Here is a 57,671-nt window from a genome sequence, read left to right as displayed (position 1 = left end):
TTCCATTGTTGTTTTCCTCGATCATTTTAAGAAGCATTTGAGCAGCTTTTTCACCGAATTGCTGTTTTGGATGCCTAAAAGTAGAAATTTCAAGAGCTTGTGCGAAATCTGCATCATCAAAACCTATTAACGAAATATCGTCTGGTATATCAAGATTCAGCTTTTTTGCAGCCATTATCACTTGCATAGCTACTAAATCGTTTGAGCAAAAAATTGCCGTGGGTATATTATTTTTTGGAAGGCTCAAAAGCGACATGATTAAATTGAAAACTTCATCGGATGTTTCTTGACCGTGAAAAGGTAATTCGTATAGCAATATTTGCTTATGTTCTTTTATTGTGTCTATAAAACCATTAGCTCTTTCATTTGCAGCCTTATGAACGGCTTTGTATATCACAGCGACCCTTTTGTGCCATAATTTGATAAATTTCTTTGCAGCAAAAGATCCACAGTCGTAATCATTCAGAACCAACGTTCCAGCATGTTGAATATTGAGATCACTATTTATAATTACAGTTGGAATCTGTTCGCTTATCTCTTTTAAAAGAGTTACATTAGCTTGTTTAGTGGCACTTACTACTGGATCCACTATCATACCTTTTAATCCAAGATCCATCCACCTTTCTAAGGTTTCCCTTTCTACAACAGGATCGTTTTTTGCGTTACCTATAAAAGATTTACATTTAGTATTTTTTAATATTTCTTCTGCTCCCATGACTATAAAAGGAAATATGTAGTCAGTTAAAGATTGAGTTAAAATACCTATGTTTTCTTTATCTTTTTTCATAGATTTAACGTAAGTTCCACTACCTCTTCTAGTAACCAAATACCCTTCTCTTTCCAAGTCGTAGATAGCTTTTCTAACTGTCTGTCTACTGACGGAAAAAAATTCAGCCAATTTATTTTCAGATAGAATCCTATCTCCTTTTTTTAAATCTCCACTCTTTAATTGGTCAAGGATGTAATCTTTTATGATAGATTGTTTGGTCTTTTTCACTGCCAATATTCCTCCGTTGTTTTTTGTTATAACTAGTATAATATATTTTATTTAAAAATTACTATAATTTTGGAAAGTTTTCACTTCCTTATCCATACAACCATTGGTCCCTCTTCTCTATTTGCCCAGGCAAAATATGGAATTAGATTAATATCTATTTTCTTTTTTGCTTCTTTTACTCTTCCAGCTTGTGAGTACAATCTTCCCTCCCAATTTCGTAAATCCTCATTGTATCCTTTTGCTTTTAATTTTATCACTCTTTTTGAATTTATTTGATAATTTTCTGGTTCGATTTTTTCATTTAAATCAATTCGATAATTCCACACATCTCCTTCTTTGTTTTACCCATATTTTCATCTCATTAAAATTTAATGTCTGTTTATTTTCATTTACTTCTTTAATCTAATAACGTTCCAAGAAAGGGGTGATAATTCAGCTTTTACTTTACCTCCTTCATTTCTGGCGTTTCCATTGTTATGAGGTTTAACGTTGTCTGGATTATCTTCTGTATTTACAGCTTTAAGATCATTGTTTTCTAAAATTATGTGATCTATCACAGAATAATCTTCAAAACCTTTTAATTCACAATCAAACTCCATCTTATCTTGTGCCCTATTTACTGCAAATATCGTTAATTCGTTTTTCTCTTCGTTAAAAACAGGAACAGCATCAACAAAGGAAACACCTTTAAAATCTTTAGTGTCATATGTTTCAGAAGATATGACTGGTTGTAAAACTGTGCCTCTTCCGAAATTAGAAGCATGCATGAATGGATAGAATATCGTTTGTCTCCATGCACCTCCACCTTTTCTTGTCATAATAGGGGCAATTACATTCACCAACTGCGCTAAACAAGCTATCTTAACCCTATCTGCATGTTTTAGGAGCGTAATTAGCATTAAGCCTACTAGTAAAGCATCTTCAAAAGTGTATACATCTTCCAGTAAGGGTGGAGCAATTTGCCAGGGTTCAACTTTCTCATCTTCTTTTCTTGAATGAAACCAGACGTTCCATTCATCAAATGATATATAAATCGTTTTGTTAGTTTTCTTACGACCTTTTACATAATCACACGCCGCTACCGCTGATTTTATATATGAATCCATATCAATAGACTTCGCTAAGAAGTTTTCTATGTTATTTTCATAATTGTCGTAATATGCATGCAAAGAAATAAAATCAACATAATCGTAAGTATGCTCGAGTACAGTTGCTTCCCATTCGCCGAAAGTTGGAATATGCCATCCTGAGCTTCCAGAAGCAACCAAGCTCAAATTTGGATCAACTAATTTCATCACTTTAGCGGTTTCTTCTGCCAGTCTGGCGTATTCTAATGCCGTTTTGTGTCCAATTTGCCATGGACCATCCATTTCATTCCCTAAGCACCAAACTTTTATGTTGTGTGGATCATTGTAACCATGTTGTTTTCTTAAATCACTGTAATAGCTTCCTTCGGGGAAGTTGCAATACTCAACAAAATTTCGAGCTTCATCTATTCCTCTGGTACCTAAATTAATTGACATCATAGGTTCTGTATTAACTAACTTACACCATTCCATAAACTCGTTGGTACCAAATTCGTTTGGTTCTAAGGAGCGCCAGGCTAATTCAAGCTTTTTAGGTCTTTTCTCTTTTGGACCTACACCATCCTCCCAGTTGTATCCTGAAACGAAGTTTCCGCCGGGATACCTAACAATAGAAACGTTTAATTCTTTGACCAAATCTATTACATCTTTTCTGAACCCTTTTTCATCTGCTTTAGGATGACTAGGTTCATATATACCTGTATAAACAGCTCTACCAAGATGTTCTATAAAAGAACCAAAAAGTCTGTTATCCACTTTATCAATCACATAGTTTCTGTCTATATGCATTCTTGCTTTTTTCATTTTAAATACCTCCGCCGTATAATATATATGGATGTGAAACTTAAAAAAAGTTATTTAAAATTTTTAAATTCTTATTATAATTTTTTGTAAAAAGATACCCTTAATGCTAAAATAGTACTAATATGAGAGGTAGGGAAAGATTCCCTTATTCGTTGTAAGCCTATTTGTTAGTATCCTAAAGAGTTTTTTTCTAAGTTAGTGTTTTAACGGGTTAATTTTTTACTTTTATTTAAATAACAGGCTATTTTTGAAGTTTTAGTTAACAAAAAGCGATGGGAAGAAGAAAATTCCCATCGCTCAAAAAGTTAATTATATTTTATCTTTTAGTATAAACTTTGTTGGCATATTCAAAGAATTCATCAACATTTTCAGAAGTTACAATGTCAACTCCTGTGTCAATTATGTAATCAAATGAACCATCTTCATTTATAACCTTTGGTAATAATTGTAGTGTCTTATCTACACCTAATTTCGACATATTGTATAGAATGGCTAGCGATAAATAACCCATGTCATACGGTCTTTGCCCAACAAGTCCATTCCATACACCTGCTTTTACGAGTTCTAATTGTGGTGGCAAAGTGTCAAAAGAGACTATTAAGAGTGATTCCGCTTTTTCCATTCCTCCTAAAGCATTAACCATTGTATCCACAGGAACATATGCAGCTGATGCATTGGCAATGAACCAACCATCTAAGTTGGGATAACGTTTATTCACATCTGTTAAAATTTGAACAGCTTTGGCAGTATCGTCCTCAGCAGGGAAAGGATCTGCAACATAAACGATTTCTTTTCCTGTTTTTTGTGAATATTCTTCCATTGCATCCTTGAACCCAGCGATTCTTTCGTTCAAGTTAAGTGCTGCTAGTCCACCTGTTAAAATAGCAAAATTCAAAGTAGTTTTATCAGGTTTATATTGGTCGATAAGTTGTCCCATAAGCTCGCCAGAAATGTACCCTGCATTGTAATTGTTAGTTCCCAAATATACATATCTACCGCTATCTGGTGAATCAGAATCAAAAGTTATTACTGGAATATCTCTGTTCAAAGCTTGTTGAATAACAAATTTAATGGCTTCTGGGTCATTAGGAGATATCCCAATCCCGTCCACACCACGAATGATGTACGATTGTATCTTTTGCGCTTGTTCTGCTGCATCAGTTTCTATAGGAGCATCAAATATTGCTTGAACTCCCAAAGCTTCTGCTGCATCTTTCATACCGTTTTCTACTGCAAACCAATAGGGGTTGTTCATAGACTTCGGAGAGAGTAAAAAGGTTTCAGAAAATGCAAGTAAACTCACTATCAACACTAAAACTACCAAAAAACGCTTCATAAAAACACCTCCTGTACATTTTTATTGTTACAAAATAACTATAGATACCACAGAATAGTTCCTTTTTTATCTCCATGAAGTTTTTGAAATTTCTTCATACCCTTACATACTCAATACCGACCATTTTTGCAAACAGTTCCCACCTCCTTGTAATATCTCCGATGTTAAAGCATTGGTGATGAGTTCCTCCGTTTTTGAGCCAGTTAGTCATCGCATTCCTTACTCCTGTATCCGGTTTGAAATGAAAATATGGCATTTCGACGTTCGAATAATTCTCACTGTCTATAACTTCGCCTTTTGAAACAACTAGCCTGAAATTTCCTTCGCTTAAGGGGGCTAAGGAAGTTATGGTTCCTTCACCTGGCTGCACGTTGAATACAACTGTTGGTGGATTGTTTAAATCTCCTATACCTAAAAATCTGTCTATGAGTTTTATTGGTTTGTCTTTTCTTGCTACTTTCCAATTACCTTCTCCCATATGGCTCATAAAAACGGAGTCTCTTTCAAAATCCATAGCATACATCTCCGTGAAATGTCCGTTATTCCCAAGGATATGTCCTATTTTTACAACAGTGGCTGCAAGGGCATCCCCTTCTGCTCCATATCCATATCCTTTTGCCATCAAGTTAGAGGCTGCCATTAACGGTAACTGTTCGAACCTTCCGTCATCCTTTACAGAATCGAAGTAGATACTGTATCCATCGTAGCTGTTATCTTCGAGGAACTTTTCAATGGCAACCTGAAACTTTGCGGCAAAGTTGTGTTGATCTTCTTTTAGTTTGGGGTCAATTTCAAAGTTCTTTGCGTTTTCTGCTTTAACATCTTCGATCTCTTTCTTCGTTACTTTTTCAAAGTAAGAATATATCTTCCCCATGCTTTCGTCTACTATTTCAACTCCAAGTTTTTTTAATAATGCTGCTGAATCAAAGGTAATATCCCCCATCCCAGGCATTCTTCCAACAACTGCGATTCTTAAATTTTTACAAACTTTTGCTGCTTGAGCTGCCAGACTCCAATCTTTCACAAAGTTTTTCAATTCTTCTTCTTTCCAATTTCCTGTAACCACGGGACAATTGATACCTAATCTAACTATTGCATTCATGTTATCTTGTGCCCCGTGTATTCCTTGGTTGTAAGTTAGAAGTTCCATATCCCAGTCTTTTGTCACGCTAGGTAAAGGCTGAATATTTGCGAGCATTATTGGCAAATTATTCTTTTTTAACGCGGGAACAATTCTTTGGCCTGGACTGTAAGTCAACATCATAATTATAATTCCATCTATTTCTTTATCGTTGTTATAAGTTTCAACTATTTCTTCAATGTCTTTTCTATTTCTAGCAGGCTTAATAAATTTGAATTCTGCTATATCTCCTAATTCTTTAATAACGTCTTTAACGTAGTTAGATTGAGTTTCAACTATTTTAGGATAAGTTTTGTCATACAGTTCCTGCATAATTCCTAATACTCCAATTGTAGGTTTTTTCTTATCTACCATCTTGCACCTCCAAAGATTGTTTTGTTTAGTAAGTTATAATTTGGCAATTTTATGCATTATTTCTTTAGTATTGTTGTATAGTTCTATAAATAATTTGTAATACTCATCGTATTTATCGAAATTTTCTTTATCGGTGTTTACGGTTGTTTCAATCTTTATCCAATTTTTAATTTCCTCAGGTTTTTTGAATATCCCGGTGCCAAGTCCAACAAGGAACGCATCTCCCAAAGGGGCTTCTATGTTGTCAGATAATTTGATCATGTTATAACCTGTGACATCCGCAAAGATCTTAGTCCAAAGGTTAGAATTTGCTACCCCTCCTACTATCCAACAGTCTGGATTTAGTTTTATGCCGGATTCTTTTGCAGTTTGCATGTTATGCCTTAGGGAGAAAGCAGCGGATTCCATGAGAGTCCTATAAATATGTGGTTTTTTGTGGTACAATGTGATTCCGAAAATAACCCCTCTTGCGTCAGGGTCCCATATAGGGGATCGTTCTCCCATGAAATATGGTAAGGCTAAGAGACCCTCGCTACCCAAAGGTACTTTTTTTGCTTTCATTTCTAAAAGTTCATAAGGAGAGTAGCCAGATTGATCACCAAAAGTTTTTTCCATTTGACCAAATTCATCTATAAACCAATTTACTAACGCACCTGTTGTGGCACTTCCGCCAAATGTGTAGAGTAAATGATCTTCATCGACAACGTAAGGGTAATTTACTAATTGGGGAGTGGTGGGTTTTTTATCGTACAACAGAGTTCCCCAACACGTGGAAGTTCCAGCCATAAATACATGTTCTCCTTCGTTCAATACTCCTGCACTTAATTGTGCCATTGGTGCATCTATTCCACCTGAGATTATGGGAGTGCCTTCTTTTAATCCAGTAAGTTCTGCCATATCCTTCTTTAAATAACCTGCAATATCTTTGGATCTTAGTATTTTTTCGGGTAATTTATCTATAGGAATTTCTAGAATCTTTCCCATTTCTTCAGACCAATTTTTTGTCTTGATATCAAAAACCCCACCTAAGTTTCCGGCTGAACTGTAATCAGTTGAAAGTTCTCCAGTAAGCTTATATATAACGTAATCTTTAGGGCTAACGAATTTATAAGTGTTTTTCCAAACATCAGGTAAGTTATTTTTTATCCACATTATCTTGGTGAAACCAAAATAAGAATCAACATAATTTCCTGTTATTTCAAATAGTTTATCTTGTGATACATTCTCTTTAACCCACTGTGTTTCTTTTGATGCCCTTCGATCCATCCAAATAAGACATGGATACAGAGGGTTCATATCTTTGTTTACAGGGACGCCAGCACCACCGTATAATCCACTTAAAGATACTCCAGCTATCTCAGCAGGGTTTATATTAGCCTTTTCTACACTTTCTTTTAAGGTTTGAATGAAAGCTTCTACCCATACATCTGCATTTTGTTCAGCCCAAGAAGCCTTTGGTGTGTTTACTTTATAAGTCTTGCTTGCTTTTGAAATTAGATTTCCTTTTTCATCTAAAATAACAGTTTTTGTTCCAGTAGTTCCTATATCCGTACCTATTAAATACATACGTTGTCCCCCTTAAACCATTAATTTTGTCATTTTTGGCCGTAGTTACTATGATGAAATTCATATAGTCGTTTTGCTTCTTTTTCATCCAAAGGTTCTAGATTTCCAATAGTTCTAGCAAAATATGCTGTTTGTGCGATTTCTTCCAAAAAGATTGCTTTTCTTATAGCTTCTTTGATATCTTTCCCCATGACTATTACCCCATGTTTACTTAAAAGAACTGCTTTTGCTTGATTAACTACCTCAATCACAGCTTTACCAATTGCCTCAGAGCCTACAGGTGCATAGTTTGAAACAGGTACTTGTACACCAAAAACATCAGCATGTGCGGTACTGTAAACAGGTATTGGCTGTGATAGCAATGCAAAAGCAGAAGCATAAGGTGAATGAGTATGAATAATACTCCCCACATCAGGTAAGTTTTTGTAAAGGTAAAGGTGGGTGGCAGAATCAACAGACGGTTTTAGTTTACCTTCTACCACGTTTCCTTCCATATCCAGAACTACCATATCTTCGGTTTTTAATTCGTCATATGGTATTCCAGAGGGTTTGATTATTACGTGATTGTTCACTTTTACACTGACATTTCCACTGGTGTAGGCAACTAATCCGTATTTTTCAAGATTCATGTGGGCTTTGTATAGTTCTTTTTTCAAATCTTCGTACATTCTTGATTCTCCTTTTTGTTATAAAAGTTTATGTTTCAAAACTGCTACAAATAAGATTTTTAGAGTAAACTTGTATGATACAAAATATTACAACATGTATATATTATTCTTAGTAAATTTTAAATATGTACATACCAATTATATACCTATATCTCTTGAAAACAAAATCCGATTATTAGCAATTACAGTAGATCTCGTCTGTTTAAGAGGGATTAAAATGGATTAACAACTTAATTCTCAATTTTTGAAAAAAATGTAAAAAAATAATACCCTGGTTAGAATTTTTCTCTAATCAGGGTATGAAGTTGATTTTATAGTTCAAAATTGTTTATGCATCTTCTAAAAGATTAACTTTACCTTCCTCTTTCCGTACAATTTCATCATGCTTTCTATATCCTTTACGCCATCCGTTGTTCCACTTTTTGAAAGGCAAGCTGTAGCAGTGGCTGTTCCAACTTTTAAAGCTTTTGATATATCCCATCCTTTATTGATAGAGTATAAAACTCCTGCACAGAATGCATCCCCTGCTCCTACTGTTCCTTTTATATAACCTTTCGGTAGATCAAAAGAAGGTTGCATATAAAAATTGTTTGTTTCATCTAGTGCAAAAGCACCTTCAGGAGAGTGAATTATTACCCATTGCTTAACTCCCATTTCTTTTAATTTGAAACATATGGGTTTGAAGTTAGCAACGATCAATTTATCTTCTGTGTCTCTTATTGGTATGTTGGTTGTTAAAGAGGCTTCTATTTCGTTGATTGTACAATAATCTGTGTACTTTAAAGAAGGTGGTATGATTTTAGAGAACCTATCAGAGTTTTCACTTACCAAATCCAACGATGTTTTTATTTCTTTTTGTTGAGCCATAGCTAAAGTTTTTGCCAAAACAGTTCCATATTCAGGATCTGCTGAGTCGAGTTTATCTAGTAATAAAGGATATCCAACGTGTAATATTTTAGAGTTGATTCTATCGAAGTCAAAATGAGTAATATCAAGTAGAGAGTTCGCACCTCGATAGTGAAAGAATGTTCTTTCCCCTGTTGATTCAACGATCATATCGTCGGTGAAAGAAGTTCTTACCTCATTTTGTTGAAAAATCATTTCTGTATTTATGCTATTTTCTTTTAGTACTTTTAAAACATAATCTCCCAACTCATCATTTCCGACTACACCAATTGCTTGAAGGGGTATACTGTTATCCATTTTTGCTAAGTCTATTAAAGTATTGGGAACAGCTCCTCCTACAGAATGCTCGATGTTCAAGATGTTTGCTAAACGTCCTACTTTTGGATAAGTATCAACAATTTTTATATAGTCAAATACTATTATTCCACCAATTGTGATTCCTTTTCTTTCCATATTTGGAGTTCTCCTTTTTCTTGTTAAAGAGGGATCTTTTCATGTGACTATGCTAAGTTGTATTTTTTGATTACTTCTTCAATATTAGAGTTTTTATGGACTATTTCTTTTAAGCCCATGATGAGGGATTCCATATTGGGATTTTGCCAAACATTTCTTCCAAATACTATCCCTTTTGCACCTGCCTCGATGGATTCTTTCGTCACCTTTAAAACGTTTTCTATATTATCCATCTTTGGACCACCAAGAACAAAGATTGGTACTTTTAAAATATTAACTAATTCCTTAAATTCAGTTTCATCGCCAGTATATGGAATCTTTAATATATCTGCTCCAAATTCTAGTGCCATTCGTGAGGCATGTTCTATAAGCTCCGGATCATTTTTCTTCTCTTTCGGTATGCTGTTTCCCCATAAGACAGGTTCAACCATGAGAGGTATATTCCATTTGTCGCACTCATTGGCTACCTTTTCCACAACTTCTATACTCTCCATCTGGATATTTTCTTTTTCTCCCCAAGGCAGTAAGACTTTAACTACATCAAAAGCATATCTTATGGCAAATTGAATGTCAACTATTAGTTTATGGCCAATCGTACCGCCACTACCTCCAGGAATCGTCGAAGGTAAGGGTACATCCATAGTTAAAATTCTACCAGGAGCATCTTTTGAAGTAAAAAGATCCGTTGTTATCTTTGCTATACCTGGGCTTATCAATGTTCCATCTATTCCTATGTTTATTAGCTTTTCCAAAGTTTGAACAGGATTTTGTAATCCCGAAACATTTCCCATAACGAGCCCGTGGTCTATGGGAATGATAACAGATTTTCCGCTTTCTGGATTCAAAATTCGTGAGAGTCTCAACTCTTTTATGCCCATTCTATTACCTCTTTTCAAATTCTTTTAAAGTTTGGATCCGTAAATATATCAGTTGCATCTTCACTATCATATGGAATATTATAGTTGTGTAACTTTGTACTCTGAATGTGCTTACTAGAACTCGTTATAACAAGACTTTAAGAAAAACAGGAAAAATAAAGAACTCTTGATTAGAACTTTCTTCAATCAGAGGTAAAAAATCATAAATTAAAGTCGGTATTCTTTAACTAACGAATTTATAGATTCTGAAAGTTCCAAAAGCTTTTGTGATTCTTCCGTTAGACTTTCCATAGCTTTCGCAACTTCTCCCAAATTTTCTTTGAAGGTTAAAATACCTTTAGAGGTTTCTTCAAATTGCTCGGAGATTTCGGTTGTATTGTTGCTGACTTCAACCACCAATTTATTTTCATTTTCAATGAAATTTTTTAACGTTACAATAGTGTTTACAGTCTTATCAATATTTTCTTGTATCTTTTTTATTTTTAAACTTAATTCTTCAATTTTGTGAGCATTATCTTCAACTTTTTTTCCTGTATTTGAAGTTGAATCAGCTACTGAGTTTACAGTTTTTTCCATCTTTAACACGGCGTTTTGTACATCTGAAGCCATTTTTCCTGAGCTTTCGGCAAGTTTTCTTACTTCTTCAGCAACTACTGCAAATCCTTTCCCCGCTTCTCCAGCTCTTGCTGCTTCTATAGCTGCGTTTAAAGATAATAGATTCGTCTGTTCAGCTATCGATCTAATGTTTTCAGCAAAAGAACTAACTTCTTTTGTTACATTCAAAAGCCTTTGCATATCATTAATATTATTTTCCACATCTAAAGTAATATTTTTGTTTTCTTCCGCAATTTGGAGAATATTTTTTATGTCTTTGTTTATTTCTAATTTAAATTTTTCTGCTTCTTTTACCGAATTTTCTGCTTGATACCCTAGTTTCTCGGAATTATCTTTAACTTCATTCAAAGAAGAAGTTATTTTTCTTAGTTTATCTACTGATTCAATTAAACTGTCGCTATAGCTATTTATTTCTCCTGAAATTTCTTCACTAACTGCAGAGTATTCTTCTACTACAGAAGAGGTATTTTCAGCATTTTGTTTTAGAATATTGGAAGAGGATTTAAGCTGGTTTAGCATACTTTTTAGAGAATTAGCTACATTAATAAAAGCGTTATGAACTTGAGCAATTTCGTCTTTCTTTTTTGAAGAAGTTGGAATTTGTGACAAGTCTTTATTCAAAATACTGTTAGCCAATTTGTTAGTGATTTTTAAAGTTCCAGATATTGAATGATTAAGAAGATAAGTGATAAAAATAATTATACCTATAACAATGAGAGTAGTAATTAAAGTCGTATTGAAAACAGAGTTTACGTTTTTAAGAACTTTTTGAGCATTGTCAGAAATAACTTGTACATTTGCATTAGCTGATTTTTGAATTTCAGTCATTTCGCTTTCAACTAAATTAGAAAAACTTTCTATCAAAGGTATAAGTTCAAGGCTAAATAAATTGCTTAGTTCACCATTCATCTTTTGTATTTCATTTTGAATTTCTGTTAATTGATTTGTCAGTGAAGTGAATTCCTTTCTTAGATAATCTCTTTCATCTCTAAGTCGAACATATTCATTAACGTTTTTTTGGTATGCATCAACAGTTTTATCGATAACAACTGCTTCGATAGGATTCATTATTACAAAATAACCACCGTCAATTATGTAATTTAGAATTTTCTGTATTTCTTCAACAGCATTATCGAGAGAAAGTGTCAACTCTTGGGATATTGTATTTTGTAAGAGTATCTCTCTTGCGATTAATTTTAACAAGTTAATATTTTCTTCTACCTGTGAAAAATGAGGTAATAGATCCTTATTCCAAAATTTTTCCAACCCCCAGATACCTATGCCATCTAAATTTAAAGAGTTTTCTGTTTCTTCTTTGATTTTTTGGTTACCTTCGAAGTCGTCCCAGTTTGGGGCTTTTCCCAGAAGATCTTTTATTTTATTAAATTCCTTTTCTAATATGGTTTCATTGTAGGTTAGCAAGTCATTCATTTGCTTTTCAATTTGTTGTATATTTGCTTCATTGCTGGAAAGTTCACCGCTAAGATTGCTAATTTCTTGGTTTTTTTGAATTATGACTGTGATTTTTGAAGAAGCTTGTTGATTCAAATCTTCAATATTTTGGAATAAAGTGGAACTTTTTACTAAAAAATCTTGAGAAAAATTTTCTTCCTGAAAAAGTAGTTTTTTTCCCTCATTTAGGAAAACATTGAAATTTTCTTGAGCGTTTTTTACTTGATTTATATCAGATAAATATCCTGAAGATATGAGTGCAATATTTGCCTGGCTTGTATTATAAAAACCTTGAAAAAAATCTTGAAAGGATTTCAAATTGGAGTTCATCTTCTCAGCTGAAACGATGGTTTCGTTACCTTGCTCCTCTAAGTTAGAAATGGTAAATTTTACAACACCTAATATTAAGATTAAAGCAGCTATAATGATAATGTAGCCAGAGATTATTCTTGTACTAATTTTCATTTATTTCAGCTCCCATTATGCGAACACTTTTTCTTTTTGAGTAGCCAACTTCATAACTTTTTCTTGTGAAGCTTCTTTGGCGTTAAGGACCCCCGTAAGATGTCCGTAAGCCATAACAGCTATTCTATCGCTTATTTGTAAAACTTCCGGTAATTCTGATGAGATCATAATAATAGCCATTCCTTGTAGTGCTAGTTCAGATATCAATTCGTATATTTCCGCTTTAGCTCCCACATCTATTCCTCGAGTTGGTTCATCCAGTATTAAGATTTTTGGTCTTAAAGCTATCCATTTTGCTACTACAACCTTCTGTTGATTTCCCCCCGATAAGTATTTTACCCTTCTGGTAGGAGAAGGAGTTTTTATGTTGAAGGAATCTATTGCCCATTTACTCAAATCTTTTTCCGCTTTTTCATTCACAAATAATCGAAGTCTCTTTAATTTATCCAAACTAGGAAGAGAGATGTTATCTTTGACGGAATGAATCAGAATCAATCCTTTTCTTTTTCTATCTTCTGGTACCATACCTATACCAAATTTAACAGCATCTAATGGGTTGTTTATTTCTACTTCTTTGTTATCAATATAGATTTTCCCTGATTTCTTTTTTCTTAATCCAATTATAGTTTCCATAATTTCTGTTCTACCTGCACCTATCAAACCATAAAAACCTAAAACTTCTCCCGTATGAATCTCAAATGAAATATTTTTGAAGCCTTGACCACTAAGATTTTCAACCTTCATGATGGGGTTGCCAATTTCATGTTCTTTTTTGATATAAAAATTTTCTATTTTTCTTCCAACCATCATTTCAACGATTTTATCTCGATTAAGAGTAGATATCTCATTTGTTTCGACTAATTTTCCGTCCCTTAAAACAGATACTTTATCAGCTATTTCAAATATCTCTTCTAACCTATGGGAGACAAATATAATAGACACTCCCTTTTGTTTCAAATTTCTTATAACTTCAAACAATTTTGCAACCTCATTTTGCGTGAGGGAAGAGGTAGGTTCATCCATTATAATAACTTTAGATTCTTTATAAGTAGCTCTTGCAATCTCAATCATTTGTTGAACACCAATAGTGAATTTTTTTAACTTATCATTTGGGTTTATGTTGAGACCAAATTCCTTTAGGAACTCCTTTGCAGACTTGTAAAGTTTACCGTTGTTGAGAAAAGGTCCTCTTTTTGGTTCAGAGCCTAAGAACAGATTTTCTGAAACAGATAAATTATCCATAACTGACAATTCTTGAAAGATAGTAACAATTCCTTCTTCGATAGCTTCAGAAGGATGTTTCCAATACACTTCTTTCCCATTAAAAATTATTTTACCTTCATTTTGTTTATAAACTCCTGCTATTATTTTCATCAAAGTGGATTTTCCTGCTCCGTTTTCTCCAACAATGGCATGAACTTCTCCAGGGTAAAAATCAATGCTTACTTGGTCTAACGCTTTTACACCAGGGAATTCTTTGGAAATATCAATTACTTTTAAGACAGAGTTCATCCTTCTTTCCCTCCTCTAAGCTGGTCAAAGGCTACGGCAATAATTATTACTGCACCAATTGCAACTTGCTGCCAGAAAGAGGATACACCTAAAAGGATCAAACCGTTTCTGAGTACACCCATGATTATGGCACCAATTACAGTTCCTAAGATAGTTCCTTCTCCACCTTGTAAACTTGTACCTCCTATAACAGTTGCTGCAATAACGTCTAATTCATAACCTTGACCCGCATTTGCTTGAGCTACTCCCAACCATGCTGTCATTAAAAAACCAGCAAATGCTGCCAACAATCCATTAATTACATAAACCATTATCAATATTCTATCTGTTTTAATTCCAACCAATTTTGCTGCTTCTAAATTACCTCCAGTCGCGTATATTCTCCTTCCAACTATAGTATATCGTAGAAATATATAAGCGATAATGGCAACTCCAGCGAAGTATAATACAGGAACAGGGACAGGTCCAACCATACCTTGACCTTGAGAAGTAAATGACTTTGGAAAGGGAGATATTGGCCAGCCTTTACTTAACACATATGCTAAACCCCTTGCTATACTGAGCATACCAAGAGTACTTATAAATGGTGGAATTTTAACTTTGGTGATGAGAAGTCCGTTTGTTAATCCGGCAGCCATTCCAACTAATAAGCCTACCAAAATACTCAGGACAGGATTTAAACCTAAATCATGCATGAGTAACCCCATCACAACGCCAGATAAACCTAAAATAGATCCAACTGAAAGATCTATTCCTCCAGTGATAATAACCATTGTCATTCCACAAGCCATAACCCCAATAAATGTCACATTTAAAATGATACTGAAGAGGTTATCAACCGATAAAAACCCAGGTGCAGTTATTCCTAAGAAAAGCATCATAGCAATTAAAACCAAGAATATAGTGAATTCCCTTATAGCAAAAATTTTTTTCAACGTCTCCAATTCTTTTTCCTCCCCTTTGTAAATTCATAGATATTTTTAAAATTACTATTAATTAAAAGCAATGGGAAGGGAAAATTCCCATTGCTTAAAAAGTATATTATATTTTATCTTTTACTGTAAACTTCGTTAGCAAATTCAATGAATTCGTCGACATTTTCAGAAGTTACAATGTCAACTCCTGTATCAATAATGTAATCAACCGAACCATCTTCATTTGTAACTTTTGGTAATAATTGCAATGTTTTATCTACACCTAATTTCGACATATTGTATAGAACGGCTAGCGATAAATAACCCATGTCATATGGCCTTTGACCAACTAATCCTTTCCAAGCACCTGCTTTTACGAGTTCCAATTCTGGTGGTAAAGTGTCAAAACCTACTGTTAAGAGTGATTCTGCTTTTTCCATTCCTCCTAATGCCCTAATAACCGTATCCGATGGAGCGAACAATGGCCATCCTCCAGATGCGAACCAACCATCTAAATTTGGATAACGTCTGGTAACATCTGTTAAAACTTGAACTGCTACAGCGGTATCGTCGTTACAAGGGAACGGATCTGCAACATAAACTATTTCTTTTCCTGTCTTTTGGGAGTATTCTTCCATGGCATCTTTAAATCCCGCGATTCTTTCGTTCAAATTGACTGCTGCCAACCCACCTGTTAAAATAGCAAAATTCAAAGTAGTTTTATCAGGTTTATATTGGTCGATAAGTTGTCCCATAAGCTCGCCAGAAATGTACCCTGCATTGTAATTGTTAGTTCCCAAATATACATATCTACCGCTATCTGGTGAATCAGAATCAAAAGTTATTACTGGAATATCTCTGTTCAAAGCTTGTTGAATAACAAATTTAACAGCTTCTGGGTCATTAGGAGATATCCCAATCCCGTCCACACCACGAATGATGTACGTTTGTATCTTTTGTGCTTGTTCTGCTGCGTCAGCTTCGATCGGAGCATCAAATACTGCTTGAACTCCCAAAGCTTCTGCTGCATCTTTCATACCGTTTTCTACTGCAAACCAGTAGGGGTTGTTCATAGACTTCGGAGAGAGTAAAAAGGTTTCAGAAAATGCAAATAAACTCACTAGCAATACCAAAACTACCAAAAAACGCTTCATAAAAACACCTCCTGTTAATTTTGTTGTTACAAAGCGACTAAAGATACTTAACAAACAAAAAATGCCTTAGTATGTATTTTTCACTATACTAAGGCATTCATGACCTCGCATTATTAAATTTTTTATTAAACAATGTCACCCCACCCTTGAGGATGACTTTCTGAAAACATTTAATCATATTTCCATTTTTAGGTCAACATCGATTAGGGGAGATTAAATCCGATTAGAGCTGTTTAACGTCATTTATTCTTGATTAAGTTAAAAAATCTTAGATTTTCTTAATTTATATTAATTTGGTAAAATTAATTAATAAAGATTTTTTTGATTTTAGAGGTAATTGTTATGTCAAGTCTGTTTGAAATTCAGAATTTTCGTGTAAAAGATCAAGACGTTGAACTTTTAAAAAATTTCTCCTTAGAAGTGCAAAAGGGGGAAGTTATAGCTATTCTTGGTCAAGAAGGCTCAGGTAAGAATGCCATTATCAATGGCTTGATTGGTAAGTTACCTGCAGAGGGGAAATTATTTCATATTGGGCAGCTTATCTCTTTCAATCTATATGATCTAAAGAAAAATAAGATTGAAATTATTGATCAAAAACCTAAATTATTAGAGAATCTCTCTGTTTCAGAGAATTTATTTTTAGATACTTCTTATGAGAAGAAACAATCGATTTTTTACTCTAAAAGAAAAACTCAGAGAATAGTGGAGGAAATTTTAAAAAAGTATAATTTAAACTTATCACCAGATATGAAAGTAGGGGATCTCACATTAGAAGAAAAGAAAAATTTGGCTTTTGTGAGGGCTTTTTCTGTTAATCCAGATGTTGTGATTTTATACGAACCAGCTGAGAATATTTCTTTAAGTTCTTTGATGAATCTCCACAATATGATAAGAACACATAAAAAAGAAGGTAAAAGTGTGATCTACATAACCAAACAGTGGGAAGATGCCTTGAGAATCGCTGATAAGATAGCAATATTGAATGAAGGTGAGATCACCGAAATTCTGGACTCCCAAGAGGTAAAAAATAATCCTAAAAAATTGATAAATAAGATTATGGGGATTAACTCCGATGACAATAATGTAAATCCTGAAGAAAGTCAACTAATTGAATCGGTCTTCGAAGCAGCAGAATATTTAACATCAGAATATGAGCTAGATGATCTAATGAATCTACTTGCAAAAAATGCTGCAAAGGCTATGAAAGCAGACGCGTGTGGGATATCTCTGATGGATGAGGACACAAACTCAATAATAGACAAGGCTTTTTACAAACGAAATAAAAACGTGGAAGTTGAACCGAATGAATCAGAAATCTTAAATTTAATCGGGGATGAAAAAGTTTATTATTTTTCAAAAAGAGATAGAGGATTCGAAAAATTCTTTAAAATCAACAAAGATATTGGTAGTTTTATATGTGTGCCTTTGTACATAAGATCAAGATTGAGCGGTATAATCCATATTTATTACAAAGAAGTATATATATATTCTGAAGAAGAGATAAAGTATTTAGAAACCATAGCTCATCAAGCAGCCTTAGCAATTCATGACACAAGGTTAGTGGGAAGTTCTGTATTGTTGCAAGAGAGCCATCATCGAATCAAGAATAACCTGCAGTCTATAATTAGTTTGATGTCTTTGTATAAGATGTCCATCAAAAAAGATTCTAGGAAAAATGTAATAGAGATGCTTGATGATTTAATGTCGAAGATAAAAAGTATCGCCGCAGTCCATGATTTGTTGTCGAAAGATAAATTAGGTAGAAGTATTATCAATCTCAAAGAGATGATAATTAAGATAGCCAAATTTATGAGCAGTACGAGAGAAGAGATAAAGTTTAACTTTGAATTAGACGATATTTTCGTTTCATATAGCAAAGCCTCTGCGATAGCTTTGGTGGTGAACGAGCTGGTTACTAACAGTCTAAAGTATGCCTTTGTTGGTAAAGAAAATGGTGAGATTAGTATTGTTTCAAAATTTGAGAACGAAACAATAAAGCTGGAGATTTCGGATAATGGAGTAGGTTTCCCACCAAATTTCGATATTCAAAAAACCCAGGGGCTTGGTCTATCGATCGTATATTCTATAATTACCAAACAACTAAATGGGGAAATAGAGGTGGAAAGTTCTAATGGTGCTAAAGTACGAATTGAGATCCCGGTAAAACAGATTAGTACGAATATTTCCGTCGAAGAAATGGAGAAAATTTGAAAAATGTTGGGGGTTAAACAATGAAAGACTTGAAGGTATTGGTTGCCGAGGATGAATATCTAATTTTAATGGGGTTAAAAAGTAACTTAGAAAATTTAGGATGTAAAGTAGTAGGAGAAGCTACAAACGGTAAAGAGTTGGTTAAATTAGCTTTAGAAAAAAAGCCGGATATGATTATAGCCGATATAAATCTACCTGTTATGGATGGTTTGGAGGCATTAAAAAGGATAAGCGAGAAGGTTTTTATTCCCACATTGATTGTAAGCGGTTACGATGATGAAGAATTGATAGATAAAGCAAAAAATCTGGGAGTATTGGGGTACTTAATAAAGCCCATAGACGAATCAGATTTGAAAGCCGAGATTGAAATCGCACTTTCGAGATTTGAGGATATCAAAAATTTAAAAAATGAATTAGAAGTAACCAAAGAAACTTTGGAATCGAGAAAATTAATAGAAAAAGCTAAAGGTATCATAATGGAAAGATTACGATTGAACGAAGAAGAAGCCATGAAGTTTTTGCAAAAAAAGAGTAGAAATTCCAACCAAAAGTTAGTTGATGTAGCGAAGGAGATTATAGAAGCTGACAAGGCTTTTAGAATTGATTAAATTGTATACGGGAGTTTATTTTCCATCTTTTATTTCTTCTACTTTGTATTCCATAATGTTATTTAAAATATTTTTGTCGTCTCTCCATTTGTCACGAACCTTTACGTAAAGATCGAGGTAGACTTTTCTTTCAAAAAGTTCTTCGATGTCTTGTCTTGCCAATTGGCCGATCTTTTTAATCATACTTCCGTTTTTACCTATTATAATAGGTTTCTGGCTTTTCTTTTCGACATAAATTTCTGCTCTCACGTACAAAACGCCGTTCTCTCTTTCTTTCAGTTCTTCTACAACTACTCCGCTTGAATGAGGAATCTCTTCCTTTGTTAAATGAAAGATTTTTTCCCGAATTAACTCAGAAATGATGAATCTTGACGGTTTATCCGTGATCATATCTTCTGGGTAGTATTGAGGACCTTCGGGTAATAAATCTATGATACTTTGTTTTAATTCAAAAAGATTTTTACCCGTTAACGCTGAGATTTCAAAGGTTTTAACTATATTTGAACACAAATTTTGTATTTTTTCTGTCATCAGGTTAATTTTCTCTTTATCTTTTACTAGGTCAACTTTGTTCACAAGAAGAATGGTAGGAATTCTTGATTTATCAACTATTTCAGCAACTCTCAAATCCGAATTTCTTAAACCATCCTTTGCATCTATCATAAAAAGTATCAAATCAACGCCTTTCAAAGCGTTTATTGCTATATTGACCATGTATTCTCCGATTTTTCTTATAGGTTTGTGAATGCCCGGTGTATCGACAAAAACTATTTGATAATGATCTTCCGTTAATATGCAGTTTACTCTATTTCTTGTGGTTTGTGGCTTGTCAGAAACGATGACCACTTTTTGGCCCATCAAAGCGTTTATCAATGTTGATTTTCCTACGTTAGGTTTTCCTGCCAAGGCAACAAAACCACTTTTAAAACCTTCATTTTCCATCTTTTCCTCCACAAATTATATTTGATAAAATCACTTCATTATTCATATTCTAGTTTAGTATTAAGCAAAAGTCAAGTTATAAACGGTAATTGTCAAATGGACATCCCCAATGGATGTAACAAAGGTGGTACAAAAGTATTATTTGCACTCTGAGTGTATTGTTGAAGATATCACTCCTTTTTTATGAGGAGTGATATCTTTTTTTCACCTTTTTTCAAGTATTTCACTAATAATTTTTTATTATAAAGCAGCTTAATGTTATAATTTATAAAAAGAACATAAAAAGTACATAAAAGAAATCTGTTAAATACTCAGACTAGTAAAGTTAATTACCGTTAAAATTAAAAGGAGCGAGCGATATGACTAAAGAAGAAATTAAATTTTTCGATGCATTAGAAGACATTTTTGTTGGGGCAAAGGTAGAAGGAGAATCGGGCTATATTAATTTAATGAGGATCAAATCAAATTACTACAAAAATGGAGTATTCCCAAAACTAAAAAAAGATATAGATGATGCCTTAAAACCGTTTCCTAAGTTCAGGGGAGAATTATTTGATAAACTTTATACATTTTTCAATAGATATTTCTCTGAAACAGGTTCAATCTACTTCAGGTACACACCATTTCATCAAAATGTTTACGAAAAGGTATATACAGACGATAAAGATGTCATCTTATTCTGGAAAACACACATGCTGTATTATGTTAAAACGGATAGATTATTCAAAAATTTAGAAGTAGAAATAGACAAGCACAAGTATTATTTTGATGTTTCGACATTAGAGCATAAAAAAGCGAATGAAAAAAGAGAAATAATATACGAGTTTAAAGAAAAAAGAAAAGACGGAGTAATTGTTTTCAATGTATTATACTCGGAAAGAGGAAGAAAAACAAAGATCGATGATATTTTAAGATCCTTGAAAAAAGAAGGGATAACAACAACTGAAGAAGAGTTAAATAAAGTATTCAGAGTCTTTGAAAAACAAAGTGAAGTAGATTACTTTATAAACAAGAATGCAAAAGAATTCTTGAAAGAGCAGTTCAATATTTGGTTATATCAGTATGTCTTTTCTGGAGAGAGTGAATGGACAGAAGAAAGAATAAAAGAATTGCAAGTACTGAAAGACATAGCCTTTAAGATAATAGATTTCATTTCACAATTTGAAGATGAGTTGGTAAAAATATGGAACAAGCCAAAGTTTGTAAAAAATAGCAATTTCGTTTTAGCTTTAAGAACCTTAAAGAAATTAGTTGATGAGAAAGATTACGACCGCATTAAGGAAGAAGTTTTCAAAAATATTCGTGCTAATAGTGAATATAAAAAAGACATTATTGAAACGATTAGGGAGATTTACAAACAACCTCTTCAGAAAGTTTATGTAAGTAAAGTCTTGATTAACGGTGAACTATTTAAGCTGGAATACATTAAGGTATTTGACAACGATGGAGAAAGAAAAACTTATTTAAAGAAAAACGAAAGAGAAAAATCTTTTAATGAAGAATTGTTTGATAGAAAAGAAAAAATTAAGGGTTTCATGGCAACGTATTCATCATCTTCATTGGTAAAAGAAGTAAACATGGAAAATGCTTATATAGATTCAAAGTATTTCTCAGACGATTTTAAAAATAACTTACTAAATGTCATCTCAAAAAAGAATAATTTGGATGATGTCATAAACGGCTATTTAATCAAATCGGATGCTTATCAAGTATTACAAACCGCAAATAAGTTTAAAAATCACATACGATTAATTTACATTGACCCTCCTTTTAATACGGAAAGTAGCAGTTATGCATTCGTTGATAAATTTAAGGATTCTACATGGTTATCAATGATGAAAGATAGAATTCAGTTAGCCAAAGAATTTCTAACGAAAGATGGTAGCTTTTATATTCACTTAGATCACAATTGTAATTTTTTGGGACGTTTATTGATGGATTCTATCTTTAATAAAAAGCCCGATAAAGAGATTATTTGGAACACAGGCGAGGCTCTTTCTGGTTTTAAAACGCAAGCATTAAACTGGATTAGGCAACATGATACTATTCTTTATTATTCAAAAGATAAACCATTGTTTAACAAAATGTGGGTTAAGAATAGTGATGATAATATTGCTAGTCTTGGTTGGTTAGACGTATTCAAGAACGAAGCCGATGAACTCTTCGTTTACAAGTACAAGCAAGGCGGGGATAAATTAGAAAAATTTATGCTTCCCAAATTTGATACAAAATCAATCGGCGATATGTGGAATGATGTTTTGTCGATGATGTATACACAAAATATGACTAGAGAAAACTGGGGTGAAGATAATACTCAAAAAACAGAGAACTTACTTAGACGAATAATTCAGTCTTCGACAAATGAAGGCGACATGGTTTTTGATTATTTTGTTGGCTCAGGTACAACCGTAGCAGCTGCTCATAAATTAAACAGAAAATGGATTGGCGTGGAGATGGGTGAGTACATTGAAAGTATTGTGTTAAAGAGAATGAAAACAGTATTGTTTGGCGACATTCGGCCTAAGTTATCAGAAGACTTAAACTGGCAAGGCGGTGGTTTTTTCAAATACTACGAGCTTGAACAATACGAAGACACATTAAGAAAGGTAAAATATGAAGATTCTACACTCTTTGATAATCCGTATGAAGATCCATACAATCAATATGTTTTTATGAAAGACTTAAAGATGCTCGAAGCTCTTGAGATTGATTATGAAAATAATAAGGTAAAAGTAGATTTATCTAAGCTATATAAAGATATAGACATCGCAGAAACATTGTCTAATTTAACTGGCAAATGGATAAAGAAGATTCACTCGGACTACGTGGAATTTGAAGATGGTGAGAAAATAAATTTAAAAGACTTGGATTATAAGCTCATAAAACCTCTGATTTGGTGGTGAACAGGTTGGAAACATTATTACAAGATATGATAGAAAATATACGTTTTGAAGATTTACCGGTTACGTGGAATACTTTTGATTTTGAAGGGTTTTCAGAAAGTAAAACTCTTTGGGATTATCAACAAAATGCAGTAAGAAATGCTATCAAGGTATTATGGAAGTATTTTGAGGATTTTGTAGATTATCAAAATAACGAAAGTTTGGAGATGAACAAAGTAAGAAAAGAAAAACTTTTTAATTGGTACAAAGACAATGGCCTAGATAGTGATTTTGATTTTAAATTGACAAACAAAAGCAACTACAAACTTTTAACAGAATATTACCCTCAAGTAGATGATAACAGGATCTCTTATGAGAACTTTATCAATCGTATGAGTTTTTGGATGGCTACTGGAAGTGGTAAAACGCTTGTTATCATAAAACTAATTCAAATTTTATCAGAATTAATTAACAGGGAGGAGATCCCTCCACACGATATTCTCGTTTTAACCCATAGGGACGATTTGATAGAGCAGCTTAAAAAGCATGTGGATGAATTTAATAGATCTAACGAAAATAATATATATTTGCATGAGTTAAAAGAATACTCTGAGATAAAGCGAAATCCTCAATTATTTGGGACAAGTATTTTTTATTACAGATCTGATAATTTAAGTGACGAGCAAAAAGATAAGATTATAGATTTCAAAAACTATGATAACGATGGGAAATGGTACATCTTTTTAGACGAAGCTCACAAAGGAGATAAAGAAGATTCCAAAAGACAGCATATTTATTCTATTATGTCAAGAAATGGATTTTTGATTAATTCATCAGCAACGTTCATAGAACCAAGAGATATAGTTACATGTGCTTATGAATTTAATCTTTCAAGTTTCATAAACGCAGGATATGGTAAGCATTTAAGCATTTTAAAACAAGAAATAAGAGCATTTAAAAACGATAAAGAAGATTACAACAAGGAAGAAAAACAAAAGATAGTTTTAAAATCGTTGATTCTTCTAACTTATGTGAAAAAGTTTTATGAAGAAATTACCCATATCCAAGCTGGTTTATACCATAAACCGTTACTTTTAACACTGGTTAATTCTGTTAATATAAAAGATGCCGATCTTAAATTATTTTTTAGAGAACTTGAAAAAGTAGCAATTGGTGAAATCGATCTTGAGATTCTAAAAGTGGCAATTGACGAGCTTTGGGAAGAGTTAAGGAAGGAACCACACTGTATGTTTGAAAAAGGCCAAAAAGTAAAGGTAGAAGAATCCATACTAAAGAGTATAACAAAAGAAGAAATATTAAAATATGTATTTAATTCAACCGTTCATGGGGAGATTGAAATAATAATTAGACAGTCCAATAACCAAGAGTTAGCCTTTAAATTGAAAACTAGCGATACGCCCTTTGCATTAATAAAAATAGGAAATATATCTGAATGGTTAAAAAGTGAGTTATTAGGATATGAATTCCAGGAAAGATACGAAGGTGAAAGTTATTTTGAAAATCTGAATAAGGAAGAATCTGATATTAACATTCTTATGGGATCTCGAAGTTTTTACGAAGGTTGGGATTCCAACAGACCTAATGTTATTAATTTTATTAACATCGGAACTGACAAGAGTGCAAAGAAATTTATTCTTCAATCTATCGGTAGAGGTGTGAGAATAGAACCCATAAGAAATAAGAGGAAAAGAATATTGCAGCTATACAATGCCAAAGAAATTGATCAAGAAGTGTTCAACGCAATCAAAAACAAAGTTTTACCAGTGGAAACTCTATTTATCTTTGGAACGAATAGAAAAGCTTTAGAAACTATTATTCAAGAGTTAGAGCAAGAAAGAAAAAAAGATGGCGAGAATCAGCTAACACTTTTTGAAAATGACAAAATCAAAAAGAAAGATTTGCTTATACCAATCTACAAACAATCAAAAGTGCCAATTTTAGAAAGGAAAGAACAGATAAAATTTGAAATTTCTTCTGAAGATCTCGAGTTACTATCTAAATTAGGTGAGTTTATTACCGATGATAGAGTGTTTCTAATGAGATACGAAACGGAACCAAAGAAAATAAAATTTTTGAGGGGAAGTCTAAAAGAGCGAAGCAATTTTAATATCAAAGAGAAAACCATTAAAAATGTAGATTTGCTCGTTCAAAGGTTTTTTAATTATCTTAACCTTGCTCCGAAAGATTTTCAGGGCCTCAAAGAATTAGACGAAGAAATAAAACATTTTAAGGAAATCAGAGTATATTTGAAAAATATTTACGAGATACAAAATAAGATTGAAAAAGTTAAAAACTCTACGAAGTTTATGAAAGAAGTAGAAGAACAATATGGAGAAATACCGCAGGAAGAATATTTAAAGAAAGTGAAAAGTATAAGTGAGGAGGAAGAATTTGAAAGTGGAGGTCAACGAATCAAAATAAAGTATATTCCTAATCACTATTACGTTCCACTCATACTATCTGAAGATGAAAAAATAAAGTATATAAACCATATTATAAAAGTACCAAGTGAAGTAAAGTTTATAAGCGATCTTGAAAATTATTTGAAAAGAGAAAACAATAAGTTCGAAGAATTCGATTGGTGGTTTTTTAGTAAATTAGATGAAAGTTTAGATGAAATCTATATTCCATATTATAATCCCAACATAAATAAAATGAGTAAATTTTATCCTGATTTTATTTTCTGGCTAAAAAGAAGAAACAACTATTATATTCTTTTTGTAGATCCAAAAGGAACTGAGCATTCAAGCGCTTATAGAAAAATCGATTGGTATAAAAAATTATTCGAAGAAAATGGCAAAGAGAAAGTTTTCGAATATAACGAATTCAATGTGAAAATAAAACTATTAATGAAACCAGAAGATCCTGCTAAAGTGCTTTCGGAGTATAATAAATACTGGTTTGATAATATTGAAAACATGTTGAATTCTTTAATGTAGAGCTAGTTCCACGTTTTGCCTTCACATTAATCCTAAATTAAATATGTTATAATTTCAGTAATATTATTTATCATAATCTAAACCAAGGGATTTTGGAGGGTAACCTCCAAAATCCCTTCTTAAAAAGTAATTACGAAGGAAGGCAGAAAAAAGAAAAATGGGAGGAAAATACATTTTTGGAAAAAGTTGGTGGGGCAAAAAATGGGTAGAGGCCTTAGAAAATATCGACAGGGATACTAACAGGTTGCCACGCGGTAGAAGTTACGCAAAAAAAGGGGCGGTTTTGGAGATTAAAATTCAAAAAAACTCTGTAATATCAGCAAGGGTTCAAGGTACGAGACCGAATCCGTACAGAGAAAAAATCGCTTTACCTTCATTTACGGAAGAAGAGAAAGAAAAAATCAAAAAAATTCTAAGTGAAAGGTTGGACCTTTCTGCGATGTTAATTGGTGGAAACCTTCCAGAAGAACTTTTAGATATCACCGAAAACATGGGAATAAAGTTGTTCCCAAAAAGTTGGAATGAGATAAACGCACATTGTTCATGTCCCGATTGGGCAAATCCTTGTAAACATTTGGCAGCCGTTTATTATATTATAGCCGATGAGATAGACAAAGACCCTTTTTTGATCTTCGAAATGCACGGCATGAAAAAGAAAGATTTGATAGAAATCGCTAAAGAGACAGAAAAAACTTCTGATTCTATATTTACAGATAAAAAGGAAGAACCTACCAAACCGATGGAACAACCAGATCCTTCGTATGAAAAATATGAGATAGAAAAGGTTATAAACCTACTACCTGATGAAGCCTATTTTTACGATGGAAAGAATTTTAAAAACCTTCTGTTGAGAATGTACAATCAGTTATCGAAAGCAATAAACGAAGAAGATGGAAGGGTAGATGAAGAGTTTAACCCATATTTCAAGGAGACAGAGATAAAATTTATTTATTCTCCCATTACTCCATATATAATTTTAGAAGGTGAACCGTTAGAAAAATTAGAATGTAAAAAAGAAAAGGACTATTTTACGGTGCATTACGAAGATTTATTTGATTTATTTGGATCGATACCTCTTGTGGAAACCGATGAGGACAGTGAAGCATCACTATTTTTAAAAAGATTGGTTTCTTTCGTATACAAGCTTATAGATATGAAGGCATTTATCCCCACTCCACAAAAGATAAATGAAGAAGATTTTGTTATCGATTACTCACCTGTTTACTTTAACGATTATGTAAGAGATTACGTTAATTATTTGAGTTCTATCGTCCCCGTGGATCTAATAATCAACGAAAAAGGTCAGTATATGAAAAGGGATAAAATCGTTGAGTATCTTGTATCCCAGTATCTTAAATATCTCATAAAAAAGTATTACAAATCAGAAGTGAAGAATAAAATAACCGATGTGTTCTTTGAATCCAAAGTGTACACCGCCCAAAAGTTTGAAGAAAAAAGAACCTACGAAAGTATAAAGAACTATCTTGAACCTTTACTTTTGAGGCAAAGCAAGTATCAATTGGTTATTAGTATAGAAGATATGGGAGAGTTGTTTTTCAACCTATCACTCGATATCTACCGAAAAGATGAGCCTTTTGATACTTACCAAGATATAAAAACTTTCTTTGAAAGCCAAGAAGATGGAAAGTCAGAGGTCTTGAAAGAGATAGTAACCATTGCAAAATACGCGGAATTCTTTGGAGAGTTTTTAAAGAAAAAAAGTTCTAAAATAATGGTCAATACGGAACAATTATCTGAAATAATGATAAATGCGATGCCCATATTAAAACTTCTGAACGTTGAAATACTAGCTCCAAAAGGACTCCAAAAGGTTTCGAGACCAAAACTTGTCCTAAAAGCAAACTCTACAGACAGCCACGTATCCTTTTTATCTTTGTCCAAGCTCATACGGTTCAATTACGCTGTACTGATAGGAGATTCAGAAATTTCACTCGAAGAGTTCGAAAAGTTGGCAAAAAAATCAAAAGGAATAGTTAAGATAAAAGAAAATTACGTGTTTTTGGCTGCCAACGAGTTTGAAGCTATTATGGAAAAAGTGAAGAATATAAACTTGACCTCAGACTTCGAAACGTTGAAAGTTATACTTTCACAAGAGATGAACGGGCTTCCCGTGATATTGGATAACAACCTTCAAAAGTTTTTAGAAGAATTGAGAAAAGTTTCTCCAGTAAGGTTGCCAAAAAATCTTAATGCGGAGTTGAGGCATTATCAAAAAACTGGATTCAGGTGGTTGTACACGAACTTAGAAAAAGGTTTCAACGTTTGTATAGCGGATGATATGGGGTTGGGTAAGACGGTCCAAGTTATATCAGTAATTCTCAAAATGAAGGAAGAAAAAGCCTTAGAAAATCCTGTTTTAGTGGTATGCCCAACGACGCTTGTTGGGAATTGGTACAAGGAGTGTAAAAAATTTGCACCTACTTTGAATGTAAGTATTTACCATGGAAGCGATAGAAAGTTTGAGGATAATTCAGATGTAATTATAACAACTTACAGTGTAGTGAGAAACGAGGTTGAATTTCTAACGAAAAAAGAATTTTCAATGGTTGTTATAGACGAAGCGCAAAACATAAAAAATTCGGATGCCCAACAAACCAAAGCGGTAAAAGCCCTCCGCGCTCCAAAGAGGATCGCAATGACAGGGACTCCCATAGAAAACAGATTAACTGAATTATGGAGCTTATACGATTTTCTTATGTCTGGATATTTGGGCGGGAAAAATCGGTTTGTAGAAACCTTTGCAAAACCTATTGAAAAATACGGGGATACAACAGCAACCAAAAGATTACAAAGTTTGATAAATCCATTTTTGATAAGAAGAATTAAAACTGATAAAAATATCATAAAAGACCTTCCAGAAAAGTTCACATACGACGAATATGTATACTTAAAACCATCACAAATTGCGCTTTACAAAGAGGTTGTTGAACACGTACAAGAAGAGTTAGAAAAAATGGAAGCTGACGGTATACAAAGAAAAGGATTAATACTTAAAATGTTGACTTCACTCAAGCAGATCTGCAATCATCCTGTTAACTACACTAAAAAAGGAGCCCTTTTACCGGATGATTCTGGTAAAACAGAGAAATTATTGGACTTACTTCAAAATATTGTAGACAACAACGAAAAAGCGGTACTTTTCACCCAATACAAAGAGATGGGAGATATATTAACGAAGATACTTACAGATAACATTAAGATAGAACCTCTATTTTTTCATGGAGGGCTCAACAGAAAAAAGAGAGACGAAATGATAAACGACTTTCAAACAAAGCATAGATACCCAATTATGATCCTGTCTCTAAAGGCTGGGGGCACTGGATTAAATTTAACTGCGGCAAACCACGTTATACATTATGACCTTTGGTGGAACCCGGCAGTGGAAAGCCAGGCAACCGATAGAACTTTCAGGATCGGTCAAACCAAGGACGTGATAGTTCATAGATTCATCACCTTAGAAACCTTTGAAGAGAAAATAAATGAGATGCTAGAAAAAAAGAAAGAATTATCTGAAAATATTATAAAAACAGGAGAAAGCTGGATAACTGAGTTGTCTAACCAGGAGATAAAGAACTTATTTAAACTGGGTAATTAAGGTTTAAAACTATTTTCTTATTAATTCCATAAAGGAGATGGAAAAAGTGAAAAGTGAAAAACTACCGTTGAAAACTAAGTTGTTCTATGCGTCGGGGGATATTTTTGGTGGCGGTGCTTTCAATATAATAAATTTTTTCTACGCTATCTTCCTTACCGATGTCATTGGTCTAAGGATGCAGTATATTGCTCCCATTCTTTTAATTGGTAAGATCTGGGATGCGGTTACAGATCCTTTAATGGGATTCATAAGCGATAATACAAGAACAAAGTTTGGCAGAAGAAGGCCTTACTTGTTGGCAGGAACCTTTTTGATCTTTATATCTTTTTTCATTCTTTGGTATCCGGCAAGTTTTCCTAATCAATTGGGTAAATTCATTTACGCACTAACGGCATATATAGCTTTTACAACCGTATTTACAATGGTTATGACTCCTTATACTGCTTTAGGAGCCGAATTAACGTTAGATTACAATGAAAGGACATCTTTAAATTCATATAGACTTGCCTTTTCGATAGGTGCGGGTTTGGTTTGCGCAGTGCTTCCAATGTTAATTGTGAATGCTTTTTCTGATATTAGGATAGGTTATATAGTTATGGCAATAACGTTTGGTTTAATCTTTTCAACTCCATGGATAGGTGTTTTTATGTTCACCAAGGAAAGAAAAGAGTTCTCAAAAGAGAAAAGTACCTTCAACTTTTTCAATATGTTTTTTGAACCTTTTAAAATCAAGAGCTTTCGACTCCTTATTGCTATGTATCTTCTAGCTTACTTATCGATAGATGTAGTTTCAACCATTTTTGCGTATTATACTAAATATTATATTGGAAATGAAGGTTTACTTCCCATAGCTTTAGGTGCTCTTTTCATAACTGAAATTATTTTTATCCCATTTTATGCCTTTATTGCTAAAAAGACATCCAAAAATATCTCATATATTTTAGGTGCTTTAGTTTGGTGTGTTGCTGGATTCATTCTTTTTACATTTTCCCCTGATGTAACGATGTTCCAGGTAATTTTAATGGCTGCAATAATAGGTGCAGGGGTTTCGGCAGTCGCAGTTATGCCTTATACTATATTTGGTGATGTAACCGATGTTGCTGAGTTAAAATTTGGTAAAAGAGAAGAGGGTACTTTGAGTGGCCTGATGACGTTTGTTAGGAAAGTGGCATCTGGCTTGGCTGTTGCAGGAGTTACCTTTTCATTAGGATTAGCAGGATTTATTAACCCAATAGACGGTGTAGAGCAGCCTCAGCCTGAGAGTTTTTTGTTTGCATTGAGATTTATAATTTCTTTCGTCCCAATAATCTTATTGATTTTAGGAATAATTGCAGCAGTTAGATATCCTTTAAATCCAAAAAGACATGAAAAATTAAGAGAATATCTAGAGGCGAAAAGAGCAAATAAAACAATAAAAGAGGAATTAGAAAAAGAAATAACTGAATTGAAAAAAGAATTGATTTAAAGTAAGAGAGGGAGATAACTCTACATGAGCAATGACATTAAAAAAGATGGAAAAAGTAAGGAAATTATAGAAGATATACTTAACCAGATAGAAAATACAAAAATAAGATTCTCTTCCAAAGAGTAGGTAGAAAAAATGAAATATGAACAAAGGATTAAATAATATGGTATCATTTAGTAGAATTAAAAGAATTATTGAAGTAGAAAATACTCTCGTGGAGAAAACACATAAAAGAAAAGACTTTAATCGCAATATCTAAGGTAAAAATTAAAGATATTCAAACTAATCTGATTGTAGTGTTCACTTAAGAAAAAGAAGGAATAAAAATAGTAACTACCTATCCATGTAGAAACATCGAGAAAGAAATAAGCAAAAAGGAGAATATTAGATGGGTGAGAATATAAAAGTTTGGTTTGATGAAGATGCTGATATACTTTATTTATCGCTTAAAAAAGGGGCTGCAATAGATTCCGAAGAAGTATCAGATAATGTAAGAGTAGAATATGACGCACACAACCAAATTATTGGAATAGAAATTTATCACATATCAAAAATGGTGGCTAAGAATCTTGCAAAAGAGCTGAAGGAATCATTGAAATAATTTTTTGTAGCATGGCTCTCTATCACCTTTAAAAGGTTTAAAACTCTCTGAATTTGCGTTATTGTGCAAATAATGTTTTTAAATAATTTTGATTTTGAACTTCGGGATCTTAAGGGGCTTGACTCTTTAACGCTTGATGGGTATGTCCGAAATACGGACTTCCGTCAGATAAGGAAGATGGGACTAAACATGATAGAGATATAAATGCTGGTGTTAGCATTAGGCAGTTTGGATTAAAACAGGCATTCGCAACACAGTCTTACGGCAGATAAGGAAACAGCTGGTCACTGTATAAACTGATTCTATCCCATAAATCCAAAAAGGCATGAAAAATTAAGAGAATATCTAGAAGCGAAAAGAGCAAATAAAACAATAAAAGAGGAATTAGAAAAAGAAATAACTGAATTGAAAAAAGAATTGATTTAATGCAAATGGCTATGGCCATTTTTTATAAAATAAGGAAAACTAAGTATTTACTAAATAAAAGCCTCTAATCGATGATAAATAACTGTGATTGGTTGTAAATGGTTATAATTGACCTTGACAATATAAAAACTTTAATATACAATTAGTTTTAAAGTTTCTAAATTACGTAATTTGTAAAGTTTTTTAAAATAGTGGAAGAGTGAACTAGGCTTAAGACTCAAAGTTAATAAAAGCAATAGGGTGGAGAAGAAGAGAAAACCTTAGTAAATATTAGTATATCTAAAAGTGGGGAACCACTCGAGGATAGAAAACAGTATTTATTGAGGTTTTTTGTTTTGTAGTCAGGTAATGGTTAAGTGAAAATAAGGGATATTGAAATTAGTTTGTTGTTTTCTATCTTGTTAAAAGGAGGTGAATTAATACTAAATTCTGGGTTCTCCTTAAAAAGCAAAAATCTATTGGAGGTGAGTTTTGTGAAAAGGACGGTTATGATTGTATTGATGGTTTCTTTGTTAGGGGTTTTGTCTTTTCCTGTAACCATAGAATTTTGGCATGCGATGAGCGGAGACAGGATAGCTTTGATAGAAGATATTGTGAGTGATTTTGAAGAGGCTTATCCCGATATAAAAGTAAATGTGCAATATTCAGGAAGTTATCCCGAAACGTTGAATAAGCTTATTGCAGGGGTACAATCTGGGAACGCACCCCACATAGTACAGATTTACGAAATAGGCACAAGACTGATGATAGACAGCGGTGTCATTGTTCCTGCCCAAGATTTACTTGATCAAGATGATTCTTATGATGTAGGGGTTTTGTTGGAACCAATATTAAATTATTACACAGTTGATGGGAAGTTGTATTCCATGCCTTTCAATTCATCTACCGCTTTGTTGTATTACAACAAAACACTCTTTGAAGAAGCAGGCTTAGATCCAAATAGACCTCCTCAAACCTACGAAGAACTATTGGAATACTCCAGAATTTTAACAAAGAAAGACTCAAGAGGAAATACAGTGCAATACGGATTAACTTGGCCTACCCATGCATGGGTAATTGAACAATTTCTGGCTGCCGCTGATGCACCGCTTGTTAACAACGATAACGGAAGAACCGCCAGAGCAACAGAAGCTGTTTTCAATAGTGAAGCAGGTTTAAAAATATTTGAACTGTTTGATCAATTGAACAAAGAAGGTCTAATTCTGAACACCCCTAGGGAAGACTGGAGTGCTGCTAGACAAAATTTCATTTCTGGTAAAGCCGCTATGCTCTACACTTCAACATCTGATGTAAAGATTTTTCAGGAAGGGTTAGAAAGTAATGGCTACGAGTTAGGTACAGGCTTTTTGCCAGTTCCAGATGTAAGTGTCAGCGGAGGGCCAATTATTGGTGGAGCAAGCTTATGGTTGATAGCAGGGCATTCAGATGAAGAAACAAAAGCTGCATGGGAATTTATGAAGTTTGTCAATCGTGAAGATCAACAGATAAGATGGCACCAAGGTACCGGATATTTCCCAGTTAGAAAAGATGCCATTCAAAGGCTGCACTATGAAGGATTTTATGCTGAAAATCCAAATTACTTCACTTCCTTATTACAACTATTGCTAGCTAAAAGAGATTTCAACACAGCAGGAGCAGTTATTGGAGTGTTCCCTGAAACACGAGAGACTATAGAAATAGCATATGAAAGAATGGTTGATGGGCAAATGACGCCTGAAGAGGCACTGAGCTGGGCTGAAAGTAGAGTAACAGAATTAATCCAAGAATATAACGAATTTTATCAATAATCTATCAATCACATCTCTAAGATAATTCTATAATTTCAAATGTTATTAATCCAAGGAAGAATTTTCTTCCTTGGATTATTAGGAGGAAAATAATATGAAGTGGGGAAAATATACACCTTATCTTTTGCTTGCACCGACACTAATAATTATTGCCCTTTTTATATATTGGCCTGCAATTAACTCCTTTCTAATGAGTTTTTACAAAATATCTCCATTTGGCGATAAGAGGATATTTGCAGGTTTAGACAACTACATTAAGCTTTTTGAAGATGAGGCATATTGGGATGCTTTAAAGATCACATTTATATATATAGTTTTATCAGTAATAATTGTCATTATTTTAGGCTACCTCATTGCACAATTACTAGATAATAAGGTTTTTGGGGTAAGAATTTATAGAACTTTAATTTTTGTTCCTTATGTTATTTCCTTTACTATTGGAGGTGCGCTGTGGACCTTTATGTTGAATCCGGTTGCAGGGCATGTGAATTATATTCTGTCAAGAATCACAGGAGAAAGTATTAATTGGTTAAATCAAGTGCCATATGCGTTAATTTCTGTTATAGTTTCCAGTGTTTGGAAGATGCTGCCTTTTTCAATTATTTTCTATCTTGCGGGGTTACAGTCCATATCGGAATCAATAATAGAGAGTTCTCTTATTGATGGGGCAAACGTATGGCAAAGGATGTGGAAAATAAAATTTCCTATGCTTTCTCCCATTACATTTTACTTAGTTATTATGAACATTACCCATGGAATGTTTGAGTCGTTTGGGATCATTGACATTATGACAAGAGGGGGACCCTTAGGAAGTACTACAACCTTAATTTACAAACTATATCAAGACGCATTCTTTTTCCAAAAAACAAGTTTAGCAGCTGCTGAGAGTGTTATCTTATTTATTATTATGTCAATTATCACCTTTCTTTATTTTAGATTTGGAGAGAAAAGAGTCCATTATCAATGAAGGGAGTCAAGCAATAATGAGGAAATCGACCAGAGAAAAAGTTAATTATGTTTTTGTAGAGCTAGGTTTAATAATTGTATCTTTTTTCATGTTTTTACCTTTCATACTTGCAATTTCCATGAGCTTTATGGAACCAACGGAGGTTTTCTCTTATCCACCTAAGTTTTTTCCTTCAAGTATCAATTTTAAAAATTACATTACAGCTATACAACTTGTTCCAATGGGCAGAATGTTGTTTAATTCTTTGCTGGTGGCTTCATTTACAACATTAGGAAAGTTAATAACAGGAACATTGGCTGCTTATGCCTTTTCTTCTTTTCGATTTAAAGGAAAGAACATATTGTTTTCCACCCTCTTTGTAACTTTATTTTTGCCTGCCGAAACGGTTATGATTTTACCTTTGTTTATGCTGATGTCAAATCTGGGTTGGGTTAACACCTACTGGGCGTTGATAATACCTTTTACCGCTTCAGCAACCAATACATTCCTATTTAGGCAACATTTTATGACGATTCCTCGCTCTTTAGAGGATGCAGCAAAAATAGATGGTGCTTCAGCTATGCAATATTTTTTCAAGGTGCTTGTACCATTATCGGGACCGATGATCGCCGGGGCGGCTATTATTAATTTTGTTTATGCATGGAATATGTATCTTTGGCCTTTGATAGTTACCATGCAAGATGACATGAGGACGGTACAGGTTGGCGTAAAGATGATGATCTCAGGAGAGTCCAGTAACAATTGGGGAGTGATAATGGCAGGGACACTGTTAGCTGCTTTACCTACCCTTATTATATTTTTTCTACTTCAAGATTTGTTTGTAAAAAGTTTGGTCAGTAGTGGGCTTAAAGAGTAAAGTGGGTTTTCACAAATTTAAGGCGATCTTCTGAGAAAAGCCTATGATTGCCACTATGGTAAAAATGGGCTTTAATTTTTTAAATATCTTCCTAAAATGGGGGAATATTTTTAATATGAATCTATTTTATTTAATCCCAGCTATATTGTTAGGATGGTCTTTAGGTTCCAACAATTCTTCCAATGTATTTGGACCAGCTGTGGCTTCTGGATTAGTTCCGTACAAAAAAGCTATTATAGTATCTGCATTTTTTGTTTTTGTCGGCTCTGTAGTTGGGGGGAGAAATGGGTTAAACACCTTGGGGGCTTTGACTAATTTAAGCGTTGAGTTACTGTCATTAGCCTTATTTTGTGCTTTTTTAACGATGATTTTTATGAGTTTGATTGGGCTTCCTGCATCTGCTACCCAGGCTGTTGTAGGAGCTCTGATTGGTTTAAGTATTCTAAAAGGAACGTTCAATTCAGCCATTTTAACAAGAATTTTTATTTCGTGGATACTTACTCCTATTGGTGCCTTGGTTTTCGCTTTTATATTATATAGACTTTTAGCCCTAATATTTAGAAAATTTTTGGGGATCACAGCCCAAGATAGATTCTTAAAAGTACTAACATGGCTCGCTATTTGTTATAGTGCCTACTCATTAGGGGCTAACAACGTTGCAAACGTTACTGGAGTATTTGCAAACGTTTTATTTACCCCTTTCCTTTTACTCATTATAGGTGGTTTAGCAATAGCGGTTGGAATTTTATCCACAAACAAAAAGGTTTTGTATACGGTAGGGAAAGGAATTATGGAATTGGATCATTTTTCCTCATCCGTATCAATTTTGGGGGCAGGGGTTACCTTGTGGGTCTACTCTTTAATTGGTATCCCTGTCAGTGCCGCACAGGCTACAATAGGTGCCATTATAGGTGTTGGAATAGCAACAGGTACTAGAACTTTTGACACGAGCACAATAATGAAAGTAATATTTGGTTGGGTAGGGACACCTATGATTTCTGGAATTATTTCTCTTACAGTATTATTTCTAATTCAATTATTATCTTAAAAATGTAGAAGCCACTATATCTTCTCTCTTTTTGAGTGTTTTCAGCATACACAACAACTAAGAGATGAAAGTTCGTATCGGTCTAGGTCGTGCGGTTAACCGTTAATCGAAAGAGAAGAGGACCATAGTTAGGTAAAATCCGAAGGTAGTAAATTACGAAGTTATGCGAGGGGGTACACCATGAAACCTTTTTTTGGAAAAAAGGAAGAGAAAGTGATAAAACTTTTTTCTAAACATTTAGAAAAAGTCGAAGAAGGAGTAAACTTTCTCACAGAATTAGTAGAATTGTATGTAACGAATGATATGGAAAAATCTGAAGAATTGTCAAAACAAATATCTAATATAGAAAGCGAAGCTGATACATTAAGGAGAAAAACCGAAAGGGAAATGTATCAAGGAGCCTTTTTGCCAAATTTTAGAGGAGAACTTTTAGAATTAGTAGAAGCCGTGGATAAGGTTATGAATAAAACACAAACCGTTTCAGAAATCTTAGCTTTTCAAAAACCCAAAATACCTGAGGATTTTAAAGCAGATTTTTTAGAACAAAGTCGATTGGTAAAGAAAACTTATAAGTTCTTGAAAAAGTCTATAGAAAACGTATTCGAGAATATAGAAAAAAGTGGTGAATATATTCAAAAAGTCGAATTACACGAACATGAAGAAGATATCTTAGAGAAGGATTTAATACGAAGATTGTTTGAAATAGATAGCCTTGAATTATCGGAAAAATTGCAGTTAAAAGATCTTTTTCTACAGATAGGAGATATAGCAGACAGGGCTGAAGATGCTTCGGATAAATTAGAAATTATAGTTTTAAAAAGAAATATTAAATAAAAAAGTTCGGCTCTCTTCCAAAAAATGTGGGTGGAAAAAATGAAATATGAAACGTACATATTTTACAAGGAGGATTGTAATGGAAAAGTATATTTTATCAATCGATCAAGGTACTACAAGTTCTCGGGCTATAATTTTTGATCACGATGGGAATGTTGTTAGTTTAGCACAGCAAGAGTTTATGCAGTATTATCCTAAACCCGGATGGGTGGAGCATGATCCCAATGAAATTTGGGCAACTACAATGGGAGTTATAGCAGATGCTATGGCTCGAGGGAATATTAAACGTAGTCAGATCAGTGCGATTGGTATAACTAATCAAAGGGAGACAACCGTTATTTGGGATGCAGAAACGGGGAAACCTGTTCACAATGCAATCGTTTGGCAAGATAGAAGGACTTCAAAAATTTGTGATAATTTGAAAGAAAAAGGTTTAGAAGAAGCTATTAAACATAAGACAGGTCTTATGGTAGATGCTTACTTTTCTGGAACTAAAATTAAATGGATTTTGGATAATGTTGAAGGAGCCAGAGAAAAAGCAGAAGCTGGAAAACTTAGATTTGGAACTATAGATACATGGTTAATCTGGAAGCTAACTAATGGAAAAGTTCACGTTACTGATTATACCAATGCATCCAGGACAATGATATACAATATTTTCGATCTTAAATGGGATGAAGATCTTCTTAAAGAGTTAAATATACCTTTTTCTCTTTTACCAGAGGTAAAACCTTCGAGTCAAATATATGGTAATACCGATGTAGATGTATTCGGCGCAGAAGCACCCATTGCTGGAATAGCAGGAGATCAGCAAGCTGCTACGTTTGGTCAGGTTTGCTATGAAAAAGGTATGGTAAAAAACACATATGGCACCGGTTGTTTCATGTTAATGAACACTGGGGAAGATCCTATTGAATCTAAACATGGTTTATTAACTACAATAGCTTACGGAATTGATGGGAAGGTTAACTATGCCTTGGAAGGATCCATATTCGTTACGGGTGCTGCTGTTCAATGGCTTAGAGATGAGTTAAAGATAGTTGATAGTGCTGCAGATACTGAATATTATGCAACTAAAGTCAAAGATAATGGTGGTGTTTATTTTGTGCCGGCATTTGCAGGGCTTGGAGCGCCTTATTGGGATATGTATGCAAGGGGTACAATCGTTGGCTTAACAAGAGGATCTTCAAAAGCACACATTATTAGAGCTACTTTGGAATCTATAGCATATCAAACAAGAGATGTTCTTGAAGCTATGGAGGCCGATTCGGGTATAAAACTTAAAACTCTCCGAGTAGATGGTGGTGCTGCATTAAATAATTTCCTTTTGCAATTTCAATCTGATATTCTTGGTGTAGAGGTTGAAAGGCCCGTAGTTAATGAGACGACAGCGTTAGGTGCAGCATATTTGGCGGGTTTGGCAGTAGGATATTGGAATGGTCAGGAGGAATTATTAAGAAAATGGAAACGGGATGCCCTTTTTACTCCTCAAATGGATGAGGATGAAAGGGAAAGATTGTACGCTGGTTGGAAAAGAGCCGTTGAAAGAGCAAAAAATTGGATTGAAGAAAAATAATCAAATAATTGTAAGTCTGTTAACTTTCACTTAATTTAAGTATGTTAGAATGTGTGGTGAAATAAAAGTTAATAATAAAATGGTGGAGAATAAGAGAAAACCATATCCTAAAGCGAAATTATTTCGTAAAGGGTATGGTTTTTTTTATAATATCAGGAGGTTGGTAAAAGTTGATAGCGGTTATAGGTTCTGGAATAGTAGGAAGTTTAATCGCAAGAGAAATTAACAAATATATAGAAGATGTCTTCATATTTGAGGCAAGAAACGGAATAGGAACAGGTGTCACAAAAGGAAATTCTGGAATAATTCACGGGGGGTATGACGATACTCCTGGAAGTTTAAGGTCAGAACTGTGTTATAAGGGTAATAAATTGTACGATGAGATATCCCAGGAACTTTCTGTAGAAGTGAAAAGAGTTGGATCACATGTTGTTGCATTGAACGAAGATGAGTTAAAAGCGATCGATGAGTTGGAAGAAAGAGCAATTCAAAACGGGGTCAAAGAATATGAGATTTTAGATAAGGTAGAACTATTAGAAATGGAGCCAAATTTAAATAAGAGTGCTTTAAAATCCTTTTATTGCCCTATAGCAGGTGTGACTGAGCCATGGGAAGTAGCTATGCAAGCTACAAAATCGGTAGAGATCAATGGAGGAAAAGTTTTAAAAAATAAGAAACTTGTTGAAGTAAAAAAGAAAGATAACAAGTTTGAATTGTTCTTTGAAGATGGGAGCAATTATATAGCTGATTTAGTTATTAATGTTGCAGGATTGTATGCAGATGAGGTAGCGAAATTATTTGGAGATGAGGTACCTTATATTTTCCCTGTAAAAGGTGAGTATTATCTTTTAGGAAAGGACATAAAGTATGCAAATGCTGTCATTTTTCCAACTCCCTCTAAGTTGACGAAAGGTTGTTTGGTGGTTCCGACTGTGGATGGGGGTTATTTAGCTGGGCCTACTGCTCATGGTGTGAAATCAAAACAAGATCTTTCTACGACTCAAGAAGGGCTTTTAGAAGTCAGAGAAAAATCTTTGAGGTTGGTTCCAACTTTAGATTTTTCAAGGAATGTAATTAAAACGTTTGCCGGTCTAAGACCTGAAACAAAGGAAAAAGATTTTCATATCGATGTAGGTGGAGGGAATGTTATACATGTTTCTGGTATAAGATCCCCTGGATTAACCGCTGCACCTGCGATCGCTAAATACGTTGTAGAATATCTTATTCAAGAAAAGTTACATATTAATTTACAAAAAAGGAAAAATTACATCGGTCAAATAGAAAAAGTTCCACATTTAGTGGAAAAGGATTATGACTACTGGGAAAGAGTCATTCAAGAAGATCCAGATGCTGGAGAAATGATTTGTTATTGTAACAAAATAACAAAAAAAGAGATCAAAGAGGCAATAAAAAACGGTGCAAGAACTCTAGATGATGTTAAATTTGCCACCAGAGCTTCCTTTGGAGAATGTCAAGGAAGTTTTTGCATACCAAAGATATTGAAAATAATCTCCGAAGAGACAGGGTTAAAACCACAAGATATACTTCAAAATGAAGAAGGTTCGTGGATAATAGATTCCGAGGTGAGGATGATATGAAATACGAAGCAGATGTTGTTGTATTAGGTGGTGGTGGTGGAGGAATGGCCGCTGCTAAGGCTGCAGATAAAAATGGCGCCAACGTTATTCTTATAGAAAGGGAAGAAGAAAACGGTGGAGTTTTAAATCAATGTATTCACAATGGTTTTGGGATACATTACTATAGAAAGGATTTAACCGGTCCTGAATTCAAAGAAACTCTTCAAGAAGAATTAACTAATACGAATGTGAAAATATTGAACCGTGCTTTTGTGTTGGATGTAAGTAAAGATAAACAATTGACTTTTGTGAATCATAAAGGCATACACGAGATAAAAACAAAGGCTTTAGTTATGGCAACAGGTGCAAGAGAAAGACATTTTAACTCACTTGCCGTTCCGGGAGATAGGGTCGCTGGTATTTTTACTGCAGGAGTAGCTCAAAAATACATCAATCTTCAAAATCTCAAACCAGCTAATAGCGCCTTGATAGTTGGTTCTGGAGATATTGGATTAATTATGGCTCGTAGGCTCCATTTAGAGGGAATAGAAGTAAAAGGTGTTGTAGAAATCTTGCCATACCCAGGTGGATTGGAAAGAAACGTTCAACAATGTCTGAGAGATTATAACATCCCTTTGTATCTTTCCCATACCGTAACAAGGGTCGAGGGGAATAAGAGATTGAGTAAAGTTTACGTATCTCAAGTTGATGAAAATAGGCAAGTTATTCCAAACACAGAAAAGGTATTTAACGTGGATTCACTCATAACCTCCGTTGGCCTTATACCTTTAACTGATCCTGTAAAATTTGTTGAAACTGGTCCTGGATTTATCACATCCAATACAAATCAAACCTCTGAAGATTGGATCTTTGCAGCCGGGAACTGTACAGTTGTATTTGACTTAGTGGATTATGTTTCAAGAGAAGGGGAAAAAGCAGGTAAATATGCCGCTCTTTATGCACAAAATCAATACTTTCCAGAACAAAAGGTAAAGGTTAAAAAAGGAGAAAATATAAATATATTGCACCCAATGTATATAGATCCCAACGAAAGGACAAAGTTGTACCTTAGAGTCTCAAAAACTTTCAAAAGAGCAGAAGTTACAGTAGAACCTCTTGGAATTAAGTTGGTGGAAGAAGAAGCTAGACCTTCTGAAATGATTGAAATTTCCATAAAGCCATTTAATGATAAAAATCTGAAAGAAATAGAGGTGAGTGCACATGAACTCGGTTGAATATAAAAAAAAGAAAATAGTGTGTACACAATGTCCTTTAGGATGTAAAATAAACGTTGTTTATGCAGATGCGGATGAAATAGAAATTGTAGAAGTTAAAGGGAACAGATGTAAAAGAGGATTAGAATTTGTAAAACAAGAAATTACGGATCCCTTAAGAGTGGTGGTAACAAGCGTTAAAGTAGAAGATGGGGAAATCCCAATGGCTTCGGTTCGGTCTGATAAACCCGTTCCGTTAAGACTTATGCAAGACATAATGAAAACATTAAAACAAGCAAAGGTAAAAGCACCAGTCAAAAGAGGGGACGTTGTTATACAAAATATCTTAGACACAGGTAGTGATATAATAGCTACTAGAAGTGTCGACAGGAAAAAATAAAAAACAAAAAAGTACCTTAAAAGGAGATAATATGGAAGGTTTATGTAATTTAATAAAGAAAAACACGATAATTCCTGCTATCAGAGATTTAAATGACTTAGATGATGCCTTTAAAACGCAATCCCCTATCATCTTCTTGCTTACAGGATCTATATTGATTTTAGAAGATGTTGTGCATGTTGTAAAACGATTTGATAAAAAATTATTTATCAATATCGATTTATTAGAAGGCATCGCTTCAGATAAAAAAGGTATTGAATATTTAGCCCGTAAACACTTATGTGATGGAATAATATCTACAAAAAATAATGCTATAAAAATTGCAATGCAAGAAAATTTAATGGCAATACAAAGAGTGTTTTTGATAGATTCTAACTCTTTGAAATCTGTTGTAAATTTTCTGGAAAAAACTTCTCAACCTGATGCCTTTGAAATATTACCAGCGATAGCAGCCCCTTATTTTTTAGAAAACATAGGAACAAACGTATGCTTAATAGGCGGCGGATTGGTAAGCAAAAAAGAAGAGGTCTTGGAGCTCTTTAAAAAGGGTGTTCACGCTATTTCTACAAGTGCTAAAGACTTGTGGTGAAACGATTATTTTAAAATTTCTATTAAGGATGTTATATACTAAGTCTGCTCTGGGATAATTTTTTTTGAGCGGACTTATTTCTTTCCTCGGAGTGCTCTCTGAACTCCACTATTTATCTTAACATACCCAACATTATATTGAATGGAGATCAAACCCTTACCTTGATAAATTTAATAATAATTATATTTTTTTGTAAAGTTAGATAAATCTAACTTTATTATAATAATCTTATAATTTTAATAGAATATATTTTATCTGTTTTAAATTAAAGATTACCAAAGGGCAATTTATTTAGGGTGGAGTTGATTTATCTTGGAAGACATATTAACAGAATCATTAGAAAATTATCTTAAGACAATCTACAATATAATTCTCAAAAAGAACGGTGTGAGAGTTAAAGATATTGCCAAACAACTCAAAGTGAAAAATTCTTCTGTAACCGTTGCACTTAGAACGCTTGCAACCAAGGGTTATATAAATTATGAACCGTATGGTATTATTTCACTAACTGAAAAAGGGCACGAAGTCTCAAAAAAAATAACAGAAAAGCACAGGATATTGACCTACTTCTTTAGTAATATACTCTCTCTTGATAAAAATTCATCGGAAGATATTGCCAGTAAAATGGAATATGTATTAACAGAAGAAGCTTTTAATAAGTTTAAATGCTATATTGAGTTTTTTCTACAATGGCAAGAAGCAAATCCGAATTGGATCAACGAGTTTGATACTTTTTGCAAACAAAAACAAATTCAAGACGCAGATTAAAAGATAAGATCATTTAGAAATATCAAAGGAGAAAAACAGAATGTACTTGATAGAACTTCATAATGGAGATAAAGCTATAGTAAGAAGAATAAATGGGGGGACTAACCTTACAAGAAGATTACTTCAAATGGGTATTATTCCTGGAGTAGAGATTAAAGTCATAAGGAACAATAAATACGGTCCAATGATTTTGGAAATTTTTGGGAATAAAGTAATGATTGGTCGAGGGATGGCAAGCGCAATTGAAGTTGGATAATTTTTTTTATCTAAATTTAGGTTATCCTAAAAAATTTAGTTAGAATTAAGGAGGTTATTATGGAGGTTGAATTAGCTGATTTAAAAGTAGGCGAGAAAGCCCAAATTGTAGGTTATAAAGTTACTAATGAAAGTTATTTAAAAAAAATACTTTCAATGGGACTTACAAATGGAGCAGAGATAAAAGTTGTAAAAGTTGGGCCATTGGGGGATCCTATCGAAATTGAAATCAGGGGTTTTAAACTTTCCTTAAGAAAAAAAGAGGCTGAAATCTTAAAGTTAAGGAGGATAACATGAATACCCAAAATAACTTTAAAATTGCAATAATTGGAAATCCTAATTCTGGTAAAACTACGTTATTTAATGGACTTACTGGAAGTAAACAAAGAGTGGGGAACTGGCCTGGAGTAACTGTAGAAAAAGTAACAGGATTTTTAGAATTAGAAGGCAAGAAAATAGAAATTGTAGATTTACCCGGTGTGTACTCTCTTAGTGCGGAGTCTATTGATGAAAAAATCGCTCGTGATTTCATTTTAAGTAGAGATTACGATGCGATTATTAATATTGTAGATGCTTCAAACTTAGAGAGAAACTTATTTCTTACTTTAAACTTGATTGAAATGAATATTCCAATAATTCTTTTGTTAAATAAGATTGATGTTGTACAAAAAAATTCCGTAGAAATAAATGTAGATTTACTTTCAAAAGAACTTAATTTACCCATTTTTCCTATAAACTCTACAAAAAAAGAGGAAGTTGAAAAATTGAAAAAGGAACTTCCTTCTTTGATTAAAGAAGCAAGCAGAACAACGCTGAAAATTGAATATCCCGATGAAATGGAAAATATTATAAAAGAATGGAGTCTAAAAATAAATGATATCGCACAAGAAATGAATATATCGTCCCGATGGGTATGCATTAAGTTGTTGGAGAAAGATTCAATTATAACTAAAAAAGTAACAAGGGTTGGTGCGTTAACTGATAATGAAATTAATAGTGAACTGGATCATTTAAAAAGTGTTTTGAAAGAAGACCCAGAAGTTCTTATAGCTACGTCAAAATTTGGATACATTAAAGGTTTAACAAAAGAAGTGGTTAAAAAAAGAAAACAAAAAATTAGCTTCAGCGATAAAATCGATGCGGTTGTAATGAATCGATTTTTAGGTATTCCGATATTTTTGGTTATTCTGTACTTTACTTTTTGGATCGTTATAAACTTTGGCGGCGCTTTTATAGACTTTTTTGACATCTTCTTTGGGACAATCTTTGTAGATGGGATTGGAAATGCGCTTTATATGATCAACTCTCCTGATTGGCTCACTACATTATTAGCAAAAGGAATAGGTGGCGGTATTCAGACTGTTGCTACTTTTGTCCCTATTATGTTTATGATGTTTTTTATGCTTGCCCTTTTGGAAGATTCAGGATATATGGCAAGAGCGGCATTTGTTATGGATAGGTTTATGAGATTTATCGGATTACCAGGGAAAGCGTTTGTACCTTTGATGGTGGGATTTGGCTGTACGGTTCCAGCGGTAATGGCAACTAGAACTCTTGAAAATGAAAAAGATCGGTATTTGACGGTATTTATGGCACCTCTTATGTCATGTGGAGCAAGATTACCCGTTTATGCTTTATTTGGTATTATTTTCTTTCCAAAAAACCCGACTTTAATAACTTTTAGTTTGTATTTGGTTGGTATATCGTTAGCAATATTAACTGGGGTTTTATTAAAAAATACGGTATTTAAAGGTGAAACTTCTCATTTTGTAATGGAACTTCCATCATACAATCCACCCAGATTCAAACATATAATGATTCTCACTTGGACTAGATTAAGAGCATTTTTAAAGAGAGCTGGGATAATAATCATTATTGTGGTAACGATATTAGGCTTTTTGAATTCTATAGGGACTGATGGGACCTTAGGTAACGAAGATACAGAAAACTCTGTACTCTCTGTAATCGGGAAATCCATTACACCTATTTTTGTTCCTATGGGTATTGAAGAAGACAACTGGCCAGCTTCGGTAGCAATTTTTACTGGACTTTTCGCTAAAGAAGTTGTTGTAGGAACTTTAAACGGTCTTTATATGCAAGACGTAGAAAGTTCCAATGTAGAAGAAGGAGCAGAAAATAAAGGATTTGATTTCTGGGGACAAATCATAGAATCATTTGTTACTATCCCTGAAAATCTTAAAGGTATAGGTGGTACGTTAAGAGATCCTTTAGGTTTTGGAATAGTTGAGGAAGATCAAGAAAGTTTAACTGGCGAACTTGAAGTGGCACCAACAACATTTTCAGTAATAAGAGAAAGATTTAATAATCAACCCGCACGTGCCTACGCTTATCTTTTGTTCATTTTGATTTATTTTCCATGTGTTGCAGCTTTTGGGGCAATATTAAAAGAGATTGGGCCCTTTTATGGAATCCTATCAGTTACTTACCTAACGGTTTTAGCTTGGATTGTAGCGACACTTTTTTATCAGCTCACGATCGGACATTCTGTGTTATGGATATCTGTGGCAATTGCTTTACTACTTCTAATTGTACTTGTATTTTACTTACTTGGTAAGCGAAGAGAAAGAGATAACGAAAATTGATCCTGCCGCAGGCTAGTTTTGTTATTCGAGGTTTGATATTATGAACGAAGAACCTGATATCTTAAAAATAGTGAAAGAAGATATATTAAAAGTAGTAGGCGGAAAGGATGAAAAAATCCCTTTGAAATCTATAGAAGTAGACACCGCTGTTTCTAGTTCTATTGTGTCCGAAGCAATAAAGGAGCTTAAAGAAGAAGGTTTGATTGAAATTTCTTCAGAAAAGGAAACTGGGGAAGAGTATATACAACTAACAAAAGAAGGAAGAGTCAGAGCAAATGTTATTATAAAAAAGCATGATATCCTCGAAGAATATTTTAAAGAGAGAAGAAGTGAAGAAGAAGCAATCAAGGCGGCTGACATTTTAGAGCACTATATTTCTATAGAAGTGATAAATACCATCAAAAAATTAAATACTTTCAAAGATAAAGGTATTCCTTTAACAGAATTCAAGCAAGAAGAAGGTTTGATTACAGATATTAACCTTAATATTGAATTATTTGAGAGAATAGTCAGTATGGGAATATGTCCTGGAGAAAAAATAAGGATAATCGGTCAAATTCCAAATGGTATCATTATTGAAGTAAAAAACAAAAAATTTGCCCTAGACAAAGAAATAGCGAGAAAAATGAAGGTGTTAGAGTATGAAAAAGCTTAAAATACTTTTAATTGGTCAACCAAATGTGGGAAAGTCATCTTTATTTAATGCGTTAGTAGGTCCAAAAGTCACAGTATCCAATTATCCTGGGACTACCGTTGAAGTAATTAAAGCCAAAAAGAAAATTAATAATACTGAAATTGAGTTTGTAGATACTCCTGGGATATATTCTATTTCTGATAGGACTGAAGAAGAAAAAGTTACAGAAAGTGTTTTGTTTGAAGAAGAAGTAGATGGAGCAATAATAATTGTTGATGCACTCTCTCTTGAGAGAAGTCTTTATATAGTTTTGCAAATCTTAGAAGCAGAAATACCTGTTATTATAGCTTTAAATTTTCTGGAAGATGCCCAGAAGAGGGGAATAAAAATTGATTGCGAAAAATTAGAGAAACTCCTTAATGTCCCCATTGTTTCTATAAATCCACTAACCAAAAAAGGGATAAATAAACTGGTGGAGGTAGCCTTAAAAGAGTTCTTCGAGCCGACTCGAAGAATTGAAGATGGGACAAGACAAGGTTTTAAGGTTAAATATGATGATCATATAGAAAAAGCAATAAATAAAATATCTACCGAGGTTGAAGGTAAACTTCCTAAAAGATTTATTGCCATAAGAGTTTTAGAGGAAGATGAAGATTTTTATAAGTATTTGAAAGACAAAAGAGTAGTTAGAGAAGCTAAAGAAGGCTTGCAGGAACATCCAAAAATCGCAGAGGATATATCTATCACCAGATATGGTACAGCTTCGTTTATAGCATCAAAAGTAACTCAGATAATTCCTTTAAAAAAAGAAAAATCTGAAAGAAAGATCGATCGAATTCTTTTGCATAAAATTTGGGGCCCACTTATCACATTTTTGTCTCTTCTTGCTATTTTTGCAATACTTTTATGGCTTGGCAATCTGACGCAAGAGGTGCTTATGGGCTTGACCGAAAAGTTTTTATCCTCTTTCGATGCAGTGGAGCATTCTATTATTGGAATGGTATTGATCCAAGGTCTAACCGGACTTGCAGGGGGTATTTCCATTGCTTTACCTTATGTGTTTTTGTTTTATTTCCTTTTAGGTTTATTAGAAGACGTAGGGATTCTTTCCCGATTTATTGTTAATACAGAAAGATTTTTGAAAAAAATTGGTTTGCCTGGAAAATCATTTATTCCTTTATTACTTGGTTTGGGTTGCACTGCACCAGCAATTAGAGCTACCCGAGTCTTGTCGTCTAAAAAAGAACAATTTCGTACAGCTTCACTATTTGCTTTTGTACCATGCTCCTCAAGAATTGCCATAATAATGGGAATAGTCGGATTTTATGGAGGAGGGTTGCTGGCTTTTTCTGTTTTTGCTACCTCTATTGTTGCTGGTTTAATCTGGGCTTTTGGAATAAAAAAATTTATTCAAATAAAGAATGAACCATTGCTTTTAGAATTACCTCCTTATAGAAGGCCATTACTTAAAAATGTTTTCGCTAAAAGCTGGATCAGGATGAAGGATTTTGTTTATCTAGTTATACCATTGTTGGCACTTGGGGGAATGGCTTATGGTGTTTTAGAGATAACAGGACTCACTAATATCATAATAGAACCCTTTTCTCCAATTACTCGTTGGTTAGGATTACCTGCTGTAACTATTATTCCTTTGGTTTTCGGTTTCTTACAGAAGGACCTAACTGGGGCAATGCTTATATCAGTCATTGGCAGTGAAATATCTTTAGCATTAACGCCCATTCAAATTTATACTTTTGGTGTAGCATCTACCATTGGAATTCCGTGTATAATCGCGTTAGGAATGCTCATCAATGAATTTGGATTTAAAAAAGCAACAGTTTTAACGATAACTTCAATAATTTATGGTTTTTTATTTGCTGGTTTAGTTTGGAGAATAATCTCGATATTTTAATAAATTTATATATATATATATTTCTGCGAGATTCCGTTTGATGCACCAATTAAATGTATCGAAAATAAATATATATCTGACACCTTCATCTACAAAGAAGAAATAGTATTGTTAAAGTTTCTAAAGACGTAACAAAATCATAAAAAGGAGGCAAAGAAAAAAATGAATATTTTAAAAATGGAAGAGGAATGGCTTCAAAGAGTATTACCTAAAGGTTTGCCTTATCCTACTTCAACCCTTATAAGTGGCCCTGGAGGAACAGGGAAACCATTAGTAGAATTTGCATTTGTTTCTTCTTGGTTGAAATCAGGGGGTGGAGTAATTGCTATCCCTTTGCAATATCCAACAATGGAATTTTTAAAAACTTCTATGAACAAATTGTACAATATAGATCTTAAAAATTATCAAGGGAAAATAGCTATGCTCCAATTTGACCCCCATATTGATGAATACGAAAATATGGGAGATAATGTTCTAACAGCAAACTTGTTAAAACCAGAGATATGGAATAAAGTAATTGAAATAGCTGATAGCATGGTGGATAAAAATAGTTTGGGAACGATGGTTTTTGGATCTGCTCTGAACTTACTTCTTTTTTCTCCTACGTACAAAGACAAAGTAATAGCAAACATAGAGAATATTCTTAAAAATGACAAAAGTAAAACATACATCTTTTCTGTAAGTACAAACGCATTTGCAGATGAAATTAAAATATGGGAAAGAGCAGCGGACAATTTAATGTTCACAAGAATGGAAAAACCGATGAAGTTATTCTTTAAGATATCCAGAATGAAGGAAGTTGAATTTTCAAAAGAAGAGGTGAACGTTCCAATATCTAAAGAAGCACTAACGGAGATTAAAGAATTAGCAGAGGAAACAAGAAAAAGAATTATACCTGAAATAATGAAGATTTGAGTAGTTTGATTAAAAAAGTACTTTTGTATTTAGGGTAGCGAACAGCAAATTTGCGCCAAATAAACTTTTTAGAAGAGAACACATATTTTTAAATTTTTTAGAATAATAACCATGACTATTGTGGTAGAATTGTCTTTGTATATATATTATTTATTTTGCAAAATGCAATGCGGGGGTTTCTATGGAGATCTACAAAAGGATAATAAGGATAGCTTTCCCGATAGCGCTTCAGCAAGTTATCTTTACAAGTGTTAATTTTGTTGATACTTTAATGATAGGTCTTTTGGGGGAGGTTGCCATCGCTTCAGTTGGACTTTCAAATCAGTTTTTCTTCTTGTACAACTTAATATTGTTTGGATTAGTCTCTGGAGGAGGTATTTTCTTTTCACAGTATTGGGGGAAAAAAGATGAAGATGGTTTATCTCGTTCCGTTGCGTTAACTATCTTGTCCTCCCTTCTTTTCTCTATTCCCTTTTTTTTATTGAGTTATTTCGCGCCAGAAATGGTTTTGAGATTTTTTAGTCCAGATATTGAAGTTATAAAAGCGGGAATCCCTTATTTAAAGGTAATTGCTTTCAGTTACCCCTTATTTGCAATTACAATGGTCTTTTCTTTTATGCTTAGAAGCATAGGAAAAGCTCATTTGCCTTTGATAATAACTATTATAGAATTATCTACAAACATCTTGCTAAATTATTTGCTAATCTTTGGTAAGTTTGGTTTCCCTGTTTTAGGTATAAAAGGTGCTGCAATAGGGACTTTGATTGCTAGAGCGATCGGATGTACTGCAACAGTTTTTATAGTTTACTTTGGGAAACTTCCGGGAAGGGCATATTTTAAACATGTTGCAGAATTGAATTCAAAATTTGTGAAAAACTTCTTTCATTACGCCTTACCTACTTTGGCAAATGAATTTGCCTGGTCATTGGGGTTCACTATGTATACTGTTGTTTATGCCCATATGGGAACAGACGTCATAGCTGCTCAAAGAGTTATGTCAACTATAGAAGGGTTTGCGGTTTCTGTGACTTTTTCTATAGCAAACGCCGCATCTGTAATTATTGGAAATATATTGGGAGTATCTAAATTTGAAGAAGCCTTTGAAACTTCTAAAAAAGCCTTAAAATTAGCGGAGTTAATAAGTGTAATAGCAGCTATTATAGGGATAGTAACTACATTTTTAGTAGTTGGTGTATTCGATGTTTCAGAAGAAGTTAAAAATATGGTAAAAGTCACAATAGTTATTTCAATGGGTTTTCTTCCGGTGAAGATCTTCAACGGTATGAACGTTGTCGGATTTTTAAGAGCCGGAGGAGATACAAGATTCTCTTTTTTGGTTGAAGCTTCTACGTTATGGCTTATAGGTGTTCCTCTAGCTGCGGTTGGAGGACTGATATTAGATTTGAGTTTTCCCACCGTTTACTTTTTAACGATGATGGAAGAGATTTTAAAATCAATAATTCTTTTTTTTAGATATAGAAGTAAAAAATGGCTTAGAAACGTTTTAGAAGAGGCTTAGGTTTTGGATATTATAGGGGGGATGTTCATGATGGAGAGTATTATTGAAGTTAAGAATTTGAAGAAGTATTATAAGAGTGTAAAAGCGGTTGACGATGTTTCTTTTGATGTAAAAAAAGGAGAGATCGTTGCTATTTTAGGGCCAAATGGTGCTGGAAAAACAACAACACTTGAAATAATAGAAGGATTGAGAAAGAAAGATGCTGGAGAAATTTACTATTTCGGGAAAAAGATAGAAAACGTAGATTCTAATATTAAGGAAAGAATAGGCATTCAATTACAAGATACTAATTTTTTCCCAAATTTAAAAGTTTTGGAAACCCTTAAGGCATTCTCGGGATTATACAAGAACAGTCTTGATGTGAATAAGATTATGAAGGATTTTAATCTTGAAGAAAAAAAGAATAGTAGGGTATCGAAACTTTCAGGTGGACAATTACAAAGATTAGCGTTAGCTACAGCGGTAATTAACGATCCTGTGTTGTTGTTTCTTGATGAACCAACAACGGGGTTAGATCCTCAAGCAAGAAGAAGTACATGGGAAAAAATATCGGACTTGAGAAGTTCTGGCAAGACCATAATACTAACTACCCATTATATGGAAGAAGCTGAATTTTTGGCTGATAGGATCTACATTTTTGATCAAGGTAGGGTAATAGCCCAAGGAACACTTAAAGAGCTTATACATTCATTGAAAATGGATTCCATAATCACCTTTGAAATTAACTCTAATGGGAATTTTGATGAGGTAAAAGAAGAACTTTTCAAAGATGCAAATTTTCAAGTCACCAAAAGCGAAAATTTTTATACCATAGAAACAAAAGATGTAGAAGGTGCTCTTGTAAAAATATTTGAGGATGCAAAAATACAGAAATTTGATATATCGAATATCGTTGTTAGGAAACCTAATTTAGAGGACGTCTTTTTACATTTAACCGGGAAAAGCTTAAGGGATTAGGTGAGATTCCATGAAAAAAATCAGAAATCTCACAAAGGCTTTTTTTGTTAATTCTTCACGAGAATTTGCTGTTCCTTTTTGGACTATAATATTTCCTACGTTATTTTTCGTTTTATTCGTGGGTATCTTTGAAAATATTGGCACCTCGGAAAATTTGGATTTGAAGGTTGGAATATATTACGAAGAGCCTTTACAGGGAGTAATAAAAACTACATTCGATGATGTCTTTTCTCCATCGGATTCCAATGATATCCCTTTTCAAGTAGTGGAGTATGATTCTTTTGAAAAAGGGCTTCAGAATTTAAAAAATTCTGAAATAAGTGCTTTTGTAGTGTTCCCTGAAAACTTTAATTTGCTGAATCTGAAATTATTTATCGAAACCACTGAGGTTCCTGATATAAAAGTTTATTATACCAACGATAGTGCTTCTATGTATGCAAAAGACATTTTTGAAGTATTTATAGATGAAATCAATATAATGATGTATACAAGAGGGGAAGAAGTAAAACTAACTGTTAATGAAGAGATTATAGGGATAAAACAATCAGAACCTTATAGATACAGAGATTTCCTATTTCCTGCCATTATTTTGATGTCTGTTTTGACAGTAGCGGTATTTAATATGCCCTTTGATTTTTCATATTACGTTGAAAAAGGGGTTTTTAAAAGGTTAAACTCTACTCCTATAAAAGGGAACGAATATTTTTTTAGTTTTTTACTTTCACATCTCATTTTACTGTTAATTTCTTTGATAGTTTTATACATTGAGGCTTACCTTTTTGATGTTAGTTCATATATATATAAACCAGGGTTTATAGCTTACAGTGGTTTTTCAATCCTCGTGATACTGAGTGTTGGCCTTCTTCTTTCTTCATTCTATAAAAATATGGGATCCGCCGAAGCGATTTCTCAGGTCATATATCAAGCGACCATTTTTTTAAGCGGATTTTATTTTGAAGTTACTAATACACCTTGGTTTATAAGATGGTACGTTTATTTTAACCCTGCTACTTATTTAGTAGATGGGTTGAGAAAGTTGATGACTGGTAATGTTCTTGTCCCCGTTAATATAATTGTTCCTGTTATCTGGATGATGGCATCTATCTTAATCTTTTCGATGAGTTATAAGGGGATGGTTTACCGTGAAAAATAAACGCATGTTTTCGTTAATGAGTATATTTTATAAAGAAACCTTTAGAAATGGTTTCGAAGTGTTCTTTACCCTACTTCTCCCCGTTCTATTACTGTTTCTTTTCGGGATTATTTTTGGTACAGAAACTGACCAAAGTGTTGAGTATAAATTGGGAATCGCTGGTAATTTTGATGAGGGAATCGTAGAAGCTCTTCCCTATCAAATTTTGATTTTTGAGGACAAAAACTCTTTAAGTCAAGCTTTAGAAAGTGATCAAATCGATATTGGAATAATTATGGTTGAGAATAATCAAATAACTTTTGTCGAAAAAGAAACAGACATAAATAATCAGAGCAATATATTTTTAAAATTAAAATTGCAAAGTTTTTTGAAAAAGTATTTAATAGGTATGAATGAAGATTATATAAACTTGGAATTTGTTGAAACCCCCATAGGAGAAAGTCAAGAAAATTCTTTGGATTTTATTTTGACAGGGGTTATAGGATTATCGCTTTTATCAGGTGGAATGTTTTCAATGATAAATGTATTTGGAAGATATCGAAAACTAGGTACAATTAAAAGATTTAAAGCCTCACCAATGAAACCGATAGAATTTACTTTATCGGCTTCATCCACTAAGCTTTTTTTGAATCTCATATCCATGTTTATTATAGTTTTTTTGGGTAAAATAATATTTGATTTCAGTTTGACATTCAACTGGGGACTGCTTGTTATAGTGTTTTTTACTTCATCTATAGGAATGATGGGATTTGGGATATTGCTTTTATTGTTGTTCAAAGAACCTTCGGTAACAATAGAAATTGCTTCTATCCTTTATGTTGTAATGACTTTCTTTTCAGGGGTATATTTCCCTGTTGAATTTTTGCCCACTTCTGTTAGATGGGTAAGTAATATTTTACCGGTTAAGTATGTGGTGGATGTAATAAGGTACACAGGAAATATCAAACAGATTAACTTAAACGAATTTTTAATAATTAATTTGGTTTTGTTTGTAGGAGGGCTTTTTCTCTTGTTTGTCTCGTCTAAAGTTTTTCTGAAAGAAGAGAGATAATTGTAAAAGAATTAAAAAAGCTATGAATATTAAACTCAATTTTACTTGTTGTTTTAACTTTGTACTTGACAAAAGTGTTGTGAGCGGTTATAATATTCAACGGTTGCAAAAAAAGAATTTTGATATATGTAACTACTAAGTGACCCGCTAGCTCAGCTGGTAGAGCATTTGACTTTTAATCAAAGGGTCCTGGGTTCGAATCCCAGGCGGGTCACCATTTTTTTATAGTTATTAGCGCGAGTGGCGGAACTGGCAGACGCGCAGGACTTAGAATCCTGTGGATTTATAATCCGTGTGGGTTCAAGTCCCACCTCGCGCACCAGCCAAATATTGCGGATATAGCTCAGCGGTAGAGCACTTGCTTGCCAAGCAAGGGGTCGTGGGTTCGAATCCCATTATCCGCTCCAACAAAAAAGTCCCCTGGTGGGGACATTTTCTTTACCTGCCGTGAGGCTGTCTTCATTCTTCTTTCATGAATGGATATTTGAAATCTTTTGGTGGAGCAAAATTTTCTTTAATTGCTCTGGTGGAAACCCATCTTAAAAGGTTTATAACGCTTCCAGCTTTGTCGTTTGTTCCTGAAGCCCTTGAACCACCAAACGGTTGTTGAGCTACTACAGCACCTGTAGGTTTATCGTTGATGTAGAAGTTTCCGGCAGCGTTAACGAGTACTTCTTCTGCCTTTTTAATAGCATTTCTATCTTGAGCGAAGATCGCTCCAGTCAAACCATAGGGTGAAGTTTCATCACATAATTTCAATACACTGTCAAATTCTTTTGCATCGTAAACGTAAATACTCAAAACAGGGCCGAATATTTCTTCTTCCATAGTTTTAAACTTTGGATTAGTAGTTAATATTACAGTTGGCTCAATGAAATATCCAATAGAATCATCACACTTTCCACCATAGATTATTTCTGCTTCATTACTTTCCTTTGCAAAATCTATGTAACTTTTTATCTTATCAAAAGCCTCTTTGTCAATTACAGCATTCATGAAGTTAGTGAAATTTTCTGGAGAGCCGATTTTAATTTCTTTCAAATTTTCGATCAAATTTTCTTTTACCTTCGGCCAGATGTTGTTAGGTATATAAGCTCTTGAGACAGCTGAACATTTTTGACCTTGATATTCAAAGGCTCCCCTAATTAGCGCTGTTGCCAGTGTTTCTATTTCACTACTTTCGTGTGCAATCACAAAGTCTTTTCCACCTGTTTCCCCTACTATTCTGGGGTAAGTTTTGTAATTTCTTATGTTCTTCCCAATTGTTTCCCACATATTTTGAAAAGTTGGAGCTGAACCAGTGAAATGTAATCCCGTAAAGTTAGGATCTTTAAAAACTATACTTCCAATTTTGGACCCTGAACCAGGTATGAAATTTATCACTCCATCGGGTAAGCCGGCTTCTTGTAGCAATTTCATAAAGAAGTATGCAGAATATACAGCTGAAGAAGCAGGTTTCCACAAAACCGTATTTCCCATGATAGCAGGTGCCGTGGGTAGGTTTCCTGCTATAGAAGTAAAATTGAATGGAGTAACTGCGAAAACAAATCCTTCTAAAGGTCTATATTCTAATCTGTTCCATACACCTTTCGTAGATTTTGGTTGATCCATGTATATCTTTGTTGCATAGTATGAGTTGAATCTTAAAAAGTCTGTCAATTCGCAGGCTGAATCTATTTCTGCTTGAAAAACATTTTTGCTTTGACCGAGCATGGTTGCTGCATTTAATGTTGATCTCCAATTCGTTGATAACAGTTCAGCTGCTTTTTTGAAAATGGATAGTCTATCAGCCCATGAAAATTTATCCCATATTTTCTTTGCCTCTAAGGAACTTTCTATTGCCATTGCAACTTCTTTCTCGCTAGCTTTGTGATATTCTGCCAATACATGTCTATGATCATGAGGCATAACACATTTTCCAAGATCACCTGTTCTTACTTCTTTTCCACCAATTATAAGAGGGATTTCGATTTTCTCACTTTTGAGTTCAGAAAGTTTTTCCTTTAATTCTTTCTTTTCTTTACTTCCTGGCTCATAGTTTAAAATTGGCTCGTTTTCAGGCATTTCGAAAATAGGTATCGAGTTGTTCAAAGTTGATTCCTCCTTTTGAAGTTTTATACCACAGAGGGTTCTTCAATGATTTCTCCCCTGTTGAATCTTTCTAAATCTAAAATTACATCGTAAGTTAATTTATCTCCTGTAAGTATATCTGCCATTAGAATCCCAACGGCTGGTGCAAGCATAAAACCATGTCCACTGAATCCACAAGCCACATAGAGACCTTCTACCTGATTAATCTTTGATACTATTGGTTGTCTATCTGGTGAAATGTTGTATAAGCCAGCCCATTGCCTAATGATGCGAATATTTTTAAGAGGAGGCAGCAGCCACGTTGCCTTTTTTGACATAGTTTCAAGAAATTCCCATGAACTTTCCATGTTGTAAGTAGAGGGCTCGTTATCTGGTCCATAGCCCATAATGAAACTTCCATTAGGTTCTTGTTGACAGTAAATATTGTAAGAGAAGGACATTAACATTGGATCGAGTATATTTTTAACGGATTCTGTTACCAATATTTCGTGTCTTTCAGAGTAAATTGGCAGATCTATTCCAGCCATTTTAACTATATTTTGTGTCCAACCTCCTGCTGCTACAACTAACTTTTTACATTCTATAAAACCTTTGTTTGTTTGTACCCCTAACACTGTGTCGTTCTTAGTTATTATATCTTTGACTTCGGTAAATTTGTTTATTTCCACACCTAATCTTTGCGCAGCTTCAGCGTAACCCAAAGTCACTTGGAAAGGGTTGGCATGCCCATCTTTAGCACAGTAGGCGGCTCCTACCAATTTTTCTATGTTTAAGTCTGGAACAATTTCTTTAGCTTCTTTAGGAGTTAATAGAACAGAAGGTATATTTAAACTGTGTTGAACTTCGATATTTTTTTTAAATTGTTCTAATTCTTTGTTAGAGTATGCCAGTAACAAGTAACCTTTTTGCTTTAATTCTATGTCTCTTTTTATTTGAAGGACATCTTCAAAGTGC

At 33.7% G+C, this 57,671-nt stretch carries 44 protein-coding genes and 3 tRNA genes (2 of these 47 cut by a window edge); 31 read left to right on the top strand and 16 right to left on the bottom strand.

The genetic code is table 11. From position 1 onward, the window contains the following. From X925_RS02735 to X925_RS02675, 13 genes are all read right to left on the bottom strand, one after another. Positions 1-997, bottom strand: partial view of a substrate-binding domain-containing protein gene (locus X925_RS02735; RefSeq protein ID WP_146026674.1) — the 5' portion only. It extends 65 nt beyond the left edge of the window; only the first 997 of its 1,062 coding nucleotides appear in the window; its start codon is at positions 995-997; its stop codon lies off the left edge, out of view. 80 nt (positions 998-1,077) lie between these two features. Next, complete coding sequence (locus X925_RS02730; protein ID WP_121959062.1) at positions 1,078-1,323, bottom strand: hypothetical protein; 246 nt, start codon at positions 1,321-1,323, stop codon at positions 1,078-1,080. A gap of 63 nt (positions 1,324-1,386) precedes the next feature. Further along, positions 1,387-2,886, bottom strand: a complete 1,500-nt coding sequence (locus X925_RS02725; protein WP_121959061.1) for an alpha-N-arabinofuranosidase — start codon at positions 2,884-2,886, stop codon at positions 1,387-1,389. Positions 2,887-3,202: 316 nt separating this feature from the next. Next, positions 3,203-4,222, bottom strand: a complete 1,020-nt coding sequence (locus X925_RS02720) for a sugar-binding protein (RefSeq protein ID WP_121959060.1) — start codon at positions 4,220-4,222, stop codon at positions 3,203-3,205. Positions 4,223-4,316: 94 nt separating this feature from the next. Further along, positions 4,317-5,717 carry an L-fucose/L-arabinose isomerase family protein gene (locus X925_RS02715; RefSeq protein WP_121959059.1) on the bottom strand — a complete coding sequence of 467 codons (1,401 nt, stop codon included), beginning with the start codon at positions 5,715-5,717 and terminating at the stop codon, positions 4,317-4,319. Positions 5,718-5,750: 33 nt separating this feature from the next. Next, positions 5,751-7,283, bottom strand: coding sequence for an FGGY-family carbohydrate kinase (locus tag X925_RS02710; protein WP_121959058.1), 1,533 nt, complete (start codon positions 7,281-7,283; stop codon positions 5,751-5,753). Positions 7,284-7,312: 29 nt separating this feature from the next. Continuing rightward, on the bottom strand, positions 7,313-7,951 hold the full coding sequence (locus X925_RS02705; protein ID WP_121514484.1) for an L-ribulose-5-phosphate 4-epimerase: 639 nt from the start codon (positions 7,949-7,951) through the stop codon (positions 7,313-7,315). Positions 7,952-8,290: 339 nt separating this feature from the next. After that, a complete protein-coding gene (locus X925_RS02700; protein WP_121514483.1) occupies positions 8,291-9,310 on the bottom strand; it encodes a carbohydrate kinase family protein in 1,020 nt (339 codons plus the stop codon). 47 nt (positions 9,311-9,357) lie between these two features. Next, a complete protein-coding gene (locus X925_RS02695) occupies positions 9,358-10,188 on the bottom strand; it encodes a class I fructose-bisphosphate aldolase (RefSeq protein ID WP_121514482.1) in 831 nt (276 codons plus the stop codon). A 207-nt stretch (positions 10,189-10,395) separates the two neighbouring features. Continuing rightward, positions 10,396-12,720, bottom strand: coding sequence for a methyl-accepting chemotaxis protein (locus X925_RS02690; RefSeq protein ID WP_121959057.1), 2,325 nt, complete (start codon positions 12,718-12,720; stop codon positions 10,396-10,398). Between the two features lie 15 nt (positions 12,721-12,735). Further along, on the bottom strand, positions 12,736-14,232 hold the full coding sequence (locus X925_RS02685) for a sugar ABC transporter ATP-binding protein (RefSeq protein WP_121959056.1): 1,497 nt from the start codon (positions 14,230-14,232) through the stop codon (positions 12,736-12,738). Continuing rightward, a complete protein-coding gene (locus tag X925_RS02680) occupies positions 14,229-15,176 on the bottom strand; it encodes an ABC transporter permease (RefSeq protein ID WP_199171461.1) in 948 nt (315 codons plus the stop codon). Before X925_RS02680 ends, X925_RS02685 begins: the two co-directional genes overlap by 4 nt. Before the next feature lie 104 nt (positions 15,177-15,280). Beyond that, positions 15,281-16,300: a sugar-binding protein gene (locus X925_RS02675; RefSeq protein ID WP_121959055.1), complete on the bottom strand. Its 1,020-nt coding sequence runs from the start codon at positions 16,298-16,300 to the stop codon at positions 15,281-15,283. A gap of 342 nt (positions 16,301-16,642) precedes the next feature. On the opposite strand from X925_RS02675, the gene X925_RS02670 reads away from it, so the two are divergent. Both X925_RS02670 and X925_RS02665 read left to right on the top strand, forming a co-directional pair. Beyond that, entirely contained in the window at positions 16,643-18,511 is a 1,869-nt protein-coding gene (locus X925_RS02670; protein WP_121959054.1) for an ATP-binding cassette domain-containing protein, read from the top strand. Positions 18,512-18,531: 20 nt separating this feature from the next. Further along, entirely contained in the window at positions 18,532-19,119 is a 588-nt protein-coding gene (locus X925_RS02665; protein ID WP_121959053.1) for an ANTAR domain-containing response regulator, read from the top strand. Between the two features lie 15 nt (positions 19,120-19,134). Here X925_RS02665 and era read toward each other — a convergent pair whose 3' ends face one another. Further along, on the bottom strand, positions 19,135-20,061 hold the full coding sequence (gene era / locus X925_RS02660; RefSeq protein ID WP_121959052.1) for a GTPase Era: 927 nt from the start codon (positions 20,059-20,061) through the stop codon (positions 19,135-19,137). A gap of 359 nt (positions 20,062-20,420) precedes the next feature. Between era and X925_RS02655 the strand changes: the two genes are divergently transcribed. The 29 genes from X925_RS02655 (at position 20,421) to X925_RS02515 (ending at position 55,033) form a co-directional block, all read left to right on the top strand. Further along, on the top strand, positions 20,421-22,964 hold the full coding sequence (locus X925_RS02655; protein WP_121959051.1) for a DNA methyltransferase: 2,544 nt from the start codon (positions 20,421-20,423) through the stop codon (positions 22,962-22,964). Beyond that, positions 22,961-25,903: a DEAD/DEAH box helicase family protein gene (locus X925_RS02650; protein WP_369973988.1), complete on the top strand. Its 2,943-nt coding sequence runs from the start codon at positions 22,961-22,963 to the stop codon at positions 25,901-25,903. The genes X925_RS02655 and X925_RS02650 overlap by 4 nt, the downstream gene beginning before the upstream one ends. A 157-nt stretch (positions 25,904-26,060) precedes the next feature. After that, positions 26,061-29,519, top strand: a complete 3,459-nt coding sequence (locus X925_RS02645; protein ID WP_121959050.1) for a DEAD/DEAH box helicase — start codon at positions 26,061-26,063, stop codon at positions 29,517-29,519. 37 nt (positions 29,520-29,556) lie between these two features. Beyond that, the gene (locus X925_RS02640) at positions 29,557-30,984 is read left to right on the top strand and encodes an MFS transporter (protein WP_237729722.1); all 1,428 of its coding nucleotides are present in this window, start codon (positions 29,557-29,559) and stop codon (positions 30,982-30,984) included. Positions 30,985-31,372: 388 nt separating this feature from the next. Next, on the top strand, positions 31,373-31,585 hold the full coding sequence (locus tag X925_RS02635) for a DUF2283 domain-containing protein (protein WP_121959048.1): 213 nt from the start codon (positions 31,373-31,375) through the stop codon (positions 31,583-31,585). Positions 31,586-32,484: 899 nt separating this feature from the next. Next, on the top strand, positions 32,485-33,798 hold the full coding sequence (locus X925_RS02630) for an ABC transporter substrate-binding protein (protein ID WP_121959082.1): 1,314 nt from the start codon (positions 32,485-32,487) through the stop codon (positions 33,796-33,798). 94 nt (positions 33,799-33,892) lie between these two features. After that, positions 33,893-34,765: a carbohydrate ABC transporter permease gene (locus X925_RS02625; RefSeq protein ID WP_121959047.1), complete on the top strand. Its 873-nt coding sequence runs from the start codon at positions 33,893-33,895 to the stop codon at positions 34,763-34,765. Positions 34,766-34,781: 16 nt separating this feature from the next. Continuing rightward, positions 34,782-35,621, top strand: coding sequence for a carbohydrate ABC transporter permease (locus tag X925_RS02620; RefSeq protein ID WP_121959046.1), 840 nt, complete (start codon positions 34,782-34,784; stop codon positions 35,619-35,621). 115 nt (positions 35,622-35,736) lie between these two features. Beyond that, positions 35,737-36,669, top strand: coding sequence for an inorganic phosphate transporter (locus X925_RS02615; protein WP_121959045.1), 933 nt, complete (start codon positions 35,737-35,739; stop codon positions 36,667-36,669). Between the two features lie 180 nt (positions 36,670-36,849). Then, positions 36,850-37,503, top strand: a complete 654-nt coding sequence (locus X925_RS02610) for a TIGR00153 family protein (protein ID WP_121959044.1) — start codon at positions 36,850-36,852, stop codon at positions 37,501-37,503. A gap of 79 nt (positions 37,504-37,582) precedes the next feature. After that, positions 37,583-39,079, top strand: coding sequence for a glycerol kinase GlpK (gene glpK / locus X925_RS02605; protein WP_121959043.1), 1,497 nt, complete (start codon positions 37,583-37,585; stop codon positions 39,077-39,079). A 170-nt stretch (positions 39,080-39,249) separates the two neighbouring features. Beyond that, positions 39,250-40,677: an NAD(P)/FAD-dependent oxidoreductase gene (locus X925_RS02600; protein WP_121959042.1), complete on the top strand. Its 1,428-nt coding sequence runs from the start codon at positions 39,250-39,252 to the stop codon at positions 40,675-40,677. Further along, complete coding sequence (locus X925_RS02595) at positions 40,674-41,891, top strand: NAD(P)/FAD-dependent oxidoreductase (RefSeq protein ID WP_121959041.1); 1,218 nt, start codon at positions 40,674-40,676, stop codon at positions 41,889-41,891. Before X925_RS02600 ends, X925_RS02595 begins: the two co-directional genes overlap by 4 nt. After that, a complete protein-coding gene (locus X925_RS02590; protein WP_121959040.1) occupies positions 41,878-42,270 on the top strand; it encodes a DUF1667 domain-containing protein in 393 nt (130 codons plus the stop codon). The genes X925_RS02595 and X925_RS02590 overlap by 14 nt, the downstream gene beginning before the upstream one ends. 31 nt (positions 42,271-42,301) lie before the next feature. Then, a complete protein-coding gene (locus tag X925_RS02585; RefSeq protein ID WP_121959039.1) occupies positions 42,302-42,859 on the top strand; it encodes a glycerol-3-phosphate responsive antiterminator in 558 nt (185 codons plus the stop codon). Between the two features lie 312 nt (positions 42,860-43,171). Next, complete coding sequence (locus X925_RS02580; RefSeq protein ID WP_121959038.1) at positions 43,172-43,627, top strand: metal-dependent transcriptional regulator; 456 nt, start codon at positions 43,172-43,174, stop codon at positions 43,625-43,627. A gap of 40 nt (positions 43,628-43,667) precedes the next feature. After that, positions 43,668-43,883 carry a FeoA family protein gene (locus X925_RS02575; RefSeq protein WP_121959037.1) on the top strand — a complete coding sequence of 72 codons (216 nt, stop codon included), beginning with the start codon at positions 43,668-43,670 and terminating at the stop codon, positions 43,881-43,883. A 59-nt stretch (positions 43,884-43,942) separates the two neighbouring features. Beyond that, a complete protein-coding gene (locus tag X925_RS02570) occupies positions 43,943-44,179 on the top strand; it encodes a FeoA family protein (protein WP_121959036.1) in 237 nt (78 codons plus the stop codon). Continuing rightward, on the top strand, positions 44,176-46,485 hold the full coding sequence (gene feoB / locus X925_RS02565) for a Fe(2+) transporter permease subunit FeoB (RefSeq protein ID WP_121959035.1): 2,310 nt from the start codon (positions 44,176-44,178) through the stop codon (positions 46,483-46,485). The genes X925_RS02570 and feoB (X925_RS02565) overlap by 4 nt, the downstream gene beginning before the upstream one ends. A 40-nt stretch (positions 46,486-46,525) precedes the next feature. Continuing rightward, positions 46,526-47,140 (top strand): DtxR family transcriptional regulator, encoded by a 615-nt coding sequence (locus X925_RS02560; protein WP_103897986.1) that lies wholly within the window; start codon positions 46,526-46,528, stop codon positions 47,138-47,140. Further along, positions 47,127-49,031 (top strand): ferrous iron transport protein B, encoded by a 1,905-nt coding sequence (gene feoB, locus X925_RS02555; RefSeq protein ID WP_103897985.1) that lies wholly within the window; start codon positions 47,127-47,129, stop codon positions 49,029-49,031. The genes X925_RS02560 and feoB (X925_RS02555) overlap by 14 nt, the downstream gene beginning before the upstream one ends. Positions 49,032-49,193: 162 nt before the next feature. After that, complete coding sequence (locus X925_RS02550) at positions 49,194-49,946, top strand: hypothetical protein (RefSeq protein WP_103897984.1); 753 nt, start codon at positions 49,194-49,196, stop codon at positions 49,944-49,946. Between the two features lie 181 nt (positions 49,947-50,127). Further along, the gene (locus tag X925_RS02545) at positions 50,128-51,465 is read left to right on the top strand and encodes an MATE family efflux transporter (RefSeq protein WP_121959034.1); all 1,338 of its coding nucleotides are present in this window, start codon (positions 50,128-50,130) and stop codon (positions 51,463-51,465) included. Positions 51,466-51,495: 30 nt separating this feature from the next. Next, on the top strand, positions 51,496-52,422 hold the full coding sequence (locus X925_RS02540; protein ID WP_121959081.1) for an ABC transporter ATP-binding protein: 927 nt from the start codon (positions 51,496-51,498) through the stop codon (positions 52,420-52,422). Positions 52,423-52,432: 10 nt separating this feature from the next. After that, a complete protein-coding gene (locus tag X925_RS02535; RefSeq protein ID WP_121959033.1) occupies positions 52,433-53,575 on the top strand; it encodes an ABC transporter permease in 1,143 nt (380 codons plus the stop codon). Continuing rightward, complete coding sequence (locus X925_RS02530) at positions 53,565-54,626, top strand: ABC transporter permease (RefSeq protein ID WP_121959032.1); 1,062 nt, start codon at positions 53,565-53,567, stop codon at positions 54,624-54,626. The genes X925_RS02535 and X925_RS02530 overlap by 11 nt, the downstream gene beginning before the upstream one ends. 141 nt (positions 54,627-54,767) lie before the next feature. Beyond that, a tRNA-Lys gene (locus tag X925_RS02525) sits at positions 54,768-54,843 on the top strand. 17 nt (positions 54,844-54,860) lie between these two features. Further along, positions 54,861-54,948 (top strand) — tRNA-Leu (locus tag X925_RS02520). Between the two features lie 10 nt (positions 54,949-54,958). Further along, positions 54,959-55,033, top strand: a tRNA-Gly gene (locus X925_RS02515). Between the two features lie 52 nt (positions 55,034-55,085). On the opposite strand, the gene pruA is transcribed toward X925_RS02515, so the two are convergent. Both pruA and X925_RS02505 read right to left on the bottom strand, forming a co-directional pair. Continuing rightward, positions 55,086-56,717 carry an L-glutamate gamma-semialdehyde dehydrogenase gene (gene pruA / locus X925_RS02510; RefSeq protein ID WP_233187718.1) on the bottom strand — a complete coding sequence of 544 codons (1,632 nt, stop codon included), beginning with the start codon at positions 56,715-56,717 and terminating at the stop codon, positions 55,086-55,088. A 23-nt stretch (positions 56,718-56,740) separates the two neighbouring features. Beyond that, positions 56,741-57,671 carry the 3' portion of an FAD-binding oxidoreductase gene (locus tag X925_RS02505; RefSeq protein ID WP_121959031.1) on the bottom strand. It continues 215 nt past the right edge of the window, so 931 of the gene's 1,146 nt are visible here — the last part of the coding sequence; its start codon lies beyond the right edge, outside the window; the stop codon is at positions 56,741-56,743.

The sequence above is a fragment of the Petrotoga sp. 9T1HF07.CasAA.8.2 genome (genome assembly GCF_002895585.1).
Classification (GTDB): Bacteria; Thermotogota; Thermotogae; order Petrotogales; family Petrotogaceae; genus Petrotoga; species Petrotoga mobilis.
The sequence above is the reverse complement of the archived record's forward strand: the minus strand, read 5'-3'. Positions and strand labels throughout refer to the sequence as shown.

What these genes read in the sequence shown, in the direction of transcription:
- X925_RS02535 (WP_121959033.1), top strand. Translation starts at nt 52,433, where the DNA reads ATGAAAAAAATCAGAAATCTCACAAAGGCTTTTTTTGTTAATTCTTCA.
- X925_RS02690 (WP_121959057.1), bottom strand. Translation starts at nt 12,720, where the DNA reads ATGAAAATTAGTACAAGAATAATCTCTGGCTACATTATCATTATAGCT.
- X925_RS02670 (WP_121959054.1), top strand. Translation starts at nt 16,643, where the DNA reads ATGTCAAGTCTGTTTGAAATTCAGAATTTTCGTGTAAAAGATCAAGAC.
- X925_RS02725 (WP_121959061.1), bottom strand. Translation starts at nt 2,886, where the DNA reads ATGAAAAAAGCAAGAATGCATATAGACAGAAACTATGTGATTGATAAA.
- X925_RS02685 (WP_121959056.1), bottom strand. Translation starts at nt 14,232, where the DNA reads ATGAACTCTGTCTTAAAAGTAATTGATATTTCCAAAGAATTCCCTGGT.
- X925_RS02710 (WP_121959058.1), bottom strand. Translation starts at nt 7,283, where the DNA reads ATGTATTTAATAGGTACGGATATAGGAACTACTGGAACAAAAACTGTT.
- X925_RS02545 (WP_121959034.1), top strand. Translation starts at nt 50,128, where the DNA reads ATGGAGATCTACAAAAGGATAATAAGGATAGCTTTCCCGATAGCGCTT.
- X925_RS02595 (WP_121959041.1), top strand. Translation starts at nt 40,674, where the DNA reads ATGAAATACGAAGCAGATGTTGTTGTATTAGGTGGTGGTGGTGGAGGA.
- X925_RS02665 (WP_121959053.1), top strand. Translation starts at nt 18,532, where the DNA reads ATGAAAGACTTGAAGGTATTGGTTGCCGAGGATGAATATCTAATTTTA.
- X925_RS02705 (WP_121514484.1), bottom strand. Translation starts at nt 7,951, where the DNA reads ATGTACGAAGATTTGAAAAAAGAACTATACAAAGCCCACATGAATCTT.
- X925_RS02645 (WP_121959050.1), top strand. Translation starts at nt 26,061, where the DNA reads ATGGGAGGAAAATACATTTTTGGAAAAAGTTGGTGGGGCAAAAAATGG.
- X925_RS02640 (WP_237729722.1), top strand. Translation starts at nt 29,557, where the DNA reads ATGGAAAAAGTGAAAAGTGAAAAACTACCGTTGAAAACTAAGTTGTTC.
- X925_RS02675 (WP_121959055.1), bottom strand. Translation starts at nt 16,300, where the DNA reads ATGAAGCGTTTTTTGGTAGTTTTGGTATTGCTAGTGAGTTTATTTGCA.
- X925_RS02575 (WP_121959037.1), top strand. Translation starts at nt 43,668, where the DNA reads ATGTACTTGATAGAACTTCATAATGGAGATAAAGCTATAGTAAGAAGA.
- X925_RS02625 (WP_121959047.1), top strand. Translation starts at nt 33,893, where the DNA reads ATGAAGTGGGGAAAATATACACCTTATCTTTTGCTTGCACCGACACTA.
- X925_RS02715 (WP_121959059.1), bottom strand. Translation starts at nt 5,717, where the DNA reads ATGGTAGATAAGAAAAAACCTACAATTGGAGTATTAGGAATTATGCAG.
- X925_RS02615 (WP_121959045.1), top strand. Translation starts at nt 35,737, where the DNA reads ATGAATCTATTTTATTTAATCCCAGCTATATTGTTAGGATGGTCTTTA.
- X925_RS02570 (WP_121959036.1), top strand. Translation starts at nt 43,943, where the DNA reads ATGGAGGTTGAATTAGCTGATTTAAAAGTAGGCGAGAAAGCCCAAATT.
- X925_RS02540 (WP_121959081.1), top strand. Translation starts at nt 51,496, where the DNA reads ATGGAGAGTATTATTGAAGTTAAGAATTTGAAGAAGTATTATAAGAGT.
- X925_RS02550 (WP_103897984.1), top strand. Translation starts at nt 49,194, where the DNA reads ATGAATATTTTAAAAATGGAAGAGGAATGGCTTCAAAGAGTATTACCT.
- X925_RS02695 (WP_121514482.1), bottom strand. Translation starts at nt 10,188, where the DNA reads ATGGGCATAAAAGAGTTGAGACTCTCACGAATTTTGAATCCAGAAAGC.
- X925_RS02720 (WP_121959060.1), bottom strand. Translation starts at nt 4,222, where the DNA reads ATGAAGCGTTTTTTGGTAGTTTTAGTGTTGATAGTGAGTTTACTTGCA.
- glpK (WP_121959043.1), top strand. Translation starts at nt 37,583, where the DNA reads ATGGAAAAGTATATTTTATCAATCGATCAAGGTACTACAAGTTCTCGG.
- X925_RS02620 (WP_121959046.1), top strand. Translation starts at nt 34,782, where the DNA reads ATGAGGAAATCGACCAGAGAAAAAGTTAATTATGTTTTTGTAGAGCTA.
- X925_RS02590 (WP_121959040.1), top strand. Translation starts at nt 41,878, where the DNA reads ATGAACTCGGTTGAATATAAAAAAAAGAAAATAGTGTGTACACAATGT.
- X925_RS02585 (WP_121959039.1), top strand. Translation starts at nt 42,302, where the DNA reads ATGGAAGGTTTATGTAATTTAATAAAGAAAAACACGATAATTCCTGCT.
- X925_RS02700 (WP_121514483.1), bottom strand. Translation starts at nt 9,310, where the DNA reads ATGGAAAGAAAAGGAATCACAATTGGTGGAATAATAGTATTTGACTAT.
- X925_RS02560 (WP_103897986.1), top strand. Translation starts at nt 46,526, where the DNA reads ATGAACGAAGAACCTGATATCTTAAAAATAGTGAAAGAAGATATATTA.
- X925_RS02655 (WP_121959051.1), top strand. Translation starts at nt 20,421, where the DNA reads ATGACTAAAGAAGAAATTAAATTTTTCGATGCATTAGAAGACATTTTT.
- feoB (WP_103897985.1), top strand. Translation starts at nt 47,127, where the DNA reads ATGAAAAAGCTTAAAATACTTTTAATTGGTCAACCAAATGTGGGAAAG.
- X925_RS02635 (WP_121959048.1), top strand. Translation starts at nt 31,373, where the DNA reads ATGGGTGAGAATATAAAAGTTTGGTTTGATGAAGATGCTGATATACTT.
- X925_RS02610 (WP_121959044.1), top strand. Translation starts at nt 36,850, where the DNA reads ATGAAACCTTTTTTTGGAAAAAAGGAAGAGAAAGTGATAAAACTTTTT.
- era (WP_121959052.1), bottom strand. Translation starts at nt 20,061, where the DNA reads ATGGAAAATGAAGGTTTTAAAAGTGGTTTTGTTGCCTTGGCAGGAAAA.
- feoB (WP_121959035.1), top strand. Translation starts at nt 44,176, where the DNA reads ATGAATACCCAAAATAACTTTAAAATTGCAATAATTGGAAATCCTAAT.